At 66.1% G+C, this 57,671-nt stretch carries 50 protein-coding genes (1 of these 50 running past the window's edge); 19 read left to right on the top strand and 31 right to left on the bottom strand.

Annotation, left to right across the window (positions count from 1 at the left end):
* On the bottom strand, positions 1-1,482 hold the 5' portion of the coding sequence (locus PV761_RS17005) for an ABC-F family ATP-binding cassette domain-containing protein (RefSeq protein ID WP_028269275.1). 117 nt of this gene lie to the left of the window's left edge; 1,482 of the gene's 1,599 nt are visible here — the first part of the coding sequence; the start codon lies at positions 1,480-1,482; its stop codon lies beyond the left edge, outside the window.
* A 326-nt stretch (positions 1,483-1,808) separates the two neighbouring features.
* Between PV761_RS17005 and PV761_RS17000 the strand changes: the two genes are divergently transcribed.
* Genes PV761_RS17000 through PV761_RS16990 form a run of 3 tightly spaced genes read left to right on the top strand, consistent with a single transcriptional unit; the run spans position 1,809 to position 3,950 of the window.
* Positions 1,809-2,510 carry a biotin transporter BioY gene (locus PV761_RS17000; protein ID WP_347898511.1) on the top strand — a complete coding sequence of 234 codons (702 nt, stop codon included), beginning with the start codon at positions 1,809-1,811 and terminating at the stop codon, positions 2,508-2,510.
* Position 2,511: 1 nt separating this feature from the next.
* Positions 2,512-3,264, top strand: a complete 753-nt coding sequence (locus tag PV761_RS16995; protein ID WP_347898509.1) for an ABC transporter ATP-binding protein — start codon at positions 2,512-2,514, stop codon at positions 3,262-3,264.
* Positions 3,261-3,950, top strand: a complete 690-nt coding sequence (locus PV761_RS16990) for an energy-coupling factor transporter transmembrane protein EcfT (RefSeq protein WP_347898507.1) — start codon at positions 3,261-3,263, stop codon at positions 3,948-3,950. The genes PV761_RS16995 and PV761_RS16990 overlap by 4 nt, the downstream gene beginning before the upstream one ends.
* A gap of 42 nt (positions 3,951-3,992) precedes the next feature.
* Here the strand turns inward: PV761_RS16990 and PV761_RS16985 are convergent, their stop codons facing one another.
* Together PV761_RS16985 and PV761_RS16980 are read right to left on the bottom strand one after the other, a co-directional pair.
* A complete protein-coding gene (locus PV761_RS16985) occupies positions 3,993-5,216 on the bottom strand; it encodes a thiolase family protein (protein WP_347898526.1) in 1,224 nt (407 codons plus the stop codon).
* Between the two features lie 16 nt (positions 5,217-5,232).
* Positions 5,233-6,627, bottom strand: coding sequence for an AMP-binding protein (locus PV761_RS16980; RefSeq protein WP_347898505.1), 1,395 nt, complete (start codon positions 6,625-6,627; stop codon positions 5,233-5,235).
* A 60-nt stretch (positions 6,628-6,687) separates the two neighbouring features.
* Between PV761_RS16980 and PV761_RS16975 the strand changes: the two genes are divergently transcribed.
* Positions 6,688-7,569: a neutral zinc metallopeptidase gene (locus tag PV761_RS16975; protein ID WP_028269280.1), complete on the top strand. Its 882-nt coding sequence runs from the start codon at positions 6,688-6,690 to the stop codon at positions 7,567-7,569.
* Positions 7,570-7,657: 88 nt separating this feature from the next.
* Here PV761_RS16975 and PV761_RS16970 read toward each other — a convergent pair whose 3' ends face one another.
* From PV761_RS16970 to PV761_RS16945, 6 genes are read right to left on the bottom strand one after another with little or no spacing between them, the layout of a single operon-like run.
* Positions 7,658-7,990 (bottom strand): metal-sulfur cluster assembly factor, encoded by a 333-nt coding sequence (locus PV761_RS16970; RefSeq protein ID WP_028269281.1) that lies wholly within the window; start codon positions 7,988-7,990, stop codon positions 7,658-7,660.
* Between the two features lie 13 nt (positions 7,991-8,003).
* The gene (sufC, locus tag PV761_RS16965) at positions 8,004-8,801 is read right to left on the bottom strand and encodes a Fe-S cluster assembly ATPase SufC (RefSeq protein WP_028269282.1); all 798 of its coding nucleotides are present in this window, start codon (positions 8,799-8,801) and stop codon (positions 8,004-8,006) included.
* 43 nt (positions 8,802-8,844) lie between these two features.
* Positions 8,845-9,201 carry a non-heme iron oxygenase ferredoxin subunit gene (locus PV761_RS16960; RefSeq protein ID WP_347898502.1) on the bottom strand — a complete coding sequence of 119 codons (357 nt, stop codon included), beginning with the start codon at positions 9,199-9,201 and terminating at the stop codon, positions 8,845-8,847.
* 19 nt (positions 9,202-9,220) lie between these two features.
* Positions 9,221-10,471, bottom strand: coding sequence for a Fe-S cluster assembly protein SufD (sufD, locus tag PV761_RS16955; RefSeq protein WP_347898500.1), 1,251 nt, complete (start codon positions 10,469-10,471; stop codon positions 9,221-9,223).
* A complete protein-coding gene (gene sufB / locus PV761_RS16950; protein ID WP_028269285.1) occupies positions 10,471-11,934 on the bottom strand; it encodes a Fe-S cluster assembly protein SufB in 1,464 nt (487 codons plus the stop codon). The genes sufD and sufB overlap by 1 nt, the downstream gene beginning before the upstream one ends.
* Entirely contained in the window at positions 11,934-12,800 is an 867-nt protein-coding gene (locus PV761_RS16945; RefSeq protein WP_347898498.1) for a helix-turn-helix domain-containing protein, read from the bottom strand. The genes sufB and PV761_RS16945 overlap by 1 nt, the downstream gene beginning before the upstream one ends.
* A 114-nt stretch (positions 12,801-12,914) precedes the next feature.
* Between PV761_RS16945 and PV761_RS16940 the strand changes: the two genes are divergently transcribed.
* The 3 genes from PV761_RS16940 to PV761_RS16930 are packed head-to-tail and all read left to right on the top strand — an operon-like array spanning position 12,915 to position 15,590.
* Positions 12,915-13,883, top strand: coding sequence for an ABC transporter ATP-binding protein (locus tag PV761_RS16940; RefSeq protein ID WP_347898496.1), 969 nt, complete (start codon positions 12,915-12,917; stop codon positions 13,881-13,883).
* Positions 13,880-14,638 carry an ABC transporter permease gene (locus tag PV761_RS16935; protein ID WP_028269288.1) on the top strand — a complete coding sequence of 253 codons (759 nt, stop codon included), beginning with the start codon at positions 13,880-13,882 and terminating at the stop codon, positions 14,636-14,638. Before PV761_RS16940 ends, PV761_RS16935 begins: the two co-directional genes overlap by 4 nt.
* Positions 14,639-14,645: 7 nt before the next feature.
* On the top strand, positions 14,646-15,590 hold the full coding sequence (locus PV761_RS16930) for a COX15/CtaA family protein (protein WP_028269289.1): 945 nt from the start codon (positions 14,646-14,648) through the stop codon (positions 15,588-15,590).
* A 318-nt stretch (positions 15,591-15,908) separates the two neighbouring features.
* On the opposite strand, the gene PV761_RS16925 is transcribed toward PV761_RS16930, so the two are convergent.
* On the bottom strand, positions 15,909-16,868 hold the full coding sequence (locus PV761_RS16925) for a heme o synthase (protein ID WP_028269290.1): 960 nt from the start codon (positions 16,866-16,868) through the stop codon (positions 15,909-15,911).
* A gap of 437 nt (positions 16,869-17,305) precedes the next feature.
* Between PV761_RS16925 and tkt the strand changes: the two genes are divergently transcribed.
* From tkt to pgl, 6 genes are all read left to right on the top strand, one after another.
* Entirely contained in the window at positions 17,306-19,423 is a 2,118-nt protein-coding gene (tkt, locus tag PV761_RS16920; RefSeq protein WP_028269291.1) for a transketolase, read from the top strand.
* A 64-nt stretch (positions 19,424-19,487) separates the two neighbouring features.
* Positions 19,488-20,603 carry a transaldolase gene (gene tal, locus PV761_RS16915; protein WP_347898493.1) on the top strand — a complete coding sequence of 372 codons (1,116 nt, stop codon included), beginning with the start codon at positions 19,488-19,490 and terminating at the stop codon, positions 20,601-20,603.
* 6 nt (positions 20,604-20,609) lie between these two features.
* The gene (locus PV761_RS16910) at positions 20,610-22,247 is read left to right on the top strand and encodes a glucose-6-phosphate isomerase (RefSeq protein WP_028269293.1); all 1,638 of its coding nucleotides are present in this window, start codon (positions 20,610-20,612) and stop codon (positions 22,245-22,247) included.
* Between the two features lie 15 nt (positions 22,248-22,262).
* Positions 22,263-23,825: a glucose-6-phosphate dehydrogenase gene (gene zwf / locus PV761_RS16905; protein ID WP_028269294.1), complete on the top strand. Its 1,563-nt coding sequence runs from the start codon at positions 22,263-22,265 to the stop codon at positions 23,823-23,825.
* The gene (locus tag PV761_RS16900) at positions 23,822-24,763 is read left to right on the top strand and encodes a glucose-6-phosphate dehydrogenase assembly protein OpcA (protein WP_028269295.1); all 942 of its coding nucleotides are present in this window, start codon (positions 23,822-23,824) and stop codon (positions 24,761-24,763) included. Before zwf ends, PV761_RS16900 begins: the two co-directional genes overlap by 4 nt.
* Complete coding sequence (pgl, locus tag PV761_RS16895) at positions 24,753-25,571, top strand: 6-phosphogluconolactonase (RefSeq protein ID WP_347898490.1); 819 nt, start codon at positions 24,753-24,755, stop codon at positions 25,569-25,571. Before PV761_RS16900 ends, pgl begins: the two co-directional genes overlap by 11 nt.
* On the opposite strand, the gene PV761_RS16890 is transcribed toward pgl, so the two are convergent.
* The 17 genes from PV761_RS16890 to PV761_RS16810 all read right to left on the bottom strand — a co-directional run bounded on the left by PV761_RS16890 (position 25,542) and on the right by PV761_RS16810 (position 44,966).
* Positions 25,542-25,919 (bottom strand): RNA polymerase-binding protein RbpA, encoded by a 378-nt coding sequence (locus PV761_RS16890; RefSeq protein ID WP_028269297.1) that lies wholly within the window; start codon positions 25,917-25,919, stop codon positions 25,542-25,544. The two genes, pgl and PV761_RS16890, sit on opposite strands and share 30 nt — an antisense overlap.
* 151 nt (positions 25,920-26,070) lie before the next feature.
* A complete protein-coding gene (secG, locus tag PV761_RS16885; protein WP_028269298.1) occupies positions 26,071-26,328 on the bottom strand; it encodes a preprotein translocase subunit SecG in 258 nt (85 codons plus the stop codon).
* A gap of 49 nt (positions 26,329-26,377) precedes the next feature.
* Complete coding sequence (gene tpiA, locus PV761_RS16880) at positions 26,378-27,193, bottom strand: triose-phosphate isomerase (protein WP_028269299.1); 816 nt, start codon at positions 27,191-27,193, stop codon at positions 26,378-26,380.
* 97 nt (positions 27,194-27,290) lie between these two features.
* The gene (locus tag PV761_RS16875; RefSeq protein WP_347898487.1) at positions 27,291-28,517 is read right to left on the bottom strand and encodes a phosphoglycerate kinase; all 1,227 of its coding nucleotides are present in this window, start codon (positions 28,515-28,517) and stop codon (positions 27,291-27,293) included.
* A gap of 10 nt (positions 28,518-28,527) precedes the next feature.
* The gene (gap, locus tag PV761_RS16870) at positions 28,528-29,538 is read right to left on the bottom strand and encodes a type I glyceraldehyde-3-phosphate dehydrogenase (protein ID WP_028269301.1); all 1,011 of its coding nucleotides are present in this window, start codon (positions 29,536-29,538) and stop codon (positions 28,528-28,530) included.
* Positions 29,539-29,803: 265 nt separating this feature from the next.
* Positions 29,804-30,427, bottom strand: coding sequence for a superoxide dismutase (locus PV761_RS16865; protein WP_028269302.1), 624 nt, complete (start codon positions 30,425-30,427; stop codon positions 29,804-29,806).
* A 123-nt stretch (positions 30,428-30,550) separates the two neighbouring features.
* The gene (gene whiA / locus PV761_RS16860; protein ID WP_011691931.1) at positions 30,551-31,531 is read right to left on the bottom strand and encodes a DNA-binding protein WhiA; all 981 of its coding nucleotides are present in this window, start codon (positions 31,529-31,531) and stop codon (positions 30,551-30,553) included.
* Positions 31,532-31,540: 9 nt separating this feature from the next.
* Positions 31,541-32,560, bottom strand: a complete 1,020-nt coding sequence (gene yvcK, locus PV761_RS16855; protein WP_028269303.1) for a uridine diphosphate-N-acetylglucosamine-binding protein YvcK — start codon at positions 32,558-32,560, stop codon at positions 31,541-31,543.
* Positions 32,560-33,483, bottom strand: a complete 924-nt coding sequence (gene rapZ / locus PV761_RS16850) for an RNase adapter RapZ (protein ID WP_028269304.1) — start codon at positions 33,481-33,483, stop codon at positions 32,560-32,562. The genes yvcK and rapZ overlap by 1 nt, the downstream gene beginning before the upstream one ends.
* A gap of 66 nt (positions 33,484-33,549) precedes the next feature.
* Positions 33,550-35,559, bottom strand: a complete 2,010-nt coding sequence (gene uvrC / locus PV761_RS16845; RefSeq protein ID WP_028269305.1) for an excinuclease ABC subunit UvrC — start codon at positions 35,557-35,559, stop codon at positions 33,550-33,552.
* Between the two features lie 114 nt (positions 35,560-35,673).
* Positions 35,674-36,342 carry a lysophospholipid acyltransferase family protein gene (locus tag PV761_RS16840; RefSeq protein WP_347898483.1) on the bottom strand — a complete coding sequence of 223 codons (669 nt, stop codon included), beginning with the start codon at positions 36,340-36,342 and terminating at the stop codon, positions 35,674-35,676.
* On the bottom strand, positions 36,329-37,045 hold the full coding sequence (locus PV761_RS16835; RefSeq protein WP_347898481.1) for an HAD hydrolase-like protein: 717 nt from the start codon (positions 37,043-37,045) through the stop codon (positions 36,329-36,331). Before PV761_RS16835 ends, PV761_RS16840 begins: the two co-directional genes overlap by 14 nt.
* 113 nt (positions 37,046-37,158) lie before the next feature.
* A complete protein-coding gene (gene uvrA, locus PV761_RS16830) occupies positions 37,159-40,086 on the bottom strand; it encodes an excinuclease ABC subunit UvrA (protein WP_028269308.1) in 2,928 nt (975 codons plus the stop codon).
* Between the two features lie 46 nt (positions 40,087-40,132).
* The gene (locus PV761_RS16825; RefSeq protein WP_028269309.1) at positions 40,133-40,513 is read right to left on the bottom strand and encodes a GntR family transcriptional regulator; all 381 of its coding nucleotides are present in this window, start codon (positions 40,511-40,513) and stop codon (positions 40,133-40,135) included.
* Complete coding sequence (locus PV761_RS16820; RefSeq protein WP_347898524.1) at positions 40,510-42,300, bottom strand: ABC transporter ATP-binding protein; 1,791 nt, start codon at positions 42,298-42,300, stop codon at positions 40,510-40,512. Before PV761_RS16820 ends, PV761_RS16825 begins: the two co-directional genes overlap by 4 nt.
* Before the next feature lie 113 nt (positions 42,301-42,413).
* A complete protein-coding gene (locus PV761_RS16815; RefSeq protein WP_347898522.1) occupies positions 42,414-44,150 on the bottom strand; it encodes an ABC transporter ATP-binding protein in 1,737 nt (578 codons plus the stop codon).
* A 39-nt stretch (positions 44,151-44,189) separates the two neighbouring features.
* Positions 44,190-44,966, bottom strand: coding sequence for a trans-aconitate 2-methyltransferase (locus PV761_RS16810; protein ID WP_347898478.1), 777 nt, complete (start codon positions 44,964-44,966; stop codon positions 44,190-44,192).
* Positions 44,967-45,076: 110 nt separating this feature from the next.
* On the opposite strand from PV761_RS16810, the gene PV761_RS16805 reads away from it, so the two are divergent.
* Genes PV761_RS16805 through PV761_RS16795 form a run of 3 tightly spaced genes read left to right on the top strand, consistent with a single transcriptional unit; the run spans position 45,077 to position 49,518 of the window.
* Positions 45,077-47,623: a DEAD/DEAH box helicase gene (locus tag PV761_RS16805; protein ID WP_028269312.1), complete on the top strand. Its 2,547-nt coding sequence runs from the start codon at positions 45,077-45,079 to the stop codon at positions 47,621-47,623.
* A 19-nt stretch (positions 47,624-47,642) separates the two neighbouring features.
* Positions 47,643-48,143 carry a GNAT family N-acetyltransferase gene (locus PV761_RS16800; protein WP_347898475.1) on the top strand — a complete coding sequence of 167 codons (501 nt, stop codon included), beginning with the start codon at positions 47,643-47,645 and terminating at the stop codon, positions 48,141-48,143.
* A 31-nt stretch (positions 48,144-48,174) separates the two neighbouring features.
* A complete protein-coding gene (locus PV761_RS16795; RefSeq protein WP_028269314.1) occupies positions 48,175-49,518 on the top strand; it encodes an alpha/beta fold hydrolase in 1,344 nt (447 codons plus the stop codon).
* On the opposite strand, the gene PV761_RS16790 is transcribed toward PV761_RS16795, so the two are convergent.
* The 4 genes from PV761_RS16790 to coaE form a co-directional block, all read right to left on the bottom strand.
* The gene (locus PV761_RS16790; protein ID WP_347898473.1) at positions 49,504-50,958 is read right to left on the bottom strand and encodes an MFS transporter; all 1,455 of its coding nucleotides are present in this window, start codon (positions 50,956-50,958) and stop codon (positions 49,504-49,506) included. The two genes, PV761_RS16795 and PV761_RS16790, sit on opposite strands and share 15 nt — an antisense overlap.
* A 111-nt stretch (positions 50,959-51,069) precedes the next feature.
* Entirely contained in the window at positions 51,070-52,098 is a 1,029-nt protein-coding gene (locus PV761_RS16785; protein ID WP_347898471.1) for a TerC family protein, read from the bottom strand.
* A gap of 164 nt (positions 52,099-52,262) precedes the next feature.
* Positions 52,263-54,344, bottom strand: coding sequence for an excinuclease ABC subunit UvrB (gene uvrB, locus PV761_RS16780; RefSeq protein WP_028269316.1), 2,082 nt, complete (start codon positions 54,342-54,344; stop codon positions 52,263-52,265).
* 40 nt (positions 54,345-54,384) lie between these two features.
* Positions 54,385-55,680: a dephospho-CoA kinase gene (coaE, locus tag PV761_RS16775; RefSeq protein ID WP_347898469.1), complete on the bottom strand. Its 1,296-nt coding sequence runs from the start codon at positions 55,678-55,680 to the stop codon at positions 54,385-54,387.
* A 180-nt stretch (positions 55,681-55,860) separates the two neighbouring features.
* Here coaE and PV761_RS16770 point away from each other — a divergent pair, with 180 nt between their 5' ends.
* From PV761_RS16770 to PV761_RS16760, 3 genes are all read left to right on the top strand, one after another.
* On the top strand, positions 55,861-56,547 hold the full coding sequence (locus PV761_RS16770; protein ID WP_347898467.1) for a YigZ family protein: 687 nt from the start codon (positions 55,861-55,863) through the stop codon (positions 56,545-56,547).
* Positions 56,534-57,070 (top strand): GNAT family N-acetyltransferase, encoded by a 537-nt coding sequence (locus PV761_RS16765; protein WP_028269318.1) that lies wholly within the window; start codon positions 56,534-56,536, stop codon positions 57,068-57,070. Before PV761_RS16770 ends, PV761_RS16765 begins: the two co-directional genes overlap by 14 nt.
* An 80-nt stretch (positions 57,071-57,150) precedes the next feature.
* Positions 57,151-57,579 carry a DUF1810 domain-containing protein gene (locus PV761_RS16760; protein ID WP_028269319.1) on the top strand — a complete coding sequence of 143 codons (429 nt, stop codon included), beginning with the start codon at positions 57,151-57,153 and terminating at the stop codon, positions 57,577-57,579.
* Positions 57,580-57,671: the final 92 nt, after the last annotated feature.

The raw sequence follows: 57,671 nt of genomic DNA, 5'->3' as shown, positions 1-57,671 counted from the left end.
CAGGACGACAGCGCCGGTGTAGTTGCGCAGCGCGCCCAGGATCTCGGAGCGGCTGGCGGGGTCCAGGTTGTTGGTGGGCTCATCGAGGAGCAGCACATTCGCGCTTGACGCGACGATGGTTGCCAGGGCCAGACGGGTCTTCTCGCCGCCCGAGAGCACGCCGGCAGGCTTATCGACGTCGTCACCGGAGAACAGGAACGAACCAAGGATGCCGCGCACCTCGGCGTCATTCATGTCCGGCGCGGAGGAGCGCATGTTCTGCAGGACGGTGCGGTCGACGTCGAGCGTCTCGTGTTCCTGGGCGTAGTAACCCACCTTCAGCCCGTGCCCGGCAATCACTTCGCCGGTGTCGGGCTTGTCGACTCCGGCCAGCATCCGCAGCAGGGTGGTCTTGCCGGCGCCGTTGAGGCCAAGGATGACCACCTTGGAGCCGCGGTCGATCGCCAGGTCCACATCGGTGAAGATTTCCAGCGATCCGTAGGACTTGCTGAGGCCGTCCGCAGTGAGCGGGGTCTTGCCGCAGGGAGACGGATCCGGGAAGCGCAGGGCTGCCACGCGGTCGTTTTCGCGAACGGCCTCCAGCCCGCTGAGCAGGCGTTCGGCGCGCTTGGCCATGTTCTGCGCGGCCACGGCCTTGGTTGCCTTTGCCCGCATCTTGTTGGCCTGGTCGAAGAGGACCTGGGCCTTCTTTTCGGCGTTGGCGCGTTCCCGCTTGCGGGCGCGTTCGTCCGTTTCGCGCTGCTGGAGGTAGCGCTTCCAGTCCATGTTGTAGAAGTCGATCTGGGCGCGGTTGGCGTCCAGCAGGAAGACCTTGTTGACGGTTGCTTCGAGCAGTTCCGTGTCGTGGCTGATCACGATCAGGCCGCCCTGGTGGTTCTTCAGGAAGTCGCGCAGCCAGGCGATGGAGTCCGCATCGAGGTGGTTGGTGGGCTCATCGAGGAGCATGGTCTCGGCATCCGAATAGAGGATGCGGGCGAGCTCGACGCGGCGACGCTGTCCACCGGAGAGTGTCTTCAGGGGCTGGTTCAGCAGGCGGTCCGGAAGTGCCAGGTTCGAGCAGATCGCTGCCGCCTCGGCTTCGGCGGCATAACCGCCGGCGGCCAGGAATTCCGATTCCAGCCGGTCGTAACGGTTCATCGCCTTGCGCTGGACGGCGGCGTCATCGCTGGCCATTTCTTCATGGGCCAGGCGGAGTTTGCCGACGGCAACGTCCAGGCCGCGGACGGACAGGATCCGGTCGCGGGCGAGCTGCTCCATGTCCGGCGTGCGGGGGTCCTGCGGAAGGTAGCCGATCTCGCCGCTGCGGGTGACCTTGCCGCCGGCGGGCAGTCCCTCACCGGCCAGCACGCGGGTGAGCGTGGTCTTGCCTGCACCGTTACGGCCCACGAGGCCGATCTTGTCTCCCTTGTCGATCCGGAAGCTCACCTGATCCATGAGGAGGCGGGCGCCGGCGCGCAATTCGAGATCCTGGACGGTAATCAATGCAGCTAAGGCCTTTCACAACAGGGAACGCCACGGCACAGCGGATGGAGTCTGGGCGGGGCCGGGGCAGTGTGGCCGAGAGAACGGCCTCTACCAGTCTACCGGCACCGCACGTCCCGGAAGACCTTCAGCGCATAGCCCGCCCGGCGCCCGCCGCACCGCTGCGTTGGCCACCCCGTCCAGACCCAGCGCCTTCCATTAGTGGATCCCCTACAAAAAAGGGCTGCGGCCGGAGACGTATCGTCGGAATTGAGGGGAAAAGGCTGCCCGAGGGCAGTTTCCCCTCCCCGTTGCATCGCACTTGCACTGACCGACAGGACTTCCCCATGACCCACACTGACAAGGCCGTCACCAACCAGGCTGTTTCCGGCACTAATCCAGGCCATGAACCCGACGCCACAACAGCCCGGAACCGCTGGAACGCCACCGACCTGGGCCTCATCGCCGTTTTTGCCGCCCTCGTGGCCGGCTCCGCGCTCATTGCGGCCATCCCCGTGGGCGGCCTCGGCGTGCCCATCACCTTGCAGACCCTCGCGGTGATGCTGACGGGCATGGCGCTTGGCCCGGGACGGGCGTTCGCCGCCGTCGGCCTGTACACGCTGCTTGGGCTCGCCGGACTGCCGATCTTCAGCGGCGGCCGGAGCGGCCTGGGAATCCTCGCCGGCCCCTCTGCCGGCTACATCATCGCCTTCCCGCTGGCCGCCCTGGCCGTCGGCTGGCTGACCACCATCGTCCTCCGCCGCACCGTGAAGTACCGTGGCCTGTTCCTCTTCGCCGCGGCCATGGCCAGCAGCATCGTGCTGGTCCACAGCCTGGGCGTGCTGGGCATGATGGTCAACGGCAAGCTGGACCTTTCCAAAGCCTTCCTCCTTGACCTTGCGTACTACCCCGGCGACATCATCAAGAATGTCCTCGCCGTCACTATTGCACTCGCCCTGCACAAAGCGTTCCCCGATCTCCTGATCCGCCGTGCCGGTGTCCGGAACAACGGGGCGGTTTCGGCACGGAAGGGCAAGGCCGGCAACTAGCATGGGCAGCATTCTTCTGGACGGAGTCGACGTTCGGGTGGCGGTGGACGGACATCCTGAGCCGAAAACGCTGCTGGACGGAATCTCGCTGAACCTCACCGAACAGCGGATCGGCGTGATCGGCGCGAACGGGTCAGGGAAGTCCACCCTCCTGCGGCTCCTGAACGGACTGGTCGCGCCGAGCCATGGAACGGTGACGGTTGACGGCGACGATACCGTCAGATCGGTCCGCGCCGTGCGCCGGAAGGTCGGGTTTGTGTTCACGGACCCGCTCTCCCAGCTGGTGATGCCCACCGGCCGGGAGGACGTGGAACTCTCCCTGCGGCGTTCCGTCCGGAACCCGAAGGAACGCCGGGACGCCGCCACGGCGATCCTCAACCGCTTCGGGCTGCTGGCCCTGGCGGACCAGAGCATCTACGAGCTTTCGGGCGGCGAACGGCAGCTGATGGCCCTCGCTGCCGTGCTGGCAGTGGAGCCGTCGGTCCTGGTGCTGGACGAGCCGTCCACCCTCCTGGACCTCCGGAACCGCGAACTCCTCCGCCGGACCATCGCGGGCCTCAGCCAGCAGATCGTGATGTCCACCCACGACCTCGAGCTGGCCAGGGACATGGACCGTGTCCTGGTAGTGGAATCAGGACAGGTGGTGTTCGACGGCGGTGCTGACGCCGCCGTCGAACACTACCGGGCACTGTCCGCCGCCGGCCTGCCGCCGGTGGGCGCCGCGCCCTGGCCACACACTACGGAGTCCGCGTGAGCGGCCACGGATTCCTGCTGGTCAATTACGTTCCGGGTACGTCGCTGGTCCACCGGGCGCCCCTCTGGCTGAAGTTCCTCCTGGTGGTGGGTTGCGGCATGGCGTCGTTCCTGGTGGTGGACTGGGTGGTTGCCGCGGGGGCGCTGGCCCTGATGTGCCTGGCGTTCCTCGCCAGCGGTGCCGGACCGGCACGCCTGTTCAGGGCAGTCAGGCCCATCCTGCCGGTGCTGGCGGCCATCGGGTTGTTCCAGTGGTGGCAACTGGGTGGTCCGGTTGCGGCGCGGATCGTCCTGAACGTCCTGGTCTGCGTGGTGGCCGCGTCGATACTTACCGCCACCACGCCGATGCAGCGCCTGCTCGACGGCGTCGTCTCCCTGGCGGTCCCGTTCCGGCGTTTTGGTGCGGACCCCGAACGGTTCGCGCTGACGATTGCGATTATGCTCCGCAGCATTCCGTTCATCGCCGGAGCCTACTCGGACGTCAGGGATTCAGCCCGTGCCCGCGGACTTGAACGCAACCCCCGGGCACTAGTGCTGCCGGTCTTCATCACCACGGTGGCCTATGCGCGCCAGACGGGCGACGCCCTTGCGGCCCGGGGCCTCGGCGAACCCGGCCCGGAGGACGACAACGAAGAAGACGAGGGCACGCAGCATAACGGCACGCCGGGCGACGCCGGGCGACGCTAGCCGCCGGCCCGTCGGCCGGCGGCCTGTCTTACAGGCGGCGGGTTACTCGCGGCGGGTCTCGTCCAGCCGTTCATACCGGAACAGGGCGGCGGTGCCCATTCCCCCGGCAATGCTGATCATGGCCAGAGCCAGGGAGCCGGCCCGGCTGCCGGCGGGCGATCGTTCCCGGGCCTGGGCCAGGAGCCTCGTGACCAGAACGGCGCCCGACGCTCCGTACGCATGGCCCAGGGCCAGCGCACCGCCGTCGAGGTTGGCCCGCTCCGGGTCGATACCGAGGGCAGCCAGGCACGCGAGGGTCTGAGACGCGAAAGCCTCATTGAATTCCACCAGGTCAATATCCGCGGCCGTAACACCCTGCTGCGCCAGCAGGCGGCCGGCCGCCGCGGCTGCACCCATGCCCAGAACGCGGGGGTCCACGCCCGCGGTATCGGTGCCCAGCACCAGGAGTCCGTCCGCTGCCCCGAGTTCCCGTGCGCGCTCCACGGAAGTAATAACGACGGCGGCGGCAGCGTCCGCGTCGAAACAGGAGTTACCGGCGGTGACGGTGCCGCCCTCGGCGAAAACGGGTGGGAACCGGGACATCAGGGCGGCCGTCAGGCGTGCCCGCGGGCCGTCGTCGGACGCCACGGTTCCGGACACGGCCTGCACCGGAACCGTCTCGCCGGTGAAGCTGCCGGCCGCTGCTGCGGCCAGCGCGCGCCGGTGGCTTTCCAGGGAAAACCGGTCCTGGCGGTCGCGGCTGATGCCGAAAGCGGCAGCCACATTGTCCGCTGCGGCGCCCATGTCCGGATCACCGTAACTAAGGGGCACGAACTGCGCCCGGCGGAAGAACTCGGGGCTGCCGTCGGCGGCCCTGTTCGCGCGGAGCGGAGCGGTGCTGATGCTTTCGACCCCGCCCGCAAGGTAGGCGCCGCCGCCTCCGGCTGCCACCAGCCGCGCTGCAAGGACAATGGCGTCGAGCCCGGAACCGCACTGCCGGTCCACGGTGACGCCCGGTACGCTGACGGGCAGGCCCGCCTCCAGGGAAGCCAGGCGCGCAACGTTGCCGCCGCCTCCCACCGCGTTGCCGATCACGACGTCCGTCACTGCGCCTGCCGGCAGGCCTGTCCGGTCGAGGAGGCCACGAAGCACGGGCGCCAGCAGCTCATGGGCCCTGAGATCCTTGAACGCTCCGTTGACCCTGCGGATGGGAGTCCGCAGGGCGGCGATGACTACCGGCTGGCGGTCGGGCGGCAACTGTCCGGGCGGCAAGCCGTCGGCGGGCATCTGCGCAGCAGCAGGCTCAGCCAAGGCGGCGGACCCTTGTGTCTCCGCGTTCAATCCAGTCCAGCAGCAGTTGCCTGCTGACTTTCCCCCGGTCCGTCACAGGCAGTTCAGTCAGTGCGAAATACTGCAACGGCCGTTTGTCCCGGGGCAGGACATCGTCAAGGCCGGCCTTCAGCTGGGTTGCCGTGATGCCCCCATGGGAGGGGACCACGCCTGCCACGACGCGTTGGCCGCGGACATCGTCCTGCATGCCCGAGGCGACGGCGGCAGCCACTCCGGGGACGGACGCGAGGGCCAGTTCCACCTCATGCGGGTAGACGTTCTTTCCCGCCGTGATGATCATGTCCGCCCGGCGGCCCAGGATGTGAAGCTCGCCGTCCTGCAGGTACCCCTGGTCCCCCACCGTGTACCAGCCGTCGAAACAGCGCAGCGCCTGCCCGTCGTCGCCCCAGAGGTAGCCGTTGCTGACCATTCCGCTGTGCACGCAGATGTTGCCGTCCGTGCCGTCGGGAAGCGGGGCGCCGCCGTCGTCCATGATCCGGACTTCGACGCCGGGGAAGGGCTTCCCGATGCCCGTTCCTCCCGCGTCCAGCGGGGCGCCGGAGCGCAGCGCAACCCCGGAAACGAAGCTCAGTTCTGAGGCGCCGTAGTACTCGAAGATGGTGGCCCTGGGTGCCCAGCGCCGCGCGGCCTCCAGGGTCCGGGCATCCAGCTTGGACCCCGCGCAGATGATGGACGTGATGCCGGAAGCATCGACGCCGCCGGCCAGCCCGCGTTCACTGAGCAGCCGGAGCATAGTGGGCACCAGGACCAGCCGGGTGATGCCGTCATGGGTGATGGCGGCGTGCACATCGCCGACGTCGAAGGATTCCAGCGTGTGGAATTCCGAGCCCGCGTAGAGGCACTCGGACAGGGCATACAGGTTGAGGCTGGCCGCCAGCGGACCCGGGGCGAGCGTCTTGTCCTGTGGAGTGAGTCCGAAGAATTCGATGGAGGCGTCGAACGAGAGCTGCCACGATCGCCTTGACCGGGTGAACGCCTTGGGAACCGACGTGGTGCCGGACGTCAGGCCAATGAGGAACACTGAATCCGGGCTGCCGTCCCGGAGCTCTGCCGACGAAGGAGTGCCGGGTTCTGCGTGCAGCCGGGCAACGATCTCGGCCTGCAGCTGCTCCGGCCAGGTGGGGTCGAGGACGGCACATTGCCGGTCGCCGGCCACCGCGGCGGCGAAGGACACGGCGAAGTCGACCGAGTTCGCCTCGGCAAGCACGGTCACCTTGCCGGTGTCCGCTGCCCGCGCCGCGGCGGCGTCCCGGAGGGCGGCCCAGCTGAGGTGCCGGCCGGCCACGACGACGGCGGTGTCGTCGGGGCGGTCGTCGGCCCAGCGTTGGAGTCTGTTGAGGAAAGGCATCGGATCAACTTTACCGGCGTCCACGGGTCCGGAACGGGCCGCTCCGGCTATTGTGACAATATGAGTTTCAACGACAATGTCCAGCTGGATCCGTCGCAGGTCCAGGACCGCCGCGGCATGGGCCGCGGAACCAAGATCGGCGGCGGCATCGGGGGCGGAATCATCCTGCTGCTGGCCGCACTGCTGGGCATCAATCCCCAGCTGCTGGAAGGCCTGACCGGGACGGTTCAGGAGCCGCAGAGCACGGGAAGTGCACCGGCCTGCGAGTCCGGCGCCGACGCCGACGCGCGGCTGGACTGCCGCATCACCGGCACGGTGAACAGCCTCAACGCTTTTTGGCCGGCGTACCTTGCGCAGTACAAGACGGAGTACCCGCGTCCCACCACGGTGATCTTCAGCCAGGCCACGGATACCGGCTGCGGCGGTGCAACCTCCGAGGTGGGTCCGTTCTACTGCCCGGCTGACACCACCGCCTACTTCGATCCCGGCTTCTTCCAGGACCTGGTGGACCGCTTCGGATCGTCCGGCGGCCCGCTGGCCCAGGAGTATGTGGTGGCGCACGAGTTCGGCCACCACGTCCAGAACATCCTGGGCAACCTTGACCGCGCCCAGCAGGATCCGCAGGGTCCCGAATCGGGTGCCGTCCGTGTCGAACTGCAGGCGGACTGCTACGCCGGACTCTGGGTCCGGCACGCCACCACCCAGCAGGATCCCAAAACCGGGCAGCCGTTCCTTGAGCCGCTGACCCAGCAGGACCTGAATGATGCGCTCTCCGCGGCTTCCGCCGTTGGTGATGACCGCATCCAAAAGGCAGCTACCGGCCGCGTTTCACCGGAGGCCTGGACCCACGGTTCCAGCGAACAGCGGCAGAGATGGTTCTACCAGGGCTACAAGACCGGCGACATCAACCAGTGCGATACGTTCAGTGCCGCCGCGCTCTAGCTGAACAGAAAAGTGCGACGGCGGCCGGTTACCTTCCCCGGGAAGGTAACCGGCCGCCGTCGTTATTTAACGGGGGGTTTAACCGTTGTTAGATGTTGAAGCCCAAGGCCCGCATCTGGTCTCGTCCGTCTTCGGTGATCCGCTCGGGACCCCATGGCGGCATCCACACCCAGTTCAGCCGCCATTCGTCCACGACGCCGTCGAGGGCCTTGCCGACCTGCTCCTCGATGACGTCCGTGAGCGGGCACGCCGCCGTGGTGAGCGTCATGTCGATCAGCAGGGCGCCGTCGTCGTCCGAGTACTTGAGGCCGTACAGCAGCCCCAGGTCAACAATGTTGACGCCGAGCTCGGGGTCGATGACGTCCTTCAGTGCCTCTTCGACATCTTCGAGGCCCGTACGGGCCGCTTTGATTTCGGTCATGGCGTTGTCCTAACTAGCCCTGGACTGCAGCGTCGGCTGCAGAGATGGTGGCTGCGCCGGCACCCTTGGCGTAACGGTCGTAGCCCTCTTCTTCGAGGCGGTCGGCAAGTTCCGGGCCGCCTTCTTCGACTACCTGGCCGTCGACGAAAACGTGGACGAACTCAGGCTTGATGTAGCGCAGGATCCGCGTGTAGTGCGTGATGAGCAGCGTGCCCATGTTGCCTTCTGCGTGGGCGCGGTTGACGCCCTCGGAGACGACCTTCAGCGCGTCGACGTCCAGGCCGGAGTCGGTCTCGTCCAGCACGGCGAACTTCGGCTTGAAAAGCTCAAGCTGGAGGATCTCCACTCGCTTCTTTTCGCCGCCGGAGAAGCCTTCGTTGACGTTGCGCTGGGTGAAGTCGGCGTCGATGCGCAGCTTCTGCATGGCGGCCTTGACGTCCTTGGTCCAGGTACGCAGCTTGGGCGCTTCGCCGTCGATGGCGGTCTTGGCAGTGCGGAGGAAGTTGGTCATGCTCACACCGGGAACCTCCACCGGGTACTGCATGGCCAGGAAGACGCCGGCGCGGGCGCGCTCGTCCACGGACATGGCCAGGACGTCTTCGCCGTCCAGCGTGATGGAACCGCTGGTGACGTTGTAGCGCGGGTGGCCGGCGATGGTTGACGCCAGGGTGGACTTGCCCGAACCGTTGGGGCCCATGATGGCGTGCGTCTCACCGGTCCTGATGGTCAGGCTGACGCCTTTCAGGATCTCCTTGGTGCCCTGCTCGGTCTCAATGCTGACGTGCAGGTCCTTGATCTCAAGAGTTGACATGCTCTTCTTTCTTTTCGTTCGTAAGTCTTGTGAAGCCGGGCGCTCAGTAGTTGTTGACCGTGGCGCCGTTCAGAACATTGGTCACGTCCACGTAGACGTCGTCACCGTGAAGCTCGACGGCGAAGACCGGCACGGGATCGTAGGCAGGAAGCTGAAGCGGCTGGCCGTTCCGCAGGTCGAACTGTGAGCCGTGGCCCCAGCACTCGATCGCGCAGCCTTCAACCTCGCCTTCAGACAGCGAGATGTCCGCGTGCGAGCAGGTGTCGCCGATGGCGTGGATGTCGCCCATCGAATCCTTGACGACCGCTATGGGGTAGTCGTCGATCAGGATGCGCAGCGCCTGTTTCACCTGGATGTCGTTGGCATTGCATACCAGTTCACCCTTGGGCTGTTCACTCATGCGTTCCGGCCTGCCCGTTTCAGTTTTCGCTCGCGGCGAGCTCGCGCTCGACAGCTTCGGTCAGGCGCTCTTCGAGTGCCGGAACGTTGATCTTCTGGATGATTTCGTTGAGGAACCCGCGGACCACCAGGCGGCGGGCAACATCCTCGGGGATGCCGCGGGCCATGAGGTAGAACAGGTGCTCATCGTCGAAACGCCCGGTGGAGCTTGCGTGCCCGGCACCTTCGATAAGGCCCGTCTCGATTTCCAGGTTCGGAACCGAGTCCGCGCGGCAACCGTCCGTCAGGATCAGGTTCTGGTTCTTCTCGTACGAGTCGGTGCCCAGGGCCTGCTTCTGGATCAGGACATCGCCCACCCATACGGTGTGCGCGTCCTTGCCCTGCAGGGCGCCCTTGTAGAGCACATTCGACTTGCAGTTGGCCACGTTGTGGTCCACGAACGAGCGGTGCTCCAGGTGCTGTCCGGCGTCGGCGAAGTAGAGGCCCAGCAGCTCGGCCTCGGCGCCCTCGCCCGAGAATCGGACGTTGGAGTTCAGGCGCACGATGGATCCGCCCAGGGACACGGCGATGTGCTTGTACACAGCGTCCTTGCCAACCTGCGCGTCGTGCTGCGCGAGGTGCTTGGCGTCGTCTTCCCAGAGCTGGACCGAGATCACGGTGAGCTTGGCGCCTTCACCGACGATGACTTCCAGGTTGCCGTTGTGGTCGGCGGCACCGGTGTGCTCCAGGATCACGACGCTGCGGGAGTTGGCGCCCGCTTCAAGCACGTAGTGTGCGTTGGAGCGGTGGCCGGCGCCCCGGCCGTGGACCAGGATGCGGAGCGGCTCGGCCGGTTCGGCGTCCGCGGGGATGACGACGTGCAGCGCCTCCTCCGTGTTGGCGGAGGCGACGGCGGCGGCACGGTCCGCGGGGACCAGGACGGTTCCGCGCGGTGCCGACCCGGCAGCCAGCGGGGTGCGGACATACACTTCCGGCGCGTCGACCGTGAAGTCGGCGGCCGGTGCGGGATCAAGATCCGTCGCGGTGTCGGAGAGCAGGTTGGCAAGCCCGCGGACCGGGCTGAAGCGCCATTCTTCTTCGCGGCCCGTGGGCAGCGGGAAGTCGGCGACATTGAAGCTCGTGAGGCGTTCGGCGCGGGAGGACATCACCGTCACGCCGTGATTGTGGCCGTGGTCCACCTTGGCGGCGACCAGTCCCTCGCCTTCCTCGGTGAAGCCTGCGATGGAAGGCGCCCCGATGCGGGCCTTTTCAGTAACAGTTTCGGCAGTCATTAACCGACGGATCCTTCCATCTGGAGTTCAATGAGACGGTTCAGCTCGAGGGCGTATTCCATCGGCAGCTCGCGGGCGATCGGCTCGATGAAGCCGCGCACGATCATCGCCATGGCTTCGTCTTCGCGCATGCCGCGGGACATGAGGTAGAAGAGCTGCTCTTCGGAAACGCGCGAGACAGTTGCCTCGTGGCCCAGCTGGACGTCATCTTCGCGGATGTCGATGTACGGGTACGTGTCCGACCGGCTGATCGTGTCCACGAGGAGGGCGTCGCAGCGGACCGTGTTGGCCGAGTGCTTGGCGCCTTCGCGGACCTGGACCAGGCCGCGGTAAGCGGCACGGCCGCCGCCGCGGGCCACGGACTTGGAGATGATGGAGCTCTTGGTGTTCGGTGCGATGTGCACCATCTTCGAGCCCGTGTCCTGGTGCTGGCCTTCGCCGGCGAACGCGATGGACAGGGTTTCGCCCTTGGCGTGCTCGCCCACAAGGTAGACGGCCGGGTACTTCATGGTCACCTTGGAGCCGATGTTGCCATCGATCCATTCCATGGTGGCGCCCTCTTCGCAGATGGCGCGCTTGGTGACCAGGTTGTACACGTTCGTGGACCAGTTCTGGATGGTGGTGTAGCGGACGCGGGCGCCCTTCTTCACGATGATTTCCACCACGGCGGAGTGCAGCGAGTCCGAGGTGTAGATCGGCGCGGTGCAGCCTTCGATGTAGTGGACGTAGGAGTCCTCGTCGGCAATGATCAGGGTGCGCTCGAACTGGCCCATGTTTTCCGTGTTGATGCGGAAGTAAGCCTGCAGCGGGATGTCCACGTGGACGCCCTTGGGGACGTACACGAAGGAACCGCCGGACCAGACAGCCGTGTTCAGCGAAGCGAACTTGTTGTCGCCCACCGGGATGATGGTGCCGAAGTACTCCTGGAAGATCTCCGGGTGCTCGCGCAGCGCGGTGTCCGTGTCCAGGAAGATGACGCCCTGCTGTTCCAGGTCCTCGCGGATCTGGTGGTACACAACTTCGGACTCGTACTGTGCTGCGACGCCTGAAACCAGGCGGCTGCGCTCGGCTTCCGGAATGCCCAGCTTCTCGTAGGTATTGCGGATGTCCTCGGGGAGGTCCTCCCACGTGGCGGCCTGCTTCTCGGTGGAGCGCACGAAGTACTTGATGTTGTCGAAGTCGATGCCCGAGAGGTCTGCACCCCAGGTGGGCATGGGCTTGCGGTCGAAGTACTTCAGGCCCTTCAGACGCAGATCCAGCATCCACTCCGGCTCGTTCTTCTTGGCCGAAATGTCCCGGACAACTTCGTCGTTGATGCCACGACGTGCGTTGGCTCCGACATCGTTCTTGTCGGCCCAGCCGTACTCATAGGTGCCAATACCGTGGAGCTCGGGGTTCTTCTCCAGAATCTCCGAAATCACAGTAGTTTCAGCAACCTTGTTCTCTGATAGTTGGTCCGTCATCACGGCCTTTCTTGCAGATGGTTGGATACTTCGCCCAGGCTGTCCGTGGTGTGTCCGGAGCCGGCAGGCCCCTTGGCCGGACGGCCTGTAGGTATGTGGGTGGTGCAGACGTGTCCGCCACGTGCCAGTGTGGACAGCCGCCGTACGTCAACGCCGACGAGCCGGGAAAACACTTCGGTTTCGACGTCGCAGAACACGGGGAACTTGGTGGCAAGCTGCTGGATGGGGCAATGCCCCTGGCACAGCTGGACGCTGGAGAGCGCAGCGGGGAGCGGCGCCTTGGCCTCGATGGAGGCCGCGGAGGCCACGAAGCCGTCGCGGCTCAACGCGGCGGAAAGAGCTTGCGCCCGTGCGGTGATATCCGGTCCGGCGGCCTCGATCTCCGGCGCGTAGCGGCGCTCCATGTCGGAAAAACGCTCGACGGCGAACTCGCGAACGGCGTCGGGTCCGGCGATTTCCCCCAGGCGCTGGAGGGCCAGGCCGGCAATGTCGAGGTAGTCGTCGCCGAGGGTGGACTGGCCCTGCGTGCTCAGGACGTAGCGCCTCGCCGGGCGTCCAGCGCCGGCCCCTGCCTTCGCCACACGCTTGACTTCAATGACACCGCTGCGGGAGAGGTGGTCCAGGTGGCGGCGGACGGCCGCGGGAGTGAAGCCGAGCAGGTCGCCGAGTTCAGCTGCGCTGACCGGACCGTGCTCCAGCACCGCATTCAGGACGCGGTCGCGGGTGCGTTCGTCCGAGTCCGCCGGCAGCGTGTGCGGCGTGGCGGGCTGCCGGCCTGCGGGCGAAGAACTCCCGGGCCGGAACGGGCCGGCGGCGCCACCTGGCGCGGCGGACCCGGTTCGGGGCGCAGAAAGTCGAGTGCTCATGGAATACACAACACAATCATGTCGTAATTTACTCCCACGTACTAGTAAGGCGAGGCTGACCTTCGGTCACATCCCGTCGGGTGGTGCGCCTACTACATCCCGTAGAATGCTTTGGTGCGATCTCCCGATTCTCCCGTCCTGTCCATTAAGGGACTCATTAAGGACGTTGGCCCGCTGGCCTCCCTTGACGGCAAGATGCTCCGGGTGGTCAGCGGCGTTTCCCTCGCCGCCGAACCCGGGCAGGTCACTGCCCTGCTGGGGGCCAACGGTGCCGGCAAGACCACCACCATCGAATGTGCGCAGGGCCTGCAGCGACGTTCCGGCGGGACGGTCACCCTGCTGGGCCAGGACCCGGACACCGCAGGGGCGTCACTCCGTTCCCGGGTGGGTGTCATGCTGCAGGACGGCGGGCTGCCGCCATCGGCCCGTCCCATCCCGCTCCTGAAGCATATCGCCGGGATGTACCGGAATCCATGGCCTGTCGATGAGCTGATCGGACGGCTGGGCATTGACACCTTTAGCCGGACCACCGTCCGGCGCCTTTCGGGCGGGCAGCGCCAGCGGCTTGCCCTGGCTGCGGCCCTGGTGGGAAACCCCGAAGTCCTCTTCCTGGACGAACCAAGCGCAGGACTGGATCCGCAGTCCCGCCAGCTCGTTTTCGAACTGATTTCGGAGCTGCGGGACGCCGGCATGGGAATCATCCTGACGACCCACCTCATGGACGACGCCCAGCGCCTGGCTGATTACGTGTACATCATCGACGCCGGCAGGAACGTGGCCGAAGGAACAGTGGCCCAGCTGCTGATGCGGAACCTGAGCCCGGATGCCGCGCAGGAACATGTCCGCACACTGCTTTTCGAGGCCCGGCCCGGACTGGACTTCACGGGCGTGCTGCCCGCCGCCGTCGACGTCCGCGAAACCAGGGCGGGAAGCTACGCCGCTACCGGCGCGCTGACACCGGAAGACCTGGCAGCGCTGACAGCCTGGTGGGCCGCGCACGGCATCATGCCCGGGTCCATGAGCCTGGAGGCACGGAGCCTGGAAGACGTATTTTTGGATATTTCGGGAAGGGAGATCCGATGAGCCGGGTCCTCGGCAGCGCTCCTGCCCCGCTTCTTCGCCGCATTCTGCTGCAGGGCAGGTACGAGGCGCTGACGATGCTGCGGAACGGCGAGCAACTCATCCTTGCAGTCGTCCTGCCGCTGCTTGCCCTGGTGGGCCTGACCGTCACTCCGTTGCTGGACGGCCTGGGCGGCACCCGGGTTGACGTTGCGGTGCCGGGCATCCTCGCTTTGTGCGCCATGTCCACCGCCTTCACCGGCCAGGGCATCTCCACCGGCTTTGACCGGCGCTACGGGGTGCTGCGTTTCCTGTCCACCACTCCCCTGGGCCGGACGGGCCTGATCGCCGGCAAGATCCTGGCAGTCCTGGCAGTCCTGGTCCTCCAGGTAGTGGTGGTGGGCGCGGTGGCGTTTGTGCTCGGCTGGAAGCCGACGACGGCGGGCTGGCTCCCGGCGCTGGTGCTCCTGGTTCTGGGGGCGGCAGCCTTCACAGCCCTGGGGCTGCTGGTGGCAGGTACGGTCCGGCCCGAGGCGACGCTGGCCATCACCAACCTCCTGTGGATCCTGCTCGGAGCCCTGGGCGGCATCGTCCTGCCGGCCGAACGGTTGCCCGGCCCGGCCCGGGAACTGGTGCACTTCCTGCCCTCCGGCGCCTTGGGCGAGGCCCTGAGGGACGCTTTCCTCGCCGGCACCTTCAATGGAGGCGCCACCCTAATCCTGCTGCTTTGGACGGCTATCGCCGGCGCAGCGGCCATCCGTTGGTTCAAGTGGAATTGAGAAAACCGTGAGTACGGCATCGCGCCTCCCCCAAATCCTCGGACGCATGACGTCCAAGCTCCCCGTTACGGTCGACTCGACCGTCCGACGGCTGGCCGTCCTGTCACTGATCGGGCAGACGGTGCTTGTGGTGACCGGCGGCGCGGTCCGCCTCACCGCGTCCGGACTCGGCTGCCCCACCTGGCCCCGCTGCACTGACGTGTCACTGGTCAACACGCCGGAGATGGGCATCCACGGCTTCATCGAATTCGGAAACCGGCTCCTGACGTTCGCCCTGGCCGCAATCGCAGTCCTGATGCTGGTGTACCTGTGGAACCTGCGCAAAGAGCGCCGGGACCTGTTCCTGCTGGCCCTGGGCCTGCTGGCCAGCATCCCGGCACAGGCAGTCATCGGCGGCATTACGGTTCTCACCCAGCTCAACCCCTGGGTTGTGGGCCTGCACTTCCTGGTCTCGATGGCCCTCGTTGTTATCGCCACCCTGCTGGTCAACAGGGTGTACGGCCGTACGGGACGGTTCCCCGCCGTCGGACTTCCCGCCCTCCCGGGAGCCGCACGTCCGGTGATGGCCGCCGTCGCCCTGTTCTCCGCCGTCGCCGTGACCCTTGGCGTGGTGGTGACGGGCGCCGGACCGCACGCGGGCGATGCGGACGCGCCCAGGAACGGCCTTGACTGGGACCTCTTCTCCCACATCCACGCTGTGCCGGCCTATCTCGTCACCGCCGGAGCACTGTTCGGCGTGTTCCTTGTGTTCCGGGACCGGATCCAAGGCCCCTTCCGCACCGCAGTGCTGCTGCTGCTCGGAGTCACTGTGCTGCAGGCGGCCATCGGCTTCACGCAGTATTACAACGGCATTCCCGCCCTGCTGGTGGGCGCCCACATGCTGGGCGCCGCGCTGCTCATGAGCGCCGCCACTAACGCCGCGGACATCGCACGGTTCAGCCCGGCCAAGTAAGAACTGGCGGTGCTGCGGCACGAGGCCGTCACATAAGACGCCTCCCGCTCAGCAGTACAGCACCGAGAAGCACCCCGGACCGTAAGGACCGGGGTGTTTCTCTTTGCCCCGCCGCACCCGGCGACGCTCGCTCACTCCCTGCGGTCCTTTCGGCGACGCTCTCTCACTTCCTGCGGTCCTTTCGACGACCCTCTCGCACTCATGGCCGGACGACAGAACCCTCCCTCACCTTGGGGTGAGAGAGGGTCCGGGAGAAAGCGGCAGGTAGTGAGAGAGGGTCCGGGGTTGACCGGCGGGAAGTGGAAGTGGGAGAGAAACCTAGCCCATGATGGCTGAACCCACGAAGGGGTCCACGGCCAGTGCAATGAAGAGCAGGGTCAGGTAGCTGATGGAACCGTGGAACACCTTCATGGCTCCCTTGTTGGAGACGTCGCCACCCTGGGCCCGGTTGTACAGGGCGTGCGATTCGTACAGGAACCAGGCGCCGGCGACGACGGCGGTGACGGTATAGACCCAGCCCGCCCCGCCTGCAGGAACCAGCAGCAGCGAGCAGGCAACCATGGCCCACGCGTACAGGACCACCTGGACCGAGACGACCTTTGCACCGGCGATTGCTCCGAGCATCGGCACATTGGCGTTGCGGTAGTCCTCGCCGTAGCGCATGGACAGCGGCCAATAGTGCGGCGGGGTCCAGAGGAAGATCACCATGAACAGGACGATGGCAGGCCACTCGACCGTGTTGGTCACGGCGGCCCAGGCAATCAGCACCGGGAAGCATCCGGCTGCTCCGCCCCAGACAATGTTCTGGGCCGTGCGGCGCTTAAGGATCATGGTGTAGATGACCACGTAAAAGACGATGGCCCCGAGGCCGAGCCAGGCCGACAGCGGGTTGGCGCCAAACCAGAGGATCGCGATTGCGGCGGCCCCCAGCAGCCAGGAGAACACCAGCGCCTCGCGGGGAGTCACTTCTCCGGTGACGAGGGGGCGGTTCTCGGTCCGGTGCATGAGCTTGTCGATGTCACGGTCGAGGTAGCAGTTGAAGGCGCCCGCACTGCCTGCCGCGAAAGCACCGCCGACAAGCGTGGCCAGGATCAGGCCGATGGAAGGGAATCCGCGCTCGGCGTAGATCATGGTAGGCAGCGTGCTCACGAGGAGCAGTTCAATGACCCGCGGTTTCGTGAGGGCCAGGTACGCCTTGGCTTTGCGGGCTATCCCGATCTTTCCGGGGAGCCGGGAGGCGTTCAGCGGCGTATCTGTTGTGCTCACGGTGGCAGTCACTCTGTTCTGTCTGGCTGTTCAGTCCGGCTGGTTCTCGCAGCGGCGGCGGCCCAAAACGGGCCCGCTCCCTCCGGCGGTGGCCTCCGAATATCATACCGTGGCTCCCGGGCGTCCAAAGCCCCCATGATTCCGTCAGGTTAACCGATCCTCACGGCGCCCGCCGCCCTCGGTGATTCATATAAGGAAAATCAGTCCACTTAGTGAGATACACGCTGACCAGCCCTTGGAATGGGGCTAAGCTGTCTGCAGATCAGCACGCAAGGAATGCCAATGGAATGCGCATTCCCGGAATCTCGAACGCGACTGAATGAAGATCAACGTTTCAATGGTGAACGGCTGGTACTAACCGCAGCGGGCACCAACATGCGTGCCCCCGCTCCGGCCTGTTCGTACCACCTGCCGTCAGCACAGAGAGGGGCCCGGTTTTCGTGCCACATTTGGAAGAGCAAGAACTGTCATGGACCAGTTTGGACCAGCGAGCCGTTGATACGGTCCGCATTCTGGCCGCGGATGCGGTCGAAAAAGTAGGGAACGGCCACCCCGGCACCGCGATGAGCCTTGCACCGGCCGCGTACCTTCTCTTCCAGAAGCTGATGCGCCATGACCCGAAGAACCCGGACTGGATCGGCCGCGACCGGTTCATCCTCTCTCCCGGCCACACGTCACTGACGCTGTACATCCAGCTGTTCCTCTCCGGCTACGGCCTGGAACTCGATGACCTGAAGGCGCTGCGCACCTGGGGTTCGCTGACACCGGGGCACCCGGAGTACAAGCACACCGCCGGTGTGGAGATCACCACCGGCCCGCTGGGCCAGGGCCTGGCCTCCTCGGTCGGGTTCGCATACTCCCAGCGCCGCCAACGCGGCCTGTTCGACGCCGACGCTCCCGCCGGCGAGTCCCCGTTCGACCACACCATCTGGGTCATTGCGTCCGACGGCGACCTCCAGGAAGGCGTGACCTCCGAGGCTTCCTCGCTGGCCGGCCACCAGGAACTCGGCAACCTTGTTGTTGTTTACGACGAGAACCACATCTCCATCGAAGACGACACCGACGTCGCCTTCACCGAGGACGTCCTCAAGCGCTACGAGTCCTACGGCTGGCACGTCCAGCGTGTGGACTGGACCAAGACCGGCGAATACAAGGAAGACGTGCAGGAACTGTACGCCGCCCTGATCGCCGCGAAGGCAGAGACCTCCAAGCCCTCGATCGTGTCGCTGCGCACCATCATCGGCTACCCGGCCCCGAAGAAACAGAACACCGGCAAGATCCACGGCTCGGCCCTGGGTGCCGAGGAAGTCGCGGCACTGAAGAACGTGCTGGGCTTTGACCCCGCAAAGACGTTCGAGGTTGACCAGGAGGTGCTGGCCCACGCCCGCGCTGTAGTGGACCGCGGTGCAGCCGCCCGCGCCGAATGGCAGGACTCCTTCGAAGCATGGCAGGCCGGGAACCCGGAGGGTGCAGCCCTTCTGGAACGGGTCGAGGCCCGCAAGCTGCCCGTCGAGCTCGACGGCGCCCTGCCGGTGTTCGAAGCCGGCAAGGATGTCTCCACCCGCGCCGCGTCGGGCAAGGTCCTGAACGCGATCGGCCCGGTCATGCCGGAACTGTGGGGCGGTTCAGCCGACCTCGCGGAGTCCAACAACACCACCATCGAGGGTTCGGCGTCATTTATCCCGGTCTCCCGCTCCACTGATGCGTGGAAGGGCAACCCTTACGGCCGGGTCCTGCACTTCGGCATCCGTGAGCACGCCGCGGCCTCGATCGTGAACGGCATCGCCCTCCACGGGAAGACCCGCGCGTTCTCCGGCACCTTCCTGATCTTCTCCGACTACCAGCGCCCGGCCATCCGCCTCGGCGCGCTGATGGGTGTCCCGTCCCTGTACGTCTGGACGCACGACTCCATCGGCCTGGGCGAAGACGGCCCCACCCACCAGCCGGTGGAGCAGCTGGCCTCCCTGCGCGCCATTCCGGGCCTGGACGTTGTCCGCCCCGGTGACGCCAACGAGGTCGCCGCAGCCTGGAAGGTCATGCTCGAAAACCACGAGAACCCGGCCGGCATCGTCCTGACCCGCCAGAACATCCCCACCTACGCCCGCGGCGAAGGCGACGCCGAAGGCGACACCTTCGGTGCCGTCACCGGCGTGGCCAAGGGCGGCTACGTCCTGGCCGAAGCGTCCAAGGACGGCAAGACCGCGGACGCCCAGGTCATCCTGATCGGCACCGGGTCCGAGGTCCAGCTGGCCGTGAACGCCCGCGAAGCCCTCCAGGCCGAAGGCATCCCCACCCGCGTGGTGTCGATGCCGTGCGTCGAGTGGTTCAACAAGCAGGACGCCGCCTACCGCGAGGCCGTCCTCCCGGCCGGCGTCAAGGCACGCGTGTCCGTGGAAGCCGGGCTGGCCCTGGGCTGGAAGGAATTCGTTGGCGACGCCGGCCGTTCCATCAGCCTCGAGCACTTCGGCGCCTCCGCCGACTACAAGCGCCTCTTCCAGGAATTCGGCATCACCGCCGAAGCAGTCACCGCCGCCGCGAAGGAATCCCTCGCAGGTCTCGCCAACTGATCCAACACCACGGTTCCGGGGGACCCAGGTCCCCCGGAACCCATGATTTCCAGGAGTTAATGACATGACTACCCCCACCCAGCAGCTCTCGGACGCCGGCGTCTCGATCTGGCTTGACGACCTCTCCCGCGGCCGCCTGCAGACCGGCACCCTTCGCAAGCTCATCGAAGAGAAGAACGTCGTTGGCGTCACCACCAACCCGTCGATCTTCCACGCCGCCATCACCACCGGCCACGACTACGACACCGTGATCGCAGCCCAGGCAGCAGCCGGCGCCACTGTTGAAGAGACCGTCTTCGAAATCACCACCACCGACGTTGCCGACGCCTGCGACCTGTTCGCGCCCGTCGCCGCCGCAACCAAGGGTGTTGACGGCCGCGTGTCCATCGAAGTGGACCCCCGCCTCGCCTGGGACACCGCCGGCACCATCGCCGAAGCGAAGCACCTCTACAAGAAGGTCAACAAGGACAACGTCCTGATCAAGATCCCGGCAACCCTCGAAGGCCTCGAAGCCATCACGGCCACCCTGGCTGAGGGCATCAGCGTCAACGTCACCCTGATCTTCTCGCTGGAGCGCTACCGCGCCGTCATCAACGCCTTCCAGTCCGGCCTGGAGCAGGCCAAGGGCAACGGCCACGACCTCTCCAAGATCCACTCGGTCGCGTCCTTCTTCGTCTCCCGCGTGGACGCCGAAATCGACAAGCGCCTCGACGCCGTCGGCACCGACGAGGCCAAGGCCCTCAAGGGCAAGGCCGGACTGGCCAACGCCCGCCTGGCCTACCAGGTCTACGAAGAGCTCTTCTCCACCGAACGCTGGGGCTTGCTGGCCGAAGCCGGCGCCCTGCCGCAGCGTCCGCTGTGGGCCTCCACCGGCGTAAAGGACCCGGCCTACCCGGACACCCTCTACGTCACGGAGCTCGTCGCACCCGGCGTGGTCAACACCATGCCGGAGAAGACCCTCGATGCCACCTTTGACCACGGCGTCGTCACCGGCGACACCGTCACCCGCGGCTACGACGACGCAAATGCGACGCTGAACGCCCTCGACGCACTGGGAATCTCCTACAACGAGGTCGTGGCGCTGCTTGAGTCGGAAGGCCTGGACAAGTTCGTGGCCAGCTGGAAGGAACTGCTGGGTGACGTCGAAGGCGCCCTGGCCTCTGCACGGAAGGCTTCCTAACCCATCATGAGCACACTCAGCTACGACGCCACCGGCGCAGCCCGCGAGGCACTTGAGCAGCACCTCCCAGCACTGCTGGAAGACCGCATTGCCACCCGGATTTTCGCGAAGGACCATACCCTGTGGGGTCCGGACGCCGAACAGGAATCCGCTATCCGGCTGGGCTGGGTGGAGGCGGCCACCGTCTCCCAGCCGCTGGTCAGCGGCATCCTGGAACTCCGCGATGCACTGAAGGCCGAAGGCGTAACGCGTATTGTCCTTTGCGGCATGGGCGGCTCCTCGCTGGCACCTGAGGTCATCGCGGGCACCGCTGGCGTCGAGCTGACTGTGCTTGACAGCACCGACCCGGAACAGGTCAGTGCTGCATTGGTGGACCGCCTTGCCGAAACCGCGATTGTGGTTTCGTCCAAGTCAGGATCCACCGTGGAGACCGATTCCCAGCGTCGGATCTTCGAGCAGGCCTTCACCGACGCCGGCATCGATGCCAAGAGCCGCATCGTGATCGTCACCGATCCCGGCTCACCGTTGGACAAGGCCTCACGGGAGGCGGGCTACCGCGCCGTCTTCAACGCCGACCCCAACGTCGGCGGCCGTTTCTCGGCACTGACCGCCTTCGGACTGGTCCCCTGCGGCCTGGCCGGAGTGGACATCCAGGCGTTCCTGGATGAAGCCGAAGAGGCAGCCGAAATCCTCAATGAGGACGCACCCGAGAACATCGGCCTCGCCCTGGGAGCGGCCCTTGGCGGCACCAGCCCGCTGCGCAACAAGATCGTCATTGCGGAAGACGGATCCGGCATCGTCGGCTTCGCCGACTGGGCAGAACAGCTCATCGCCGAATCCACCGGCAAGCTCGGCACCGGCGTCCTGCCCGTCGTGGCCGGTCCGTCGGCACCGGAGGTCACTTCGGGTGCCGCTGACATCCTGGTGGTGCGCCTGGTCGCGGCCGACGCCGACGACGTGCAGCTCGGCGAAAACGAGGTTGCCATTGCCGGCGGCCTGGCCACGCAGATGATGGTGTGGGAATTCGCCACGGCGGTGGCCGGCCGGCTTCTGGGCATCAACCCGTACGACCAGCCGGACGTGGAGGCCGCCAAGATTGCAGCCCGCGGCCTGCTGGACGCACAGCCCGAGCCGACCCCCGCCAATTTCGTCGACGGCGCCATCGAGGTCCGCGGCGGCGACTGGCTGGGTGACGCCTCCACGGCGTCCGCGGCCGTCTCCGCACTACTCTCGCAGCTTGCCGACGACAGCTACCTCAGCGTCCAGGCGTACTTCGACCGGCTCGCATACGCCCCGTTCGAAGGGGTCCGCGACCAGCTCGCGGCAGCCACCGGGCGTCCGGTGACGTTCGGCTGGGGCCCTCGCTTCCTCCACTCCACCGGCCAGTTCCACAAGGGCGGACCCGCCATCGGCGTGTTCCTGCAGGTAACTGCCGACTCCCCCACGGACCTGTCCATCCCGGAGCGGCCGTTCACGTTCGGTGAACTGATCTCGGCGCAGGCCGCCGGCGACGCCCAGGTTCTCACCGAACACGGCCGTCCCGTCCTCCGCCTGCACCTCACGGACCGCGCTGCCGGCGTCAAGCAGCTGCAGGACATTGTTTCAGAGCTCGCCGGCCAGGCAGCATCCCACACTGAAAGCTAAGGCACCGAAGCAACCATGCCAGAAACTGAAATCGGCAGCAGGAAATCTGCTGGGCGGGGCCGCAACCCGCTGAGGGACCCGCGGGACCGCCGGCTTAACCGCATTGCCGGGCCCTCCTCGCTGGTCCTCTTCGGAGTGACCGGCGACCTCGCCCGCAAGAAGCTCATGCCTGCCGTGTATGACCTGGCGAACCGGGGGTTGTTGCCGCCGAGTTTTGCCCTGGTGGGCTTTGCCCGGCGGCAGTGGGAGAACGAGGACTTCGCCGCCGAGGTCAAGGCGGCCGTGATGGCCTATGCCAGGACCCCGTTTGACGAAGCGGTCTGGAACCAGCTGTCGGAGGGCATCCGGTTTGTCCAGGGCGAGTTCGACGACGATGACGCCTTTGAGCGGCTCGGCGACACGATCGATGAACTTGACGAGCAGCGCGGAACGCGGGGGAACCACGCGTTCTACCTCTCGATCCCGCCGAAGGCGTTCGAGCAGGTTTGCCGGCAGCTGTCCAAGCATGGCCTGGCGCAGGCCGAGGGTGATAAGTGGCGGCGGGTGGTGATCGAAAAGCCGTTCGGGCACGACCTCGAGTCGGCCCGGCAGCTGAACGACATCGTGGAGTCCGTGTTCCCGCCGGATGCGGTGTTCCGGATCGATCACTACCTGGGCAAGGAAACGGTCCAGAACATCCTGGCGCTGCGTTTCGCTAACCAGCTGTTCGAACCGTTGTGGAACGCGAACTACGTGGACCATGTCCAGATCACCATGGCCGAGGACATCGGCACCGGGGGCCGGGCCGGGTACTACGACGGTGTGGGCGCGGCCCGCGACGTCATCCAGAACCACCTGCTCCAGCTCCTGGCGCTCACGGCGATGGAGGAACCCATTTCCTTCAACGCCGATGACCTGCGGGCCGAGAAGGAAAAGGTCCTGGCCGCGGTCAAGCTCCCGGACGACCTGTCCACGCACTCGGCGCGCGGGCAGTTCGCCGGCGGCTGGCAGGGCGGGGAGCAGGTGCTCGGGTACCTGGAGGAGGAAGGCATTCCCGCCGACTCCACGACGGAAACCTATGCCGCGGTCCGGGTGGACATCCACACCCGGCGCTGGGCCGGGGTGCCGTTCTACCTGCGTGCCGGCAAACGCCTGGGACGCCGGGTGACGGAAATCGCCGTCGTATTCAAGCGCGCCCCCAACCTGCTCTTCCGCGACCACGGGGAGGATGACTTCGGCCAGAATGCCGTGGTGATCCGGGTCCAACCCGATGAGGGCGCAACGATCCGTTTCGGGTCCAAGGTCCCGGGCACGCAGATGGAAGTCCGCGACGTGACGATGGACTTCGGCTACGGCCACTCGTTCACCGAATCGTCCCCGGAAGCCTATGAGCGGCTGATCCTGGACGTGCTTCTCGGTGAGCCGCCGCTGTTCCCGCGGCACCAGGAAGTGGAACTGTCCTGGAAGATCCTGGATCCCTTTGAAGAGTACTGGGCCAGCCTGGGTGAACAGCCCGAGCCCTACGCCCCCGGAAGCTGGGGGCCCGCCTCGGCCGATGAGCTGCTGGCCCGTGACGGACGAACCTGGAGAAGGCCATGATCGTAGATCTTCCCGATACAACAACCTCAGCCATCTCCAAGAAGATCATGTCCCTGCGCGAGCAGGGCGGCGTGATCGCGCTCGGACGGGTGCTGACCCTCGTGGTCGTCACCAAGTCCGGGCTCGAAGAGGAGGCCATCGAAGCGGCCAACGAAGCCAGCCGGGAACACCCCTGCCGGATCATCGTCCTCGCCGACGCCGGCGCCCAGGCCCCGACACGCCTGGACGCGCAGATCCGGGTGGGCGGCGACGCCGGTGCCTCCGAAGTGATCGTGCTGCGGGGATACGGCGAGCTCGCCGAGGAAAGCGAATCCCTCGTCGCGGCGCTGCTGCTCCCGGACGCGCCGATCGTGGCCTGGTGGCCGCACGGTGCGCCGAAGAGCGCATGTGAGACCTCCATCGGCCGGATAGCGCACCGCCGGATCACCGACTCGGCCAACGAGGAGGACCCGCAAAAGGCGCTCGATAACATCCGCAACACCTACAAGGCCGGCGACACCGACCTCGCCTGGACCCGCCTGACCAACTGGCGGATCCAGCTCGCGGCAGTGCTGGACCAGGTGGACTCCTCACCCGTGACGGCCGTCGCCGTCGAGGGCGCCTCGGACTCCCCCAGCACCCTCCTGCTGGCAGCCTGGCTGACACTGGCCCTGGACGCGCCCGTGACCATCGTGGCCGACCCCGCCGGAACCGGGATCCGCCGCGTCCGGCTCAGCCGCGCCAGCGGCGACGTCCAGCTCTTCCGACCCGGCCTGTCCGTAGCGGAACTGACCCAGCCGGGCCAGCCCGCGCAGCGCATCTCGCTGCCGCGCCGCAGCCTGCGGGACTGCCTCGCCGAAGAACTCCGCCGCCTGGATCCCGACGAAGTGTTCGGTGAAGTGATTACTATTGGACTGCCCCGTACAAATCTAAGGAGTGTCCGTCCCAGTGAGCGCTGATCCCAGAGTAAGCATCCACCCCGACTCATCCGTATTGATGGCGGCCATCGCAGCGCGGCTCATCACCAAGCTCGTGGACGTCCAGGACAAACACGGTGAGGCGACGGTGGTGCTTACAGGCGGCACTGTGGGGATCGGAACGCTCAAGGCGGTGGCCGACTCCGCGGCGGCCCCGGCCGTGAACTGGTCCAAGGTGAATTTCTGGTGGGGCGACGAGCGATTCGTCGGCGGCACCGACAACGACCGGAACACGCTCCAGGCCCGTGAGGCCCTGCTGTCCCGCATAGCGGTTGACCCGGAACGGGTGCACGAACCGGGTTCAACGGACGACTTCGCCTCGCCGGAGGAGGCTGCCGGTGACTATGCGCGCCGCCTTGCCGAGGCAGCCGCGGCGGAGCATGCTGCGGACATGTCCGATGACCGTCCCGAGAACCCGGGGGCACTTCCCCGGTTCGACGTGGTCCTTCTTGGTGTGGGGCCGGATGCCCACGTGGCTTCGTTGTTCCCTGAGCAGGCAGGCATCAGGGAAAAGGAACTCACGGTTGTGGGGGTCCGGAATTCGCCGAAACCGCCGCCCGAACGGATTTCCTTGACCCTCCGTGCCATCAACACGGCCAGCGAAGTCTGGATGGTTGTTGCAGGCGAGGACAAGGCCGGCGCCGTCGGGCTCGCCCTGGCCGGCGCCAACCCGGTTCAGGTTCCGGCGGCAGGGCCGGCCGGACGGTCACAGACACTGTGGCTGATCGATGAGAATGCAGCCGCAAGGGTTCCCGAACAGCTAGTCCGTAAAGGTCCCGCGGGCTCTTAGCCGCTCCAGCGCTCCAGCCAGCACGTCTTCGGCGTCCTGGCTGGAGCGCCGCTCTTTAACGTACTCGAGGTGGCTCTTGTAGCCCTCCTCCGCATGATGCGGGAGCTCGACCCGGGTCTCGTCCCGCGATGCCAGGCCTCCGCAGCGGCGGCAGTCCCAGACCGCCGGTATCTGGTCTTCCGGGAGCTTAATGAAAACTGGCCGCGTCTCGTGTCCCTTGGCGCACCAATAGGAAACACGAATACGCGGCAAGCGTTCACCGACGACGTCGTTTGGCTGAATTTTGGGGGCCGACCCCTCGGACGCCCCCACACGGGTTCCCCGGAACCCTGAAGCAGCATGCACCATCGGGAACTCCTGGCTACTCGACTGACCGGTATTTGGACACCAACAGCCACAGTGTAATTCGGAGTTCCCGACGGCGGCAGGGCCGTTAGTACCGGGAATGTGTAAATTCCTTGAAAATTCCCGGTCCCGATTTCGTCCGGAAAAGCGGCTGCTAGGAGTCGCCGCCGCCGGAGAAGCGCATCAGCAGGCCGAGCGCGATAATAACAACGCCCCAGGTGACCCCGAGGATGATCGTGAACCTGTTGAGGTTGCGCTCGGCCACGCCGGACGAACTCAGGCCAGAGCTCATGCCGCCGCCGAACATGTCCGACAGACCGCCGCCCCGTCCCTTGTGGAGCAGGATGAGCAGCGTCAGCAGGAGGCTGGTGATGCCCAGGAGGATCTGCAGAATGACATGAAGAACGTCCACGACGGCCTTTCAGAAGTTGATGATTGCGGGGGTCACGCCTGTGTCCGGACTAATCCGTCAGCAGGTGACTCTCGAACCTGACAATATTAGCAAACTCCGCGGGATCGAGGCTGGCCCCGCCTACCAACACGCCGTCGACGTCGCGTTCGTTGAGGATGGCCGCGGCGTTGTTGGCCTTGACCGAACCGCCGTAGAGCAGGCGGACCTTGGCGGCTACCTCGTCACCGAAGAGGCTGACGAGTTCGGCGCGGATGGCTGCGCACATTTCTTGGGCGTCCTGCGGTCCGGCAACCTCACCGGTGCCAATGGCCCAGACGGGTTCGTAAGCGACCACGAGTTCAGCAGCTTCTTCAGCGCCAAGGCCCTCAACGTCGGCACGGAGCTGGTCCAGGGTGTGCTGGACATGCGTTCCGGCCTGTCGGATTTCGAGGCCCTCGCCGACGCAGAGCACCGGGGTGACACCGTGGCGGAAGGCAGCCTTCACCTTGGCGTTCAGGACTTCGTCGGACTCGTTGTGGATGGTGCGCCGTTCGCTGTGGCCCACCAGGACGTACTTGCAGCCCAGCTTGTTGAGGAACTGGCCGCTGATGTCACCGGTGTAGGCACCCGAATCGAACTGCGACAGGTCCTGGCCGCCGTAGACAACCTCCAGTTCGTCACCCTGAACCAGGGTCTGGACGCCGCGGAGGTCGGTGAAGGGCGGGAAGACGGCAACTTCCGCGCGGCTGTAGTCATGCTTGGCATCGGACAGGGTCCAGGCCAGCTTCTGCAGCAGGGTGATGCCCTGGACGTGGTCCATGTTCATCTTCCAGTTGCCGGCGATGAGGGGCGTGCGGTCGAACTTGCCGTTCGTTGACGTTGTCACGTGTTCTCCAAAAAGTGCTTGTCCAAAAGGGGCTGGTGATGGAAACAGCCGGCAGGGCCCCGGCTATTTCAGCGGGGCGCCCTGCCGGCTGGAGGATCTAGCGGTCCAGGACGCTGAGTCCCGGCAGTTCCTTGCCTTCGAGGTACTCCAGGCTGGCGCCGCCACCCGTGGAGATGTGGCCGAACTGGTCGTCAGCGAAGCCCAGCGTACGGACGGCGGCTGCGGAATCGCCGCCACCCACCACAGTGAAGGCATCCGCTTCAGTAAGCGCCTGCGCGATGGCACGGGTGCCGCCGGCAAATGCTTCGAATTCGAAGACACCCATGGGGCCGTTCCAGAACACGGTCTTGGCACCCTTGATCCGGCTGGCGAAGGCTGCTGCCGATTCGGGTCCGATGTCCAGGCCGATGCCCTGTGCGCCGAAGCTGCTGCTCTCGATAGCGTCAGCGCTGACCGTCTCGTGGTCGGCGTCCGCTGCGAACTTGGCCGCGACTACAACGTCCGTGGGCACAACGAACTCGGTGCCTGCGTCCGCCGCCCGTTTCAGGTAGTCCTGCACCACGGGGATCTGGTCTTCTTCCAGCAGGCTGCCGGCCACTTTGTGACCCTCGGCTGCGAGGAAGGTGAACAGCATTCCGCCGCCTACCAGGATGGTGTCCGCTTTGCCGATCAGGTTGTCAATGACGGCAAGCTTGTCCGAGACCTTTGAACCGCCGAGCACGACGACGTAGGGCCGCTGGGTCTCCGTGGTGAGCTTGCGCAGCACCTCGACCTCGGTGTGCACGAGGTCGCCCTGGTACGACGGCAGCCGCGTGGCGACGTCGTACACGCTGGCGTGCTTGCGGTGGACGGCGCCGAAGGCGTCATCCACAAACGCGCCGTTATCCCCGGTCAATGCCACCAGTTCGTCCGCGAAGGCGCCGCGTTCGGCGTCGTCCTTGCTGGTCTCACGGGCATCGAAACGGACGTTTTCAAGAACCAGCGCTTCGCCGTCCTGCAGCGAAGCGGCAAGCTCCTTGGCCGAAGCACCAACGGTGTCCCCGGCCAGGGCGACCTTGAAGGACGCCAGCTCAGCCAGCCGCGTCACGGCGGGCTTGAGGGAGTATTTTTCTTCCGGGGCGCCCTTGGGGCGGCCGAGGTGGGCTGTGACCAGCACGCGGGCACCGGCGTCCGTGAGCTTCGTCAGTACTGGCAGGGAGGCCTTGATGCGGCCGTCGTCAGTCACTTCAGAGCCGTCGAGCGGCACATTCAGGTCACTTCTGACCAGAATGTACCGCCCGCGGACACCATCAGCGATCAGTTCGTTGAGGGTGTGGAATGTCATGTGTCTAACCCTAGCCCAGCTTGGATGCGACGAGCTCCGTGAGGTCGACAAGGCGGTTCGAGTAGCCCCATTCGTTGTCATACCAGGAAACAACCTTGACCTGGTTGCCGATGACCTTGGTCAAACCGGAGTCAAAGATCGACGACGCCGGGTCGCCGACGATGTCGGAGGAGACGATCGGCTCATCCGTGTAGGTCAGGAAGCCCTGGAGTGCCTCGGACTCGGACGCCTTCTTCAGCGCTGCGTTGACTTCCTCAACGGTGGTCTCGCGGGAAACGGTGACCGTGAGGTCCGTCGCGGAACCGGTGGGGACGGGAACACGGATGGCGTAGCCGTCCAGCTTGCCCTTGAGTTCCGGAAGGACCAGGCCGATTGCCTTGGCCGCGCCGGTGGAGGTGGGGACCATGTTGATGGCAGCGGCGCGGGCACGGCGGAGGTCGTTGTGCGGGCCGTCCTGCAGGTTCTGGTCGGCGGTGTAGGCGTGGACGGTGGTCATCAGGCCACGCTCGATGCCGAACTCGTCGTTGACCACCTTGGCCAGCGGGCCGAGGCAGTTGGTGGTGCAGGAAGCGTTGGAGATGATGTGGTGCTTGGCGTTGTCGTACAGCTCGTGGTTCACGCCCATCACGATGGTGATGTCCTCGTCAGAGGCCGGGGCGGAGATCAGGACCTTCTTGGCGCCGGCGTCGATGTGCTTCTTCGCGGCAGCAGCCTTGGTGAAGAAACCGGTGGACTCGATGACGATGTCAACACCCAGCTCGCCCCAGGGGAGGTTGGCGGGATCGCGTTCGGCAAGGACCTTGACGACGTTGCCGTTGACGACGATGTTGCCGTCCTTGACCTCGATGGTCTCCTTCAGGCGGCCGCCTACGGAGTCGTACTTGAAGAGGTGGGCCAGCGCCTCGGGGCTGGTGAGGTCGTTGACTGCAACGATCTCGAGGTCAGCGCCCTGTGCGAGTGCTGCGCGGAAGTAGTTGCGGCCGATACGGCCAAAGCCGTTGATACCAATACGGGTCGTCACTTTTTCAGTCTCCTTGGTGCTTGTAGAAGCACAACTAGTTGAGCGGGCGTTCAAGCCAACTAACAGATCCCGCACGCCATTGGGCAGAGATGATTACCAGATCGGAGGGCGACCAGCCACATTGCTGAAGGCTAACCGCCTTCCGTGATCCATCTTACGTTTAAGTAGGTCGACCCCCGCAAGTGCGGGGGCCGTCCTTCCACGATTCGGTCCTAAACGGCCTGAATGTGAAGTTTGTTACAGGTGGGTGTCGTGCCTGTCACGCTTAGAGGGTGATGAGGCCCGTGGCGTTCTTGCGTGCACCGTCGAAGCGCTTGGCGACGTCGGCCCAGTTCACGATGTTCCAGAATGCCTTGACGTAGTCAGCCTTGACGTTGACGTAGTCCAGGTAGAAGGCGTGCTCCCACATGTCGAGCATGAGCAGCGGCGTGGTGCCGAGTGCAACGTTGCCCTGCTGGTCGTACAGCTGCTCGATGACGAGGTTTCCGCCGATGGGCTCGTAGGCGAGGAAGCCCCAGCCCGAACCCTGCAGGCCGAGCGCGGCAGCGCTGAACTGCGCACGGAAGGCGTCGAAGGAACCGAAGGCATCGTCGATGGCCGCGGCCAGTTCACCCTCGGGCTTGTCGCCGCCGTCCGGAGACAGGTTGTTCCAGAACACGGAGTGGTTGACGTGGCCGCCGGTGTGGAAAGCCAGGTCCTTCGAAAGGCGGTTGATGTTGGCGAAATCGCCCTTTTCGCGTGCCTCAGCCAGCTGTGCCAGCGCGTTGTTGGCGCCGGCCACGTAGGCAGCGTGGTGCTTGCTGTGGTGCAGCTCCATGATGCGGGCGGAGATGTGGGGCTCCAGCGCTGCATAGTCGTAGCTAAGTTCAGGCAGTACGTACTCGGTCACAAAATCCTCCATTGTCGTGGACGGGTTGTCCGGTTTGCTAACTCTCGGATTGTGCATCCGGATGACTGGTCACCCGGAAATTTAGCGGGTTTCCGTTACCCGGTCTTGATTCTAGGGGTGCCGTTACTCGTCCAGCATTTCCGGCGTCACATTGGCCTCGGTCCCGGGGATCCCCAGGTCCAGGGCGCGCTTGTCCGCCATCGCCAGGAGCCTGCGGATCCTGCCGGCAATGGCGTCCTTGGTCATGGGCGGGTCCGCCAGCCGGCCGAGTTCGTCCAGGCTGGCCTGCTTGTGCGCAACACGCAGTTCACCGGCGTATTTCAGGTGGTCCGGGACATCGTCACCGAGGATCTCCAAGGCGCGGTCCACCCTGGCCCCGGCGGCAACAGCGGCCTGCGCCGAGCGGCGCAGGTTCGCGTCATCGAAGTTGGCCAGCCTGTTGGCCGTGGCCCGCACCTCTTTGCGCATGCGGCGTTCTTCCCAGACCATCAAGGCGTCGTGCGCGCCCATTCGGGTGAGCAGGGCGGCGATGGTGTCGCCGTCCCGGATCACCACGCGGTCCACTCCCCTGACTTCGCGGGCCTTGGCCTGGATGCCCAGGCGGCGGGCCGCCCCAACCAGCGCCAGCGCCGATTCGGGTCCGGGACACGTCACTTCCATCGCGGAGGAGCGGCCGGGTTCCGTCAGCGAGCCGTGGGCAAGGAACGCCCCGCGCCACACGGCTTCCGCGTCGGCGGCGGAGCCGTTGACCACTGCCGAGGGCAGCCCCCGCACAGGACGGCCGCGGGCGTCCAGCAGACCGGTCTGGCGGGCGAGTGCTTCGCCGTCCCGCACCACGCGGACCACATACCGGTTGCCGCGGCGGAGCCCGCCGCCGGAGACGACGATGATCTCGCTCTGGTGGCCGTAGACCTCCGCGATGGCAGCCCGGAGCCGGCGCGCCGTGGACGCGAGGTCCACCTCGGCTTCGATGACGATCCGGCCCGAAATGATGTGGAGTCCGCCGGCGAATCGCAGCATTGCGGAGACTTCAGCCTTGCGGACCGAGGACTTCTTAATGTCCAGGCGGGACAGTTCTTCCTTGACTGATGATGTCAGTGCCATGGCACCTTCCTAACTGTTCCCGAAAATATCGTGGTACGCCGTTGCCAGACGCAGGGGGTCGTGGATCGGACGGCGGCTCGACGCCCCTACTTTACCCAACACAACCTCGGCACCCAGCATCCCGGCGGCCCGCTTGAACTCCTCGACGTCCGGCACGGACACGGGGTCCGCGAGCACGACGTCGATGCTGAAGTCGGGCGCATAGCTCCGCAGCACATGCAGGTGGTCGGCGGCGGACATGCCGGAGGTCTCTTTGGTGTCCGTGGCCAGGTTCATGGTGAGGCACCGCCTCGCGGGCGTATCGGACAGCGCCTGGCGCATCTCGGGCAGCAGCAGGTGCGGCAGCACGGACGTGTACCAGGACCCCGGCCCGAGGATGACCCAGTCAGCCAGTTCGATGGCCGTCAGGGCTTCGACGCAGGCATGGGCCGATTCCGGCAGGAGCCGGACGCTCTCCAGCGAACCCGCCACCGCGCACTTGGCCTGCCCCCTGACCGTTTCCAGGGTGGACGTCCCGTCCGGACCGGGAACCCGGACTTCGCCCTCGATCGTCAGCGGCTCGCTGGACATGGGCAGGACCTGTCCGCGGGCACCGAGCAGCGCGCCGGCCCACTTCAGGCCGCCGACGGTGTCGCCGAGCAGCTCCCAGAGGGTGACGATAAGCAGGTTGCCCATGGCGTGGTCGTCAAGGGAACCGCCGCGGCCTGCCCCCGGCTTGAAGCGGTGCTGCATGACATCCCGCCAGGTCCGGCCCCAGTCGGTGTCGTCACACAGCGCCGTCAGTGCCATCCGGAGGTCTCCGGGCGGGAGGACGCCGTACTCCTCGCGCAGGCGGCCGGAGGACCCGCCGTCGTCCGCTACTGTGACGATGGCGGTCAGGTCGGAGGTGAGCAGGCGAAGGGCGGACAGCGAAGCGGAGAGCCCGTGGCCCCCGCCGAGGGCGACGACGGACGGCCCTTTGTCCAACTGCCCGCCGATGGTCCCCCCGGCCGGCGGAACCAGGGGCAGCGGCCCGGTAAGCAGTCCCATTACTCCCGGCCCAGATCCCGGTGCGTGGTGGTTACGGTGACCCGGGGGTACTGTGCGAGCTTCTTTGACAGTTCCATGGCGACCGCAACCGACCGGTGCTTGCCGCCGGTGCAGCCCACGGCGATGGTGGCGTAGTGCTTGTTCTCCCGGCGGTAGCCGTCCAGGACGGGTTCGATCGCCAGGACGTAGCGGTCCACGAAGCTCTTGACCCCCTCGGCCTCAAGGACGTAATCGCTGACGTCCTTGTCCAGGCCGGTGTGCGGGCGGAGCTGCGGAACCCAGTGCGGGTTCGGGATGAAGCGCGCGTCCACCACGAAGTTCGCATCCACCGGCAGGCCGTACTTGAAGCCGAAGCTCATGACGTTCAGCCGAAGGGCCACGGGGCCGGTTTCGCTGAAGAGCTCGGTGATGGCGGTGGCCAGTGCGTGGACGTTGAACTCGGACGTGTCCAGCACAATGTCAGCGGAATCGCGGAGTTCATGCAGCAGCTCCCGCTCTGCGGCGATGCCGTCGAGGATCCGCCCGCCTTCCTGGAGCGGGTGCGGACGGCGGCCCTGCTCGAAGCGCCGGACCAGGACGTCGTCGTTGGCGTCCAGGAACAGGACGCGGAACATGACACCGCTCGCCTCAAGGGTCTTCAGCGCGGTCCGGATATCAGTGAACAGCGCCTTGCTGCGGACGTCCACCACCACGGCGAGCTTGGGAATGGACTGCGGGGCGTGGGACACGAGCTCAGCCAGGGTGCCGAGCATCTGCGGCGGAAGATTTTCCACCACGTACCAGCCGTGGTCCTCAAGGGCGTCCGCAGCGGTACTGCGGCCTGCCCCGGACATACCCGTCACCACGAGCAGCTCCGCTTCAACGGGCCTGACGGGCGTCATGCCGTCCTGTTCCGCTTCGGATCCTGCCGTTGACTCTGCCATGAGCAATGCCCCATTCCTGCTGTAATTCGACGCAACCGCGCGTTCCGCTTCAGGTCCTTACCCTAGCTAAGTTTCAATGATTTCGCCGGTGGTCATGTTGATTGCCGGCACTTCCGTACCCGAGGCCGCGGCACCGCTGCTGAAATGGCTGACGATGGCGTCAGCCAGCGAGGGTCCGATGCCCTTGGCCGTGGCCAGTTCCGCCGCACTCGCTGTGCGGATGCTCTTGACGGAACCGAACTGTGCCAGCAGTGCTTTGCGCTTGGCCTCGCCCAGGCCGGGAACGCTGTCCAGGGCCGAAACCGTCATGGCCTTGCCGCGCTTCTGGCGGTGGAAGGTAATGGCGAAGCGGTGGGCTTCATCGCGGATGCGCTGGAGCAGGTAGAGGCCTTCGGACGTCCTGGGCAGGATCACCGGGAAATCACTGTCCGGGAGCCAGACTTCTTCAAGGCGCTTGGCCAGCCCAACCACGTAGACGTCCTCGATCCCGAGCTCTGCCAGGGCACGTGCTGCCGCGTTGACCTGGGGCTTGCCGCCGTCCACCACCACCAGGTTGGGCGGATAGGCGAATTTTGCGCGCGGGGCGGGGGTGGTGGTGTCCTGCATGGAAGCGACGGCCAGGGCCTCAAGCGCGGCCTGGTGGCCGGGAAGTTTCGCTGCTTCCGCCTGCGCCTCCTGCTCCTGGAGGTAGTTCCGGAATCGCCTGGTGAGAACATCGTGCATGGCTGCGGTGTCGTCCGTGGCTGCGGCGCCGGTGATGGAGAATTTGCGGTAGTCGGACTTCTTGGGAAGGCCGTCTTCCACCACCACCATGGAGGCCACCACGTTGGTCCCCTGCACGTGCGAGATGTCGAAGCACTCGATGCGGAGCAGCGCCACAGGAAGGTCCAGGGCTTCCTGGAGTTCCTGCAGGGCCAGGGAACGGTTGGTCAGGTCTCCGGCCCGGCGCGACTTGTGCAGCTTCAGAGCATGCTCGGCGTTTTCCCGCACTGTGGACATGAGCGCTGCCTTGTCGCCGCGGCGCGGGACCCGGATGTCCACCTTCGCGCCCCGCAGCCCGGCGAGCCACTGGGCGAGTTCAGCGGCGTTGCTCGGCTCTTCGGGCACCAGGACTTCGCGGGGCATCCGCCCCTGCGTTTCGCCTTCTTCGCCGTAGACCTGCTGGAGCAGGTGCTCCACGAGGTCCGGCGTCGTGAAGTCTTCGACCTTCTCCACCACCCAGCCGCGCTGGCCGCGGACGCGCCCGCCCCGGACGTGGAACACCTGAACGGCCGCTTCCAGCTCATCCTCATGCAGCGCGAAGATGTCGGCGTCAGTGTCCTCCGCGAGAACCACGGCGTTGCGTTCGAAGACCTTCCGGAGGGCGATGATGTCGTCCCGGACCCGTGCGGCACGCTCGTAGTCAAGCTCGGCAACAGCCGCAGCCATGTCCTTTTCCAGCCGCCCGATGAAGCGCTTGGCTTCGCCGCCCATGAACGAGCAGAAGTCCTCCGCCAGTGCCCGGTGTTCCTCCGGCGTCACCCGGCCGACACACGGCGCGGAGCATTTGTCGATGTAGCCGAGCAGGCAGGGCCGCCCGCTCGCCTGCGCCCGCTTCAGGACGCCGGGGCTGCAGCTGCGGACCGGGAAGACGCGCAGCAGCGTATCCATGGTTTCGCGGATGGCTCCGGCCGTGTACGGGCCGAAGTAGCGGGTGCCCTTGCGGCGTTCCCCGCGCAGCACCTGCACGCGGGGGAACTTCTCCCCCATCGTGACGGCAAGGTACGGGTAGGTTTTGTCATCGCGGAAGACGACATTAAACCGGGGCTTGAATTCCTTGATCCAGGTGTACTCCAGCTGGAGCGACTCAAGCTCACTTCCGACGACGGTCCACTCCACGCTGCTGGCAGCGTGGACCATGGCGTACGTCTTGGGCAGCAGTCCTCCGGGATTGGCGAAGTACGAATTCAGGCGGGACCGCAGGCTTTTGGCCTTGCCGACATAGATGACTCGGCCGTGCGGATCCCGGAAGCGGTACACGCCCGGGTTGGTTGGAATCTCACCCGTTTGGGGTCGGTAACTAGCTGGATCTGCCACGATTCAAGTCTACTGACGCTGCAGGGGTCTTCCGGACAAGGGACTCCCCTGCAGTGATCTTTCCGCCGTCAGGCTCCCGCCCGGAGGCCGGGCCAGGGCCCGCGGTCCGAGGCGCTACTCCGCGACCTTGCTCTGGTTGTAGCTGGTGGAACGCTCCTGGCCGCTGAGCTCTGCAATGGCGTCCATGATGCGGTCCGTGACCTGGCGCCGGGCCGGCAGTGAGTGGTCCGGTCCGGTCTTTTCGAAGTACAGCGGCTCGCCCACTTTCATGGTGAAGTGCTGCGGCTTCACGCCGTTCTGCCCGGCGGGCTGGAGGTTCTCGGTACCGATGAGGCCGACCGGAATGACGGGGGCCCCGGTGGTCAGGGCTAGCCAGCCGACTCCCGTGCGGCCGCGGTAGAGGATGCCGTCCCTGGACCGCGTACCTTCCGGGTAGATGCCGATGCCTTTCCCGGCCTCGAGGATGTCCAGCAGCGTCTTGAGCGCAGCCACACTCGCAGCCTGCTCCCCGCGCTCCACCGGGATGGAGCCTACGGATTCGAAGAAGGACTTCATGACCTTCCCCTTCACGCCTCCCGTGGTGAAGTATTCGGCCTTGGCGAAGAAGGCCACCGGACGTGGCATGAGCGCCTGCACGATCACGCTGTCCAGGAAGGACAGGTGGTTCGGCGCCACGATGAACGGGCCCTCTTTGGGAACGTTCTCCAGCCCGATGACAGTGGGACGGCATGTTCCGGAGATCAGGGTGCGGGTGGTCCAGCGGATTGCATCAAACAGTGCCATCGTTGCGCACCTCGCTTAGGGCTGCGGCGCGTACGGCGTCCATGCTTTCAACCGCCGCGACGAGGTCTGTTGTGGAGTGCACGATAGTCACGGCGCCCGCCTCATGAAGCTCGCCGTCGGGAGCGAATCCCCAGCTGACGCCGATGCAGTCCAGCCCGTTCGCCATGGCGCCGGCTACGTCCTGGGCGCGGTCCCCCACCATGACGGCGTGTTGCGTGCCGAGATCCGACATGGCGGCGGCGATAATTTCGGTCTTTCCGCGCGGGGCGTTGGTGTGGGCGGCCTCATCGGCCGCCGAACCGCGGATGAAGCGGAAGGAAGCGGCGATGCCGTGGTGTTCCAGCACGATCCGTGCCAGCCCTTCCGGCTTCTGCGTGGCGACGGCAATCGGACGGCCCGCGGCGGCGTAGCCTTCGACGACTTCCTGGATCCCGGGGTACAAGCGACTCTGGGCGATGCCGGTCTCGAGGTAGTGCGCCCGGTACAGGCGGATGACCTCCGCCAGCTGCTCCTGCGGAACTCCCGCGATATGAAGGAGGGAGTCGCTGAGCTTCGGACCGATCATCGCGTCCAGTTGGGCCTGGGCCGGGACCCTGATGCCGAGTTGGGTAAGGGCCGCGGAGATTCCGCCCGTTATTCCCCCCGCCGGATCGACAAGAGTGCCGTCCAGGTCGAAGATCACGGGCACTGTTGAAAGGGTCACCGGCTTAGTTTCCCACAAGTGCGCGAATGGCTGAAACTCGCATTCCCCGGCGGGAATACTTCTTCCCGCCGGATCAGCAAGCTCCAGCCATTCAGCGCACTTAAGGTCTCCTGCTAGCTGAGGATCTCCGCCAGGAACGAGGCCGTGTAGCTCTTTGTCGATTTCGCGACCTGTTCAGGGGTGCCGGTGGCGATGATCTGTCCGCCGCCGGAACCGCCGTCGGGCCCAAGGTCCACGATCCAGTCTGCGCTCTTGATGACGTCGAGGTTGTGCTCAATGGTGATCACGGTGTTGCCCTTGTCCACCAGGCCCTGGAGGACCATGAGGAGTTTGCGGATGTCCTCGAAGTGCAGGCCCGTGGTGGGCTCGTCCAGGACGTAGATGCTGCGGCCGTTGGACCGCTTCTGGAGTTCCGCGGCCAGCTTGACGCGCTGGGCTTCACCGCCGGACAGCGTGGTGGCGGGCTGCCCCAGCCGCACATAGCCCAGGCCGACATCCACCAGCGTGCGGAGGTGGCGGGCGATCGGGGTGAATGCGGCGAAGAACTCGGCACCTTCCTCGATGGGCATGTCCAGGACATCTGCGATGGTCTTGCCCTTGTAGTGGACTTCCAGGGTTTCCCGGTTGTACCGTGCGCCGTGGCAGACCTCGCAGGGCACATAGACGTCCGGCAGGAAGTTCATTTCGATCTTCAGCGTGCCGTCGCCGGAGCAGGCCTCGCAGCGGCCGCCCTTCACATTGAACGAGAACCGCCCGGGCTGGTAGCCGCGGACCTTGGCTTCGGTGGTCTCCGCGAAGAGCTTCCGGATGTTGTCGAACACACCGGTGTACGTGGCGGGGTTGGAACGCGGGGTCCGGCCGATGGGGCTCTGATCGACGTGCACCACCTTGTCCAGGTGCTCCAGGCCCTGCACGGCCTTGTGCCGGCCGGCCACCTGCTTGGCGCCGTTGAGCTTGTTGGCCAGCACCTTGTAAAGGATTTCGTTGACCAGCGTTGACTTGCCGGAACCGCTGACGCCGGTCACCGCCGTCAGCAGACCCAGCGGGAAGGCGGCATCCACGTTGACCAGGTTGTTTTCCCTGGCGCCGATGACCTTCAGCTCACGCTTCTTGTCGTACTTGCGCCGCTTCGTGGGGATTTCGATCTTCTTCCGGCCGGAAAGGTAGTCGCCGGTGAGGGACTCCGTGTTTTCCAGGAGTTCCTTGTACGAACCGGAATGCACCACCTGGCCGCCGTGTTCGCCGGCACCGGGTCCGATGTCGACCACCCAGTCAGCTTCCTGGATGGTGTCTTCGTCATGCTCCACCACGATGAGGGTGTTGCCGAGGTCTCGCAGGCGGGTAAGCGTTTCAATCAGCCGCCGGTTGTCCCGCTGGTGCAGGCCGATGGACGGTTCGTCCAGGACGTAGAGGACGCCCACCAGGCCGGAACCGATCTGGGTGGCCAGCCGGATGCGCTGCGCTTCGCCGCCGGACAAGGTGCCGGAGGGACGCTCCAGGTTCAGGTACTCCAGCCCCACGTCGAGGAGGAAGGTCAGGCGCGCCTGGATTTCCTTCAGGACCTGGTGGGCGATCTGGGCTTCACGGCCGGTCAGCACCAGGGTGTCCAGGAAGTGCGCGCATTCACGCATGGGCATGGCGGCGACCTCGGCAATGGACTTGCCGTTGATCAGCACGGAGAGCGACGCCGGGTTGAGGCGGGCGCCGTTGCAGGCCGGGCACGGAATCTGCCGCATGTACTCTTCGTACCGGTCCCGGGCCGAGTCCGAGTCGGTTTCCACGTGCTTGCGGTGCACGTACTGGATGACGCCTTCGAAGCCGGTACTGTACTTGCGCTCACGGCCGAAGCGGTTGCGGTACTGCACCACCACCTTGTGGTCCTTGCCGTGCAGGACGGTCTGCCGGATGTCCTTGGGCAGCTTCTGCCACGGCGTGGTCATCGAGAAGCCGAGCTCCTTGGCAAGCCCTGACAGCAGCCTGTTCCAGTACTCGCTGGTGGCCGTGCCCAGCGACCAGGGTGCGATGGCACCCTCACCCAGGGAGAGCTCGCCGTTGGGAATGATGAGTTCCTCGTCAACTTCCAGCTTGGTGCCGATGCCGCTGCAGGCGGAGCACGCGCCGAAGGGGTTGTTGAAGGAGAACGAGCGGGGTTCGATTTCGTCGATGGCAAGGGGGTGCTCGTTGGGGCACGCGAGGTGCTCGGAGAATGCCCGGACCCGTTCCGGATCGTCCGCTTCGAGGTCCACGAACTCTGCAAGGACGCGGCCCTCGGCCAAGCCGAGTGCGGTTTCGACGGAGTCGGTCAGGCGCTGGCTGATGCCCTCCTTGACCACGAGACGGTCCACCACCACTTCGATGGTGTGCTTGAACTGCTTGCCGAGCTTGGGCGGGTCGCTGAGCTGGATCAGCTTGTCATCCACCCTGGCTCGTGAATAGCCCTTGGCCGTGAGTTCCTTGAAGAGCTCCACGAATTCGCCCTTGCGCCCGCGGACGACGGGAGCAAGGACCTGGAAGCGCGTGCCTTCCGGCAGTTCCAGCAGCTGGTCCACGATCTGCTGCGGCGTCTGCTTGGCCACCTGCTCCCCGCAGATGGGGCAGTGCGGACGGCCCACGCGGGCCCAGAGCAGGCGCATGTAGTCGTAGATCTCGGTGATGGTGCCCACCGTGGACCGCGGGTTCTTGCTGGTCGATTTCTGGTCGATGGAAACCGCCGGGGACAACCCTTCGATGAAGTCCACGTCCGGTTTGTCCACCTGCCCCAGGAACTGCCGGGCGTACGCGGAGAGGGATTCGACGTAGCGGCGCTGGCCCTCGGCGAAGATCGTGTCGAACGCCAGGGACGATTTTCCGGAGCCGGACAGGCCGGTGAAAACGATCATCGAGTCCCGTGGAAGGTCCAGGTCCACGTTCCGCAGATTGTGCTCCCGGGCCCCCTTAACCACGAGCCGGGAAAGGTCAGGGCGCGCCGGTTTTCCCTGGTTCAGGGGGACGACGGCGGGGCGGGCATCAACGGCTGGTTCTTCAGCTACGGCTTTAGGCACCCACTAATGCTAATCGAAAACTTCTTCGAATTTCTATTGAGGGCGCCTATTCGGCGTCGTACGCGGCCGCCAGCAGCTGCACTGCCTCCGCGAAGCTGGCGCCCTGCGCCTTTGCCGCCGTGGCGAATTCGGCCGCCGCCGCGGTCAGGGAGGTCCATGCCTCGTCCCTGGCGCAGACGATGGTTCCGTGCCTGCCGCGGGTGGCGACAACTCCTGCCGCCTCCAGCTCCTTATAGGCGCGGGCCACTGTGTGCGGCGCGACGCCCAGTGCCGCGGCAAGGTTGCGGACGGCGGGCAGCCTCGTCCCGGGTGCCAGGGTGCCGCTGTCCGCCCGCTCGATGATGTTCAGCCGCAGCTGTTCGAACAGGGGCACTGTACTGCCCTGGTTGGGTTTCCAGGTCCCCGGAAATTCCTGCGCGCCGCTCACCGGCCGGACTCCGGTGCGCTCGGGGTCTCTTCCCCGCCGGCAAACTGTGCGGCGTACAGCCTGCCGTAATGGCCGTTGGCTGCCAGCAGCTGTTGGTGGTTCCCTTGCTCTACGATTCGTCCGTGGTCCATGACCAGAATTAGATCAGCGTCCCGCACAGTGGACAAACGGTGGGCGATGACGAAGCTGGTCCGTCCCCGCCGCAGCCGCTGCATGGCCTGCCGGATCTGCACTTCCGTGCGCGTGTCAACGGAGCTCGTCGCCTCGTCCAGGATCAGGATGCTCCGTCCGGCGAGGTGGGCGCGGGCTATGGTGATGAGCTGCCGCTGGCCCTGGCTCAGGGTGTCTCCGTCGTTGCCGAGCACGGTCGCGTAGCCGTCCGGAAGGGCCCGCACGAAGTGGTCCACCAGGGTGGCTTCGGCGGCTTCGAGGATGTCTGCCTCGCTCGCGCCGGGACGGCCGTATTCAATGTTCTCCCTGATGGAGCCGCTGAACACCCAGGCGTCCTGCAGCACCATCCCGATCAGGGAGCGCAGTTCATCGCGGGAGCGCCCGGTGATGTCCTCGCCGTCAATGGTGATCCGGCCGGAATCGAGCTCATAGAACCTCATGAGCAGGTTCACCATGGTGGTTTTGCCCGCCCCGGTATGGCCCACGATCGCGACGGTCTGCCCCGGCTCGGCGGTGAAGGACAATTCCTCGACCACCGGAACGTCACGGCTGTAGCCGAAGGTGACAGCGTCGAACACCACCCGGCCGCCGGTGGCGCCAACGGTGACGCCGTCCGTTGGCGCGCCTTCGGCCGGGTCGGCCCTGTGCTGGCCGGACCCGGCCCGTCCTGCCGGGTCCTGCCCGGCTCCGTCGCGTGGAATCTCCGGCGCGTCCAGCAGGGCGAACACGCGTTCAGCCGACGCCATGCAGGACTGGATCAGGGTCAGCATGCCGCCGATCTGGCCGATGGGCTGGCTGAAAAGCCTGCTGAACTGGATGAAGGCCTGGACCCCGCCGATGGTCATGGCACCTGCCGTGACCTGCAGCGCGCCCACCACGGCCACCGCAATGTAATTGAGGTTTGAAACAAACACCAGCAGCGGCTGCACGGCGCCGGAAACGTACTGGGCACGTGCACTGGTCCGGAAGAGCCGGTCATTGCTGTTGGTGAAGATCTCGGTGGCCATGCCCTGCCGGCCGAAAGCCTTGAGCACCTCGTGCCCCGTGATGTACTCCTCCAGGTGCGCGTTGAGCTCACCCGTGGTGGTCCACTGCTCGGAAAAGTGAACCTGGGACTTGCGGGCTATCAATACCGTCACCACCGTGGAAAACGGCACGGTCACAAGGGCAATGACCGCCAGCAGCGGCGAAAGCCACAACATCATGGACAACGCGCCGAGGAGCATCAGCACCGACAGGATCAGCTGGTTCAGCAACTGGTTCATGGCCTGCGAGATGTTGTCGACGTCGTTCGTTGCGCGGCTGAGGACATCGCCGCGCCGCTGCTCGTCGAAATGCGCGGACGGCAGCCTCGCCAGTTTGTCCTCCACCGCGGCCCGCAGCCCGTAGCTCACCCGTTGCACCGCCATGGCGGTGACCGCTCCCTGGACCCAGCTGAACACCGACGCACCGATGTACATCACCGCGACCACCAGCAGCAGTGCGGCCAGCTGCTGTTCGTTGAAGGTCCCTCCAAAAACACCTTCAACCACGACGTCGGTGGCGTCACCCAGCAGCTTGGGGGCCGACACGTTGAGCGCCACAAACGCGCAGGTGGCCACCACAGCGGCGAGCATGCGCCACTTAACCGGCCGCAGCAGTCCAAGCAGCCGCCTCCCGGTGGCCCAGGCACCGGCACCTGCTCCGGCCACCGCCGTCGTCGTCGGTGTGGTGTTTGTGGTGGCAGTCCTCACAGTCGGCCTCCCAACGCGAGCTGAGAGGCGGCGATTTCCTGGTAGACCGTCGAGGTGCGCATGAGTTCGGCATGCGTCCCCTGGGCAACGAGCCTCCCCTGGTCCAGCACCAGAATGAGTCCGGCGTCAAGGATGGTGGCGATGCGTTCCGCGACGATGATGACGGTGGACCGGTGCGTGAGCGGGACGAGGGCCTGGCGGAGGCGGGCGTCCGTGGCGTAGTCCAGCGCCGAGAGGCTGTCATCGAAAACGTATACGGGAGCGTCCCGGAGCAGTGCGCGGGCGATGCACAGCCGTTGGCGCTGCCCGCCGGAGAAGTTCGTTCCGCCCTGGCTCACGGGGCTATGGATCCCGTCCGGGAGGTCGCGCACAAAGTCCTCCGCCTGGGCGGTGCGGAGCGCACGAAGGAGGTCCGCGTCGCTGGCCTCCGGGGCCGCTATCCTCAGGTTCTCGGCCACGGTCCCGGAAAAGAGGTAGGCACGCTGGGGCACCAGTGACAGGCTGTCGCGGAGGAAATGGACGGGAAGTGACTTGACGTCGTGGCCGCCGATCAGGACCTCTCCGGAAGTGGTTTCCAGGAACCGGGGCAGCAGGTTGAGCAGCGTTGTCTTGCCGCTGCCGGTGGAACCGATGATGGCGGTGACTGTGCCCGGCGAGGCCGTGAAACTGATGCGGTCCAGCACGGGTGCTTCCGCTCCGGGGTAGGCAAAAGTGACGTTGCGGAATTCCACCGTGCCACCGGGAGTGCGCCGCGCGTGGGGCAGCCCGGCCCGGGAAATCGGTGGATCCGCGATGGCGGGGCGGGTGTCCAGCACGGCCTGGATCCGTTCGGCGCACACCGCGGCGCGGGGTGCCGTCATCAGCACGTACATTGCCATCATGATGGCAATGAGGATCTGCAGGATGTAGGCAATGAAGGCCGTCAGCGAGCCGATCTGCATGTCCCCGGCCTGGATCCGGTGGCCGCCGAACCACACCACGCCCACCGACGACAGGTTCACCACGATCATGATCAGCGGCAGCATCGCTGCCACCAGCAGTGCAGACTGCAGGTTGTTCCGGGTCAGTTCACGGTTGACGACGGCGAAGCGGTGCGCCTCATGTGCTTGGCGGACGAAGGCACGGATGACGTTGGCTCCGATGATCTGCTCCCGCAACACCCTGCCGATGCGGTCGATCAGGACCTGGCCCTCCCGGTACAGGGGCACGAGCCGGCGCACGATGACGAACATGATGAGCACCAGCACCGGAATGATGGCCACCACAATGCCGGACAGCACCACGTCCTGGTTGAGGGCCAGCACGATTCCGCCGATTCCCATGGCGGGAGCTGCCACGAGCATGGTGAAGACCAGCACGGCCAGTGCCTGGATCTGCTGGACATCATTGGTGCCACGGGTGACCAGGCTGGGCACGCCGAACGCGCCAACCTCCTGGGAGGAGAGCGACTGGACCTTGGCGAAGAGTTCCTGGCGGAGCCGGTGGCCGAGCTTCATCGCCACATTGGCGCTGAAGTACCCTGCGGCAAGGGCAGCCGCCACCTGGATGGCGGCTATTCCCGCCATCCAGCCGCCCAGCCGAAGGATAACGTCCGTGTTCCCCTTGACGATTCCGTCGTCAATGACGGCGGCATTGAGCGTGGGCAGCAACAGGTTGGCCGTGGTCTGGACAAGCTGCAGCAGCACGATGGCCAGGACCACCGGCTTATGCTCGGCGAGCAGCCGCAGCATCATGCCTCGGAGCACCGCACCTCCCCCCGCCGGGACGGCATGTCAGCCCCGTTTCCGCGCGACTGCGAAGATCCTCCGGAACGGAAAAACGGTGCCATGGGCGGTGGCAGGATAGGCGTCCCTGAGCAGCTCCGAGTATTCGGCCTCGAATTCCGCGGCCTCGGCCGGAGCGAGCGCCGACAGCACGGGCCGCAGCCCTGCACCCCTGACCCATTCCAGCACTGGGTCCGGTCCGTGGAGCACCTGCTGGTAGGTGGTCTCCCAGGCGTCAGCCTCACAGCCGGCGTCGAGCATGATGTTCAGGTACCCGGCGGGTTCGGCCACGGCGTCGTCGTGGCGCAGGATGCCGCCGAGCGTATCCTTCCAGCGGACGGACTCGGCTAGCTGCCTCATCAGCACGTGCGAGGGCGACCTGAAATTTCCGGGAACCTGCAGGGCGAACCAGGCGCCGGGCTTGAGCGCCTCGAGCCAGCCGGCCAGCAAGGCGGGGTGGCCGGGGACCCATTGGAGGGCGGCGTTGGACACCACCACGTCGGTTTGGTCCGAGGGCATCCATTCGGTGATGTCCTGCAGCGCGAAGGAAAGATTGGCGAACCGTGCCTGGGCCGCTGCCTGACGCAGCATCTCGGCGGAGGAGTCTATTCCCACCACGTCGGCCTGGGGCCAGCGCTCTGCGAGGGTGGCCGTCAGGTTTCCCGGTCCGCAGCCGAGGTCCACCACGTGGCGGGGCTTCTCGGCAAGGACCCGCGCGGTGAGGTCAAAATACGGCCTGTCGCGATGGTTCCCGAACTCCACGTACTTCGCAGGATCCCACTTCAAAGACGCCCTCCAATGACTCGTGCTGTTGCCGTCAGGCCGAGCCTAGCCCGGCCCGGCCCCGCGACCAAGGAAGAACCACCCATTGGCGGCGGGCACTAAGCTTGAAAGCAATGAAACTCGTTGAGCAGCTCCCTGTCCCGGCCAAACGCACCTCCAGCGGGACGGACCATGATCCGGACGAGCTCTACACCCGCTTCGTCGAATGGACGGAAAGCCGCGGACTGTCCCTCTACGCCGCCCAGGATGAAGCCATCATGGAGCTGGCGTCCGGGGACAACGTCATTCTGGCTACTCCGACGGGTTCGGGCAAGTCCCTGGTGGCGATCGCCGCACACTTCCAGGCCATGGCGAGGGGCGACCGCAGCTACTACACGGCTCCCATCAAGGCACTGGTCTCGGAGAAGTTCTTCGCCCTGTGCGAGATCTTCGGGGCCGAAAACGTCGGCATGATCACGGGTGACTCCGGGGTCAACCAGGACGCCCCCATTATCTGCTGCACCGCTGAAATCCTCGCCAACATTGCCCTGCGCGAGGGCTCCGGAGCGGACCTGGGCGCAGTGATCATGGACGAGTTCCATTTCTACTCCGACCCCCAGCGAGGGTGGGCCTGGCAGGTACCGCTGCTGGAGCTTCCGCAGGCGCAGTTCCTGCTGATGTCCGCCACGCTGGGTGATGTCAGCCGTTTTGAAACCGGCCTTACCGAGCTGACCGGGCGCCGGACGACGACCGTCAGTTCTGCTGAACGCCCGATTCCGCTGCACTACTACTACGAGCAGACGCCGGTCCACGAGACCTTGGAGGAGCTGCTCTCCACCAAACAGGTCCCGGTTTATGTGGTCCACTTCAGCCAGCTCGAGGCGATCGACCGCGCGCAGAACCTGATGAGCATCAACGTCTGCACCCGCGAGGAAAAGGACAAGATCGCGGAACTCATTGCAGGGTTCCGTTTTGCGGCCGGCTTCGGCAAGACCCTGAACCGGCTGGTGCGGCACGGGATCGGCGTGCACCACGCCGGCATGCTGCCCAAGTACCGCCGGCTGGTGGAGCAGTTGGCGCAGGCCGGCCTGCTCAAGGTCATCTGCGGGACGGACACCCTCGGTGTGGGCATCAACGTGCCCATCCGCACCGTCCTGCTCACTGCCCTCAGCAAGTACGACGGCGTCCGCACCCGGCTGCTGAATTCGCGCGAGTTCCACCAGATCGCGGGGCGCGCAGGCCGTGCCGGCTACGACACCGCCGGCACGGTGGTGGTGCAGGCTCCCGAACACGTGATCGAAAACGTCAAGGCAATGGCCAAGGCCACTGCCAAATTCGGGGATGACCAGAAGAAGCTCCGCCAGGTGGTCAAGCGGAAGCCGCCGGAGGGCTTCGTGTCCTGGGGCGAACCCACCTACAACCGTCTGGTGGACTCCGTCCCGGACCCGCTCACCTCCAGCTTCACCGTCACGCACGCCATGCTGATGAACCTGATGGAACGGCCCGGCGACCCCTTCAAGGCCGCACGGCGGCTGCTCACGGAAAACCACGAACCCCGCAGCTCCCAGCTGCAGCTGATGAAGAAGGCCCTGGGCATCTACCGGGAACTGCTGGCCGCCGGCGTGGTGGAGCGGATTCCGCCCGGGGAACAGGGCCCCGATGGCAGGACCGTCAGGCTCACCGTCCACCTGCAGGCCAACTTCGCGCTGAACCAGCCGCTCTCCCCGTTCGCGCTGGCGGCGCTGGAGCTCCTGGACCCGGAGTCGCCGTCGTACGCCCTGGACGTCGTCTCCGTGATCGAATCCACGCTGGAAAAGCCCCGGCAGATCCTGTCTGCGCAGCAGAAGAAGGCCCGCGGCGAAGCCATCGCCGCCATGAAGGCCGACGGCATTGAGTATGACCAGCGGATGGCCATGCTCGAAGACGTCACCTACCCCCAGCCGCTCGCGGAAATCCTGGGCGAGGCCTTCGACGTCTATCGGAAGGCCGCGCCCTGGATCGGCGATTTCGAGCTAGCCCCCAAATCCGTGGTCCGGGACATGTACGAGCGGGCCATGAACTTCGGCGAATTCGTCCAGTTCTACGGGCTGGCGCGTTCCGAGGGCATTGTGCTGCGGTACCTCGCCGACGGTTTCAAGGCGCTGCGCCAGACTGTTCCGCAGGACGCCCTGCGGGAGGACCTCGAGGACCTGATTGCCTGGCTGGGCGAGCTGGTCCGGCAGGTCGATTCGAGCCTCCTGGACGAATGGGAGGAGCTGACCTCCGGCGCCGCACCGACCCCGCACGACGCTCCCCCGCCCCCGCCGCCGTCGCTGACGTCCAACATCCGGGCGTTCCGCGTGATGGTCCGCAACGAGATGTTCCGGCGCGTGGAGCTTTTCGCCGACGAGGCGGCCACGGAACTCGGCGAACTCGACGCCGCCGCCGGCTGGGACGCCGACCGCTGGGAGGACGTCCTGGACGACTACTTTGACGAACACAACGACATCGGCACCGGACCGGACGCCCGCGGTCCGGGCCTGCTGATCATCACCGAAGAGCCGGGGATGTGGAAGGTCCGGCAGATCTTTGATGATCCTGCAGGCAACCACGACTGGGGGATCTCGGCGGAGGTGGACCTGGCGGCGTCTGACGAAACCGGAACGGCAGTGGTCCGGGTGACCGACGTGAACCGGCTGTAGTCGCTAGTAAACTCGAATGATGAGTGTAATCCGGCCCGCCACCGTTGAAGATGTCCCCGTCATCCTGCAGATGATCCACGAACTGGCTGTCTACGAGAAGGAACCCGACGCCGTCCGGAACACACCGGAAATGCTCGCCGGCGTCCTGTTCGGCGAGAACCCGAGGGTTTTTGCCGCCATGGCTGAAAACGAATCCGGCGAGATCCGGGGTTTCGCGCTGTGGTTCCTGAACTATTCCACCTGGGAAGGCGTCCACGGCATCTACCTCGAGGACCTGTACGTGACTCCGGAGGCGCGCGGCGAGGGCCACGGCAAGGCGCTGCTGCAGCACCTGGCGGCCACCGCCGTCGAACGCGGCTATGCCCGCGTTGAATGGAGCGTTCTGGACTGGAACGAACCGTCCATTAACTTCTACAAGAAACTCGGCGCATTCCCCATGGAGGAATGGTCAACATTCCGGCTGACCGGGGAAGCCCTCGACTCGTTCGGGACCGCCCGTGAGGCGCACGTCCTTGGCTGATCTTCCGATGACCGGCCTGGCCGCCGTGGGAATGCTGGAGGCTGCCGCCGCCGCCGACGTGCCGGCTGTTCCGCACACGGTTAAGGCGCGGCACGAGTACCGCGGAATGCGTACGGCGGAGCACTTCTTTGAGGTGCCGCTGGACCACTTCAACGGCGGCACCGGGGAGACGGTCACGGTGTTTGCGCGGGAGTACGTCTCCGCGGACCACAGTGAGGAGGCCGCCGCCGACCTCCCGTGGCTCCTTTACCTGCAGGGCGGCCCCGGCGGCAGGGGCAACCGGTTTCCCTCCCTTGGCGGCTGGAGCAAAGCCGCCGCCAGGGACTTCCGCATCCTCATGCTGGACCAGCGCGGCACCGGGCTGTCCGCCCCGATCGACCGCAACACGCTCCCGCTCCGCGGAAACGACGCCGACCAGCTGGAGTACCTGACCCACTTCCGGGCGGACTCGATTGTGGCAGACGCCGAGGCGATCAGGCATGCCCTCGGGTCCGGCCCGTGGACCATCTACGGGCAAAGCTACGGCGGTTTCTGCGCCCTGACCTACCTCTCCTTTGCACCGGAGGGACTTCGCGAGGCGCTCATCACCGGCGGGCTGGGGCCGCTGGCAGGCCCTGCCGACAGGGTGTACCAGGCCACCTACCGCCGCGTGGCCGCCCGCAACGCCGAATACTTCAAGTCCTACCCGGAGGACCGTGCCGCGGTCAGCCGGATTGCCCGGCACCTCCGCGACACAGAGGAGCACCTGCCCGACGGCCAGCGGCTCACCGTAGAGCGTTTCCAGATGGTGGGGTCCTTCCTGGGCGGGAACACCAGGGTGGACACCCTGCACCACCTGCTGGAGGACGCCTTCGTGGCCACGCCCGACGGCGACCGCCTCTCTGACTCCTTCCTGGAGCAGGTCCGCGGCATTGTCACCCGCGCCGGGAACCCGCTGTACGCCCTCATGCACGAGTCCATCTACGGCCAGGGCGAAGCCACGGACTGGGCCGCGCTGCGGGTGCTCCAGGACTTTCCCGAGTTCCGCCCCGACGCCGCCGAGCCGCTGCTGACCGGAGAAATGGTCTATCCCTGGTATTTCGAGCAGGACGCGGCGCTCCGTCCGCTGCGGAATGTTGCACGGCTGCTGGCTGAGAAGGCCGACTGGAAACCGCTGTACGACCCGGAACGGCTTGCCGCGAACACCGTCCCCGTTGCCGCCGCGGTGTACAGCGAGGACATCTACGTCGACCGGGACCTATCCCTCGAAACGGCGTCTGCCGTGCGCGGACTCCAGGTCTGGGAGACTGCGGAATTCCACCATGACGGCATTGCGGACGACGGCGAAGGCATCTTCGGGCGCCTGCTGGGAATGGTGCGTTCAGTCCGCAGCTGAGCGGCCGCCGGCCGTCGGGGCCACCCGGTCTCCTGCCCGTCCGGGCAGGAGGGCCATCACGGCCGCGGCAAGCACGACGCCGGCAACGACGCCTCCGGCCACGTTGAGTCCGGAGTAACCCGCCCAGCTGAGGATGAGGCCGGAGGACGCGCCGCCTACGGCGCCTGCTGCTCCCATGAGCATGTCCGAAACGCCCTGGACCATAACGCCTTCCTCCTGGCGGACGCTTTCCGCCAGGAGGGTGGAGCCGGCGACGGTGGCGGCGGACCAACCGAGTCCCAGGAGGACCAGTCCCACAGCCACGGCGGTGGTTGACCGCTGGCCGGCCCCGGCCACGGCTGCAGCTGCGACCAGCAGGGCGAACCCGATGACGACGGTCTGTTTTCGTCCCGCCTTGTCCGTCAGCCACCCCATCACGGGCGACAACGCAAACATCCCGGCAATGTGCAGCGAGATGGTGAAGCCAATGATCACCAGGACGTCGCCGGAGGCCGTGTGGCCGGCGTGGGCGGCCGCGCCGGGGCCGGCCACCAGTTCCTGCAGGTGGAGGGGCGTCACGGACATCACCCCGACCATGACGGCGTGGGCGCCCACGACGGCGGCCAACGCCAGGATGGCGGACGGTGAGCCGCGGGCAGCACGCCATCCCCGGGCAAGGGCGCCGCGCCGGCGTGCGACGGAGGGTTGCCGGCCGGCGGGCGGTTGGCCGGTTTGATGCTGGCCGGTTTGATGCTGGCTGGCGGGCTGGTTGTCTGCCGGTTGCCGGCCGACCGCCGCGAGCTCCCGGGCGAACAGCAGCGGGTCGGGCCTGAGCCCGGCGAGCAGCAGGGCGCAGGCCAGCACAAGCCCGGCCGCGGAAATGATGAAGGGCCCGGCGATGGGCGGGAGCCCGACTGCCTGGCCCACTACGGCGCCGGGCTGGATGAGGTTGGGTCCTGCCACGGCGCCGATGGTGATGGCCCAGACGACGGCGGACAGGGACCGCCCGCGATGCTCGTCATCGGCGAGGTCCACGGCCGCGAAACGCGCCTGCAGGTTTGATGCCGTGCCGAGTCCCACTCCGGCGGTGCCCAGGAGCAGCAACAGGAAGCTGCCGGAGACGATGGAAACCACGATGCATCCGACACCGGCGAGGGCCGCCGCAAGACCTGTCACCAGCCCCGCCAGGCGCCCGCGGCGGTCTGCCAGCGAAGCCAGCGGCAGCGCCGACAAGGCGGCGGCGAGGGTCATCACGGTGGAAACGGAGCCTGCCCAGGCACTGGATCCGGAGAGGTCCACCGCGAGCAGTGAGCCGATGGAAACGGTGGCCCCGGTGCCGATTCCGCTGAGCAGCTGCGCCGACCCCAGCAGGATGACGGTGCGCCGCTGGACGGTTTGGCGTTGCAGGGGCCGCCGCTGATCGTGGCGCACCCCGGGCTCCGCCCCGGAAGTGTTTGCCATCACTAGAGCATAGCCCCGCCCGTGCCGGGACAAACAGGGCCGTCAGACGCAGGCAACCCCGGTCAGCGATGTGACCGGGGTTGCTAGCAGAAACGTGGAACGGTGCGAAGGCTACTCGGCGTCGCTCATGCTCTTGCGGGCGTCCTCTTCGAGGCGGGCGTCCACCTTTGCCTGTGCAGCCTTGGAGCTCACCAGGCTGGCGATCACGGCGACGATGATGGTGCCCACAATGACAGCCAGGGACACGAACGTGGGAATCTCGGGGGCCCACTCGATGTGGTGGCCGCCGTTGATGAACGGAAGTTCGTTGACGTGCATGGCGTGGAGGACCAGCTTGACGCCGATGAACGCCAGGATGAAGGAGAGCGCGTGCTTCAGGTAGATCAGTCGGTTCATCAGGCCGCCCAGCAGGAAGTACAGCTGGCGCAGGCCCATGAGGGCGAAGAGGTTTGCCGTGAAGACAATGAACGGGCTCTGCGTCAGGCCGAAGATCGCCGGAATGGAGTCGACAGCGAACAGCAGGTCGGTCAGGCCGATCGTGACGAAAACGATCAGCATCGGGGTGAAGACCTTCTTGCCGTCAACCGTGGTGCGCAGCTTGCCGCCGTCGAACTTCTCCGACATCGGGATCACCTTGCGGAGCCTCGCGATCAGCGGGTTTTCCTTGTCCTCTTCGTCCTCGCCTTCGTCCTGGGCCTGCTTCCAGGCGGTCCAGAGGAGGAAGGCGCCGAAGATGTAGAAGACCCAGCTGAACTGCTCAATCACGATGGCGCCCAGCAGGATGAAGATGCCACGCAGGATCAGCGCGATGATGATGCCCACCATCAGCACTTCCTGCTGGTACTTACGGGGCACGGAGAAGCGGGCCATGATGATGATGAAGACAAAGAGGTTGTCGATGCTGAGGCTGTATTCCGTCACCCAGCCGGCAACGAATTGCCCGCCGTACTCCGGGCCCGTGAAGGCGAACATAGCGCCCGCAAAGACCAGGGCCAGTGAGACGTAGAACGCCACCCAGAGGCCGGCTTCCTTCATGGAAGGTTCGTGCGGCCGCCGGACAACCAGCAGCAGGTCAATGAGGAGGATGAGGCCGAGGACGACGAGTGAGCCGACCTCGAACCAGACGGGTAGTTCGAGCACAGGGATGCCTTTCGCAGGGTACAGAGATGCGGTGTAAGTCTCTCCGGCTTGCCTGCGCACTTGGTGCTGAAACGGCAGCCCGCTACGCCCGGCAGGGCATCTATGCCGTGCGTGTTGACGATCGTAGCGCTTGGGATACTCCCCTACGTGACAACAACTTTACCCTAGGCATGGCCGGCGGCCTGCATCTGCCGCAGTTCCTTCTTCAATTCGCCCACTTCGTCGCGCAGCCGGGCGGCCAGTTCGAACTGCAGTTCGCCGGCTGCGGCGTGCATCTGTTCCGTCAGCTGCTCGATCAGGCCCACGAGGTCTTCCGCCGGGGCAGCCGCCAGGCCGTCCTGGCGCACGGTGGACGCGCCCTTGCCCTTGCCCCGGGTTTTCCCTGCCGTGGCGAGCAGTTCGCGGGTGTCCGCATCCTCCTTGGCCAGCTGGTCCGTGATGTCCGCGATCTTTTTCCGCAGCGGCTGCGGGTCGATGCCGTTTTCGGTGTTGTAGGCCACCTGGATCGCGCGGCGCCGGTTGGTCTCGTCGATCGCGTGCGCCATGGAATCGGTGATCCGGTCGGCGTACATGTGGACCTGTCCCGACACGTTACGGGCGGCGCGGCCGATGGTCTGGATCAGGGAGGTTGAGGACCGTAGGAAGCCTTCCTTGTCCGCGTCCAGGATGCTCACCAGCGAAACTTCGGGGAGGTCAAGGCCTTCCCGGAGCAGGTTGATGCCCACGAGGACGTCGAATACACCCATCCGCAGTTCCCGCAGCAGCTCCACACGGCGGAGCGTGTCCACATCGGAGTGCAGGTACTCCACTTTCACGCCGTGGCCCAGCAGATAGTCGGTGAGGTCTTCCGCCATCCGCTTGGTGAGGGTGGTGACGAGGACACGTTCGTTCTTCGCCGTGCGGGTCTTGATCTCCCCCAGCAGGTCGTCGATCTGGCCCTTCGTGGGCTTGACCACCACCTCGGGGTCGATCAGGCCGGTGGGTCGGATGATTTGCTGGACAAAGCCGTCGGACTTGCCCAGTTCGTACTTGCCCGGGGTGGCGGACAGGTACACAGTCTGGCCAATGCGCTCCTGGAACTCGTCCCATTTGAGCGGCCGGTTGTCCATGGCGGAAGGCAGGCGGAAGCCGAAGTCCACCAGGTTCCGCTTGCGGGACATGTCGCCCTCGTACATGGCGCCGATCTGAGGCACCGTCACATGGGACTCGTCGATGACCAGCAGGAAGTCGTCCGGAAAGTAGTCCAGGAGGCAGTGCGGCGCTGTTCCGCGGGCCCGGCCGTCAATGTGTGAGGAGTAGTTCTCGATGCCGTTGCAGAAACCCATCTGCTGCATCATTTCGAGGTCGTAGGTGGTGCGCATGCGGAGCCGCTGGGCTTCCACGAGCTTGTTCTGGCTTTCCAGGACCTGCAGCCGTTCGGCGAGTTCGTCCTCGATCCGCTTAATGGCCCGGGCCATGCGTTCCGGTCCGGCAACGTAATGCGAGGCCGGGAAGACGTACATTTCTTCTTCGTCCCGGATCACCTCGCCGGTGAGGGGGTGCAGGGTGTGGATGTTCTCGATCTCGTCGCCGAAGAACTCGATCCGGATGGCCAGTTCCTCGTACATCGGGATGATTTCCACGGTGTCGCCGCGGACCCGGAACGTGCCGCGGTGGAAGTCCATGTCGTTGCGGGCGTACTGCATGGAGACGAATTTCCGGAGGAGGTCGTCACGGTTCATCTCCGCCCCCTTGCGGAGCGTGACCATTCCGGCGATGTACTCTTCCGGCGTGCCCAGGCCGTAGATGCAGGACACAGTGGCCACCACGATCACGTCGCGGCGGGTCAGCAAGGCATTGGTCGCGGAGTGGCGGAGCCGTTCCACTTCCTCGTTGATGGAGGAGTCCTTCTCGATGAAGGTGTCCGTCTGCGCCACGTAGGCTTCCGGCTGGTAGTAGTCGTAGTAGGAGACGAAATACTCGACGGCGTTGTTCGGGAGCAGTTCCCGGAATTCGTTGGCCAACTGAGCGGCGAGGGTCTTGTTCTGCACCATCACCAGCGTGGGTCGCTGGACCTGCTCAATGAGCCAGGCCGTCGTCGCGCTTTTGCCGGTACCGGTGGCGCCAAGCAGCACCACGTCCTTTTCGCCGTTCTTGATGCGTTCAGTCAGCTCCGCGATGGCGGCCGGCTGGTCGCCCGCCGGCTTGAATTCACTGATGACCTCGAACGGAGCCACGACACGGTTGATTTGCTGGGCAAGACTCATGAATATAATCTACCGCCGGGCTCTGACAACGTGCCCCGATTCAGCTTTGGGCAGTACCGCTGACTGCGTCGGCAGAGGCAGCGGCAGCGGTCGCCGCACCGGCAGCCGTACCCGTTGCCGGCGCCGATATGTACGACGGCGGTTGCCAGCCGGTGCGCTGCACCCACGCGTCCATCCGGCCGGCGGCATGCTCCGTGAACCATGCTTCCTTGTCTGCAGCGTAGCCCGCCGTCGACTTGTCCACGCTGTGGAGGGCGGCAACCCTCCGCTTCTCCGCCACGTAGTCGCTCCTGGCCGCAGCGTCGTCACGGAGCCAGTCCCGGAAACACAGGGCGAACCGCCAGCCGGGCGAACCCGCGGGCCGGACGTGCAGGTTGACCGGCCTGCCGGGGTCGGCGTTGCCGTGAAGGCGCTTGGCCCAGACAGCCGGATCAGGGTGCGACGGCTTGGGGCTGTCGGCAAACACTCCCGGCCACAGCGGAAAGCCCGCCGCGGCCAGGAGCGGCGCGATCCGGTCCGCCGTCGCAAGGTCCGCAACGGTCAACTGGAGGTCAATGATGTCTTTGGCGTCAAGTCCGGGTACGGCGGTGGAGCCGATGTGGTCCACGGCCACGATGTCCGCAGGAGCCGCGACCTCCAGCCGGGCAGCGAGGCGAACGGCCTGCGCTTTCCACGTTGGATCCGCCGGGGCAAGCACCGGCCCGCCCGTCCGCGGCGCCGGACGCTGCTTGCTGATGTTGTCCGCAAAAGGGACCAGGCGCCGGGTCCACAGACCGTCAACGGCAGCTTTTAGTTCATCGATGCTCCCGGAGTTGTCCAGCACCACGTCCGCGGCGGCCAGGCGGTCGTCCCTGGCGGCCTGCGCAGCCATCCGCGACCTCGCCTGCTCCTCGGTCATGTTCCGTTGTTCCACCATGCGCCGGACCCGAACCTCATCGGGTGCATCCACCACCAGCACGAGATGGAAATTGCTGCCCTGGCCCGTTTCCACGAGCAAGGGAATGTCCTGTACGACGACGGCGCCGCCGGGGGCGGCGTCAATCATCGCGGCGGCCCGCTCCCGGACCAGGGGATGGACGATGCCGTTGAGCACCGCGAGCCTGTCCGGATCGCCGAATACCAGCGCGCCGAGCCGGGCCCGGTCCAGCCCGCCGTCCGCAGCCAGCATGTCCGCCCCGAAGGCTTCCACCACGCGGGCCAGTCCGGGGGTGCCCGGCTCGACGACCTCACGGGCGAGGGCATCGGCGTCGACCAGGACGGCCCCCAGTTCGCGCAAACGCGAGGCTACCACTGACTTTCCCGAGGCGATGCCGCCCGTCAACCCGATCTTCAGCACCCCACCAGAGTAGTCCCCACCGCTCCCCTGACCTCGCTACGCTCGCCCAGGGAACCCTGGCGGCGTGGGCCCACCCACCGCTCCCCTGACCTCGCTACGCTCGCCCAGGGAACCCTGGCGGTGTGGGCCCAGCCACCGCTCACCCACCTCGCGGCACCACGCCCGGACTAGACTTGGGCGGTGCATGAGCAAGAAAGCAGGGCTACCGCCTACACCACCCTCGCGGCCGGGCCGGATTTCCGCCATGAACTCGAGATCAAACGGTCCCGGTTCATCACCGTGATGCGGCGCAGCGGGGAGGAAGAAGGCGCAAGGGACCTGGTGGCAGGGCTGCGCAAGGAGTTCCACGACGCCCGGCACCACTGCTCAGCATTCGTTCTGGGACCGGACCGCGACGTCCAGCGCTCCAGCGACGACGGCGAACCGTCCGGAACCGCCGGCATCCCCATGCTCGAGGCCCTCCTCCGGCGGGAAACAGCGCCCGGGGTCACTGACCTGAGCGACGTCACCGCCGTCGTCGTCCGCTATTTTGGCGGGATCCTCCTCGGTGCGGGCGGGCTGGTGCGCGCCTACTCCGAGTCGGTTTCCTCCGCGCTGGACCTGGCACCGCTGGTCCGGCGCAGCCGGCTGCGGATCTGCTCCGTCGAGGTCCGGCATTCCGCCGCCGGAAGGCTGGAAAACGACCTCCGTGCGGCCGGCTATGTCATGGCGGAGACCAGCTACGGGGCGAGCACGACTGTTCTCAGGGTGGCCCTGGCCGACCAGCCTGACGAACTCGACCGGGCCGCCGCACGGCTTGCGTCCCTGACAGCCGGCAGCGCCGTCCTCCGCCCGGAAGAAACGGAATGGATCGATGTCCCCTTCTGAACAATCGCCCAGCCGAACGGGCAATGTGGAGCTGCTCGACGTCAACGAGGAAGTTTTGGCTGCGCTGCTGAACCTCGCCCTCACGGACGCCATTGCCGACGAGGTCACTCCCCCGTTGGGTGCCACCTCCGGCTGGAACGATGAGCGGATCAGCTGGTTCCGCGACTACCACCGTGCCGCGGCGGCCGGCCTCAACAGCCCGGCAGGCCAGAAATCCTGGGCCGTCAGTGTTGGCGGCCGGGTGGCCGGCTCGATCCGGCTTAAGCGCACCGGAACCACGCCGCCGGGGGTGGCGTCGCTGGAAACCGGGCTGTGGCTGGGCCGCAGCTTCCGGGGGCGGGGCATCGGCCGGGAGGCGTTGAGGCTCGTCCGCGCTGTGGCCGTGGGCACCGGCGCCACCGTGCTGCAGGCCGAAACCACCGCCGGGAACACGGCTGCACAGGCACTCCTCCGCTCCGCCGGGGCAGAACTGGCCGGGGACGGTGTCAGTCGAGCGGTGACGGCGCGAATCCACCTTCGCTGACGCCGCAACCCAGGCCTCGCCACGGGACCTGGGCGGTGGTTGGATGGATGGACAGCGTCCAGCTGAGCAGAGGAGGCAGCGTGGAAGATCCCTTCGACCTTGAACGCTTCGTGCAGGCCCAGAACGCCGGCGGAACCTATCAGCGGGCCCTGGACGAACTTTCCAGGGGATCCAAGGAGAGCCATTGGATGTGGTTCATCTTCCCGCAGATCGCCGGCCTCGGGCAGAGCCCCACGTCCCGGAAGTACGCCATCTCGTCGCTGGCCGAGGCCAAGGCCTACGTGGTCCACCCCGTGCTTGGTCGGCGGCTGTTCGACTGCTCCCGGGCCGTTGCCAGCCACACAGGACTCAGCGCCGTCCGGATTTTCGGGGGGATTGACGCCCGGAAGCTACAGTCCTCCATGACGCTTTTTCTGCGCGCCGCTCCGGACCAGCCCGTGTTCCAGGAGGTCCTCGACAGGTACTTTGATGGAAACCCGGACCCTGCGACCGACCGGCTGTTGGGCTAGGCAACGCTGCCGGCGTAATCGAGTAGGTGGGTCGGGTTTCCCGACCCACCTCTCACACCACCGTACGTGCGGGCCTCGCATACGGCGGTTCG

The sequence above is a fragment of the Arthrobacter sp. CC3 genome (genome assembly GCF_039907775.1).
Classification (GTDB): Bacteria; Actinomycetota; Actinomycetes; order Actinomycetales; family Micrococcaceae; genus Arthrobacter.
Note: the sequence above shows the minus strand (reverse complement) of the source record. Positions and strands in the feature narration are given on the sequence as shown.

Excerpts from the sequence above, each read along its gene's own strand:
- PV761_RS17000 (WP_347898511.1), top strand. The coding sequence starts at position 1,809 with ATGACCCACACTGACAAGGCCGTCACCAACCAGGCTGTTTCCGGCACT.
- PV761_RS16995 (WP_347898509.1), top strand. The coding sequence starts at position 2,512 with ATGGGCAGCATTCTTCTGGACGGAGTCGACGTTCGGGTGGCGGTGGAC.
- PV761_RS16985 (WP_347898526.1), bottom strand. The coding sequence starts at position 5,216 with ATGCCCGCCGACGGCTTGCCGCCCGGACAGTTGCCGCCCGACCGCCAG.
- PV761_RS16980 (WP_347898505.1), bottom strand. The coding sequence starts at position 6,627 with ATGCCTTTCCTCAACAGACTCCAACGCTGGGCCGACGACCGCCCCGAC.
- PV761_RS16975 (WP_028269280.1), top strand. The coding sequence starts at position 6,688 with ATGAGTTTCAACGACAATGTCCAGCTGGATCCGTCGCAGGTCCAGGAC.
- PV761_RS16970 (WP_028269281.1), bottom strand. The coding sequence starts at position 7,990 with ATGACCGAAATCAAAGCGGCCCGTACGGGCCTCGAAGATGTCGAAGAG.
- sufC (WP_028269282.1), bottom strand. The coding sequence starts at position 8,801 with ATGTCAACTCTTGAGATCAAGGACCTGCACGTCAGCATTGAGACCGAG.
- PV761_RS16960 (WP_347898502.1), bottom strand. The coding sequence starts at position 9,201 with ATGAGTGAACAGCCCAAGGGTGAACTGGTATGCAATGCCAACGACATC.
- sufD (WP_347898500.1), bottom strand. The coding sequence starts at position 10,471 with ATGACTGCCGAAACTGTTACTGAAAAGGCCCGCATCGGGGCGCCTTCC.
- sufB (WP_028269285.1), bottom strand. The coding sequence starts at position 11,934 with ATGACGGACCAACTATCAGAGAACAAGGTTGCTGAAACTACTGTGATT.
- PV761_RS16945 (WP_347898498.1), bottom strand. The coding sequence starts at position 12,800 with ATGAGCACTCGACTTTCTGCGCCCCGAACCGGGTCCGCCGCGCCAGGT.
- PV761_RS16935 (WP_028269288.1), top strand. The coding sequence starts at position 13,880 with ATGAGCCGGGTCCTCGGCAGCGCTCCTGCCCCGCTTCTTCGCCGCATT.
- tal (WP_347898493.1), top strand. The coding sequence starts at position 19,488 with ATGACTACCCCCACCCAGCAGCTCTCGGACGCCGGCGTCTCGATCTGG.
- PV761_RS16910 (WP_028269293.1), top strand. The coding sequence starts at position 20,610 with ATGAGCACACTCAGCTACGACGCCACCGGCGCAGCCCGCGAGGCACTT.
- zwf (WP_028269294.1), top strand. The coding sequence starts at position 22,263 with ATGCCAGAAACTGAAATCGGCAGCAGGAAATCTGCTGGGCGGGGCCGC.
- PV761_RS16900 (WP_028269295.1), top strand. The coding sequence starts at position 23,822 with ATGATCGTAGATCTTCCCGATACAACAACCTCAGCCATCTCCAAGAAG.
- PV761_RS16890 (WP_028269297.1), bottom strand. The coding sequence starts at position 25,919 with ATGGTGCATGCTGCTTCAGGGTTCCGGGGAACCCGTGTGGGGGCGTCC.
- PV761_RS16875 (WP_347898487.1), bottom strand. The coding sequence starts at position 28,517 with ATGACATTCCACACCCTCAACGAACTGATCGCTGATGGTGTCCGCGGG.
- whiA (WP_011691931.1), bottom strand. The coding sequence starts at position 31,531 with ATGGCACTGACATCATCAGTCAAGGAAGAACTGTCCCGCCTGGACATT.
- yvcK (WP_028269303.1), bottom strand. The coding sequence starts at position 32,560 with ATGGGACTGCTTACCGGGCCGCTGCCCCTGGTTCCGCCGGCCGGGGGG.
- rapZ (WP_028269304.1), bottom strand. The coding sequence starts at position 33,483 with ATGGCAGAGTCAACGGCAGGATCCGAAGCGGAACAGGACGGCATGACG.
- PV761_RS16840 (WP_347898483.1), bottom strand. The coding sequence starts at position 36,342 with ATGGCACTGTTTGATGCAATCCGCTGGACCACCCGCACCCTGATCTCC.
- PV761_RS16820 (WP_347898524.1), bottom strand. The coding sequence starts at position 42,300 with ATGCTCGCCGCTGTGGTGGCCACCTGCGCGTTTGTGGCGCTCAACGTG.
- PV761_RS16815 (WP_347898522.1), bottom strand. The coding sequence starts at position 44,150 with ATGATGCTGCGGCTGCTCGCCGAGCATAAGCCGGTGGTCCTGGCCATC.
- PV761_RS16805 (WP_028269312.1), top strand. The coding sequence starts at position 45,077 with ATGAAACTCGTTGAGCAGCTCCCTGTCCCGGCCAAACGCACCTCCAGC.
- PV761_RS16800 (WP_347898475.1), top strand. The coding sequence starts at position 47,643 with ATGAGTGTAATCCGGCCCGCCACCGTTGAAGATGTCCCCGTCATCCTG.
- PV761_RS16795 (WP_028269314.1), top strand. The coding sequence starts at position 48,175 with ATGCTGGAGGCTGCCGCCGCCGCCGACGTGCCGGCTGTTCCGCACACG.
- PV761_RS16790 (WP_347898473.1), bottom strand. The coding sequence starts at position 50,958 with ATGGCAAACACTTCCGGGGCGGAGCCCGGGGTGCGCCACGATCAGCGG.
- uvrB (WP_028269316.1), bottom strand. The coding sequence starts at position 54,344 with ATGAGTCTTGCCCAGCAAATCAACCGTGTCGTGGCTCCGTTCGAGGTC.
- PV761_RS16765 (WP_028269318.1), top strand. The coding sequence starts at position 56,534 with ATGTCCCCTTCTGAACAATCGCCCAGCCGAACGGGCAATGTGGAGCTG.